This is a genomic window from Flavobacterium sp. (assembly GCF_044341265.1).
Lineage (GTDB): Bacteria > Bacteroidota > Bacteroidia > Flavobacteriales > Flavobacteriaceae > Flavobacterium.
The window spans coordinates 1-57,671 of record NZ_JBIISA010000020.1; the positions used below are offsets into that span (position 1 = coordinate 1).

General features: G+C 31.5%; 49 protein-coding genes and 2 tRNA genes. 32 read left to right on the forward strand and 19 right to left on the reverse strand.

The window, feature by feature from the left end:
- Positions 1-144: 144 nt before the first annotated feature.
- Positions 145-1,341, reverse strand: a complete 1,197-nt coding sequence (locus ACIQ06_RS10430) for a M28 family peptidase (protein WP_396146108.1) — start codon at positions 1,339-1,341, stop codon at positions 145-147.
- 255 nt (positions 1,342-1,596) lie between these two features.
- On the opposite strand from ACIQ06_RS10430, the gene ACIQ06_RS10435 reads away from it, so the two are divergent.
- On the forward strand, positions 1,597-2,211 hold the full coding sequence (locus ACIQ06_RS10435; protein WP_396146110.1) for a hypothetical protein: 615 nt from the start codon (positions 1,597-1,599) through the stop codon (positions 2,209-2,211).
- A 107-nt stretch (positions 2,212-2,318) separates the two neighbouring features.
- On the opposite strand, the gene ACIQ06_RS10440 is transcribed toward ACIQ06_RS10435, so the two are convergent.
- The 6 genes from ACIQ06_RS10440 to ACIQ06_RS10465 all read right to left on the reverse strand — a co-directional run bounded on the left by ACIQ06_RS10440 (position 2,319) and on the right by ACIQ06_RS10465 (position 8,534).
- Positions 2,319-3,779 (reverse strand): polysaccharide biosynthesis C-terminal domain-containing protein, encoded by a 1,461-nt coding sequence (locus tag ACIQ06_RS10440; protein ID WP_396146112.1) that lies wholly within the window; start codon positions 3,777-3,779, stop codon positions 2,319-2,321.
- A 7-nt stretch (positions 3,780-3,786) separates the two neighbouring features.
- A complete protein-coding gene (locus ACIQ06_RS10445) occupies positions 3,787-5,085 on the reverse strand; it encodes a glycosyltransferase family 4 protein (protein ID WP_396146114.1) in 1,299 nt (432 codons plus the stop codon).
- Positions 5,086-5,087: 2 nt separating this feature from the next.
- Positions 5,088-5,555, reverse strand: coding sequence for a nucleotidyltransferase (locus tag ACIQ06_RS10450; RefSeq protein ID WP_298302328.1), 468 nt, complete (start codon positions 5,553-5,555; stop codon positions 5,088-5,090).
- A 4-nt stretch (positions 5,556-5,559) separates the two neighbouring features.
- The gene (locus tag ACIQ06_RS10455; RefSeq protein ID WP_298302331.1) at positions 5,560-5,718 is read right to left on the reverse strand and encodes a hypothetical protein; all 159 of its coding nucleotides are present in this window, start codon (positions 5,716-5,718) and stop codon (positions 5,560-5,562) included.
- Positions 5,719-5,758: 40 nt separating this feature from the next.
- Entirely contained in the window at positions 5,759-8,209 is a 2,451-nt protein-coding gene (locus ACIQ06_RS10460) for a YfhO family protein (protein WP_396146117.1), read from the reverse strand.
- A gap of 64 nt (positions 8,210-8,273) precedes the next feature.
- Positions 8,274-8,534, reverse strand: a complete 261-nt coding sequence (locus ACIQ06_RS10465; protein ID WP_298302337.1) for a DUF4834 domain-containing protein — start codon at positions 8,532-8,534, stop codon at positions 8,274-8,276.
- 121 nt (positions 8,535-8,655) lie between these two features.
- On the opposite strand from ACIQ06_RS10465, the gene ACIQ06_RS10470 reads away from it, so the two are divergent.
- Entirely contained in the window at positions 8,656-9,630 is a 975-nt protein-coding gene (locus ACIQ06_RS10470; RefSeq protein WP_396146120.1) for a transporter, read from the forward strand.
- A gap of 6 nt (positions 9,631-9,636) precedes the next feature.
- On the forward strand, positions 9,637-10,755 hold the full coding sequence (locus ACIQ06_RS10475) for a GTP cyclohydrolase (RefSeq protein ID WP_396146122.1): 1,119 nt from the start codon (positions 9,637-9,639) through the stop codon (positions 10,753-10,755).
- Positions 10,756-10,810: 55 nt separating this feature from the next.
- Here ACIQ06_RS10475 and ACIQ06_RS10480 read toward each other — a convergent pair whose 3' ends face one another.
- Complete coding sequence (locus tag ACIQ06_RS10480) at positions 10,811-12,070, reverse strand: aminotransferase class I/II-fold pyridoxal phosphate-dependent enzyme (protein WP_396146124.1); 1,260 nt, start codon at positions 12,068-12,070, stop codon at positions 10,811-10,813.
- A 408-nt stretch (positions 12,071-12,478) separates the two neighbouring features.
- Here ACIQ06_RS10480 and ACIQ06_RS10485 point away from each other — a divergent pair, with 408 nt between their 5' ends.
- From ACIQ06_RS10485 to ACIQ06_RS10515, 7 genes are all read left to right on the forward strand, one after another.
- The gene (locus ACIQ06_RS10485; protein ID WP_396146126.1) at positions 12,479-13,048 is read left to right on the forward strand and encodes a non-canonical purine NTP diphosphatase; all 570 of its coding nucleotides are present in this window, start codon (positions 12,479-12,481) and stop codon (positions 13,046-13,048) included.
- A gap of 171 nt (positions 13,049-13,219) precedes the next feature.
- Positions 13,220-15,193: a DEAD/DEAH box helicase gene (locus ACIQ06_RS10490; protein WP_396146128.1), complete on the forward strand. Its 1,974-nt coding sequence runs from the start codon at positions 13,220-13,222 to the stop codon at positions 15,191-15,193.
- 163 nt (positions 15,194-15,356) lie between these two features.
- A complete protein-coding gene (locus ACIQ06_RS10495; protein ID WP_396146130.1) occupies positions 15,357-16,121 on the forward strand; it encodes a carboxypeptidase-like regulatory domain-containing protein in 765 nt (254 codons plus the stop codon).
- Positions 16,122-16,302: 181 nt separating this feature from the next.
- Complete coding sequence (locus tag ACIQ06_RS10500) at positions 16,303-17,964, forward strand: HEAT repeat domain-containing protein (RefSeq protein WP_396146132.1); 1,662 nt, start codon at positions 16,303-16,305, stop codon at positions 17,962-17,964.
- 169 nt (positions 17,965-18,133) lie between these two features.
- The gene (locus ACIQ06_RS10505) at positions 18,134-18,856 is read left to right on the forward strand and encodes an SMI1/KNR4 family protein (RefSeq protein ID WP_396146134.1); all 723 of its coding nucleotides are present in this window, start codon (positions 18,134-18,136) and stop codon (positions 18,854-18,856) included.
- Positions 18,857-18,994: 138 nt separating this feature from the next.
- A complete protein-coding gene (locus ACIQ06_RS10510) occupies positions 18,995-19,483 on the forward strand; it encodes a hypothetical protein (protein WP_396146136.1) in 489 nt (162 codons plus the stop codon).
- 149 nt (positions 19,484-19,632) lie between these two features.
- Positions 19,633-20,181, forward strand: a complete 549-nt coding sequence (locus tag ACIQ06_RS10515; RefSeq protein ID WP_396146138.1) for a hypothetical protein — start codon at positions 19,633-19,635, stop codon at positions 20,179-20,181.
- 100 nt (positions 20,182-20,281) lie between these two features.
- Here the strand turns inward: ACIQ06_RS10515 and ACIQ06_RS10520 are convergent, their stop codons facing one another.
- Complete coding sequence (locus tag ACIQ06_RS10520; protein WP_396146140.1) at positions 20,282-20,944, reverse strand: TrmH family RNA methyltransferase; 663 nt, start codon at positions 20,942-20,944, stop codon at positions 20,282-20,284.
- A gap of 62 nt (positions 20,945-21,006) precedes the next feature.
- Here ACIQ06_RS10520 and ACIQ06_RS10525 point away from each other — a divergent pair, with 62 nt between their 5' ends.
- The 3 genes from ACIQ06_RS10525 (at position 21,007) to ACIQ06_RS10535 (ending at position 23,789) form a co-directional block, all read left to right on the forward strand.
- Positions 21,007-21,699 (forward strand): SIR2 family NAD-dependent protein deacylase, encoded by a 693-nt coding sequence (locus tag ACIQ06_RS10525; protein ID WP_396146142.1) that lies wholly within the window; start codon positions 21,007-21,009, stop codon positions 21,697-21,699.
- Positions 21,700-21,811: 112 nt separating this feature from the next.
- Positions 21,812-23,155, forward strand: a complete 1,344-nt coding sequence (purB, locus tag ACIQ06_RS10530; protein ID WP_396146144.1) for an adenylosuccinate lyase — start codon at positions 21,812-21,814, stop codon at positions 23,153-23,155.
- Between the two features lie 16 nt (positions 23,156-23,171).
- Positions 23,172-23,789, forward strand: coding sequence for a hypothetical protein (locus tag ACIQ06_RS10535; protein ID WP_396146146.1), 618 nt, complete (start codon positions 23,172-23,174; stop codon positions 23,787-23,789).
- A 125-nt stretch (positions 23,790-23,914) separates the two neighbouring features.
- On the opposite strand, the gene guaB is transcribed toward ACIQ06_RS10535, so the two are convergent.
- Positions 23,915-25,387, reverse strand: coding sequence for an IMP dehydrogenase (gene guaB / locus ACIQ06_RS10540; protein WP_396146148.1), 1,473 nt, complete (start codon positions 25,385-25,387; stop codon positions 23,915-23,917).
- 156 nt (positions 25,388-25,543) lie between these two features.
- Here guaB and ACIQ06_RS10545 point away from each other — a divergent pair, with 156 nt between their 5' ends.
- Complete coding sequence (locus ACIQ06_RS10545) at positions 25,544-28,036, forward strand: cation-translocating P-type ATPase (protein WP_396146150.1); 2,493 nt, start codon at positions 25,544-25,546, stop codon at positions 28,034-28,036.
- 99 nt (positions 28,037-28,135) lie between these two features.
- On the opposite strand, the gene ACIQ06_RS10550 is transcribed toward ACIQ06_RS10545, so the two are convergent.
- Positions 28,136-28,999 (reverse strand): hydroxymethylglutaryl-CoA lyase, encoded by an 864-nt coding sequence (locus ACIQ06_RS10550; RefSeq protein ID WP_396146152.1) that lies wholly within the window; start codon positions 28,997-28,999, stop codon positions 28,136-28,138.
- A gap of 208 nt (positions 29,000-29,207) precedes the next feature.
- Between ACIQ06_RS10550 and ACIQ06_RS10555 the strand changes: the two genes are divergently transcribed.
- Both ACIQ06_RS10555 and ACIQ06_RS10560 read left to right on the forward strand, forming a co-directional pair.
- A complete protein-coding gene (locus ACIQ06_RS10555) occupies positions 29,208-29,819 on the forward strand; it encodes a SatD family protein (RefSeq protein WP_396146155.1) in 612 nt (203 codons plus the stop codon).
- The gene (locus ACIQ06_RS10560; protein ID WP_396146157.1) at positions 29,816-30,526 is read left to right on the forward strand and encodes a DUF3307 domain-containing protein; all 711 of its coding nucleotides are present in this window, start codon (positions 29,816-29,818) and stop codon (positions 30,524-30,526) included. Before ACIQ06_RS10555 ends, ACIQ06_RS10560 begins: the two co-directional genes overlap by 4 nt.
- Here the strand turns inward: ACIQ06_RS10560 and ACIQ06_RS10565 are convergent.
- Complete coding sequence (locus ACIQ06_RS10565) at positions 30,509-31,531, reverse strand: quinone-dependent dihydroorotate dehydrogenase (RefSeq protein WP_396146159.1); 1,023 nt, start codon at positions 31,529-31,531, stop codon at positions 30,509-30,511. The two genes, ACIQ06_RS10560 and ACIQ06_RS10565, sit on opposite strands and share 18 nt — an antisense overlap.
- 110 nt (positions 31,532-31,641) lie before the next feature.
- Here ACIQ06_RS10565 and rlmH point away from each other — a divergent pair, with 110 nt between their 5' ends.
- Positions 31,642-32,115, forward strand: a complete 474-nt coding sequence (rlmH, locus tag ACIQ06_RS10570) for a 23S rRNA (pseudouridine(1915)-N(3))-methyltransferase RlmH (protein ID WP_396146161.1) — start codon at positions 31,642-31,644, stop codon at positions 32,113-32,115.
- 38 nt (positions 32,116-32,153) lie between these two features.
- Here the strand turns inward: rlmH and ACIQ06_RS10575 are convergent, their stop codons facing one another.
- Positions 32,154-32,774: a hypothetical protein gene (locus ACIQ06_RS10575; RefSeq protein WP_396146163.1), complete on the reverse strand. Its 621-nt coding sequence runs from the start codon at positions 32,772-32,774 to the stop codon at positions 32,154-32,156.
- A gap of 1 nt (position 32,775) precedes the next feature.
- On the reverse strand, positions 32,776-33,600 hold the full coding sequence (gene folP / locus ACIQ06_RS10580; RefSeq protein ID WP_396146165.1) for a dihydropteroate synthase: 825 nt from the start codon (positions 33,598-33,600) through the stop codon (positions 32,776-32,778).
- 96 nt (positions 33,601-33,696) lie between these two features.
- Here folP and ACIQ06_RS10585 point away from each other — a divergent pair, with 96 nt between their 5' ends.
- From ACIQ06_RS10585 to ACIQ06_RS10625, 9 genes are all read left to right on the forward strand, one after another.
- Entirely contained in the window at positions 33,697-34,236 is a 540-nt protein-coding gene (locus ACIQ06_RS10585; protein WP_396146167.1) for a DUF1599 domain-containing protein, read from the forward strand.
- 66 nt (positions 34,237-34,302) lie between these two features.
- Complete coding sequence (locus ACIQ06_RS10590; RefSeq protein ID WP_396146168.1) at positions 34,303-34,656, forward strand: four helix bundle protein; 354 nt, start codon at positions 34,303-34,305, stop codon at positions 34,654-34,656.
- 135 nt (positions 34,657-34,791) lie between these two features.
- The gene (locus ACIQ06_RS10595) at positions 34,792-35,916 is read left to right on the forward strand and encodes a MauE/DoxX family redox-associated membrane protein (protein ID WP_396146170.1); all 1,125 of its coding nucleotides are present in this window, start codon (positions 34,792-34,794) and stop codon (positions 35,914-35,916) included.
- Between the two features lie 18 nt (positions 35,917-35,934).
- Positions 35,935-36,438 (forward strand): TlpA family protein disulfide reductase, encoded by a 504-nt coding sequence (locus ACIQ06_RS10600; protein ID WP_396146172.1) that lies wholly within the window; start codon positions 35,935-35,937, stop codon positions 36,436-36,438.
- Positions 36,438-37,193 carry a triose-phosphate isomerase gene (gene tpiA / locus ACIQ06_RS10605; protein WP_396146174.1) on the forward strand — a complete coding sequence of 252 codons (756 nt, stop codon included), beginning with the start codon at positions 36,438-36,440 and terminating at the stop codon, positions 37,191-37,193. The genes ACIQ06_RS10600 and tpiA overlap by 1 nt, the downstream gene beginning before the upstream one ends.
- Before the next feature lie 120 nt (positions 37,194-37,313).
- Positions 37,314-38,207 carry an ABC transporter ATP-binding protein gene (locus ACIQ06_RS10610; protein WP_396146176.1) on the forward strand — a complete coding sequence of 298 codons (894 nt, stop codon included), beginning with the start codon at positions 37,314-37,316 and terminating at the stop codon, positions 38,205-38,207.
- 11 nt (positions 38,208-38,218) lie between these two features.
- On the forward strand, positions 38,219-39,058 hold the full coding sequence (locus tag ACIQ06_RS10615; protein ID WP_396146178.1) for an ABC transporter permease: 840 nt from the start codon (positions 38,219-38,221) through the stop codon (positions 39,056-39,058).
- Positions 39,059-39,126: 68 nt separating this feature from the next.
- Entirely contained in the window at positions 39,127-44,241 is a 5,115-nt protein-coding gene (locus ACIQ06_RS10620; protein WP_396146180.1) for a T9SS type B sorting domain-containing protein, read from the forward strand.
- Positions 44,242-44,244: 3 nt separating this feature from the next.
- Entirely contained in the window at positions 44,245-46,620 is a 2,376-nt protein-coding gene (locus ACIQ06_RS10625) for a T9SS type B sorting domain-containing protein (RefSeq protein ID WP_396146182.1), read from the forward strand.
- Positions 46,621-46,691: 71 nt separating this feature from the next.
- On the opposite strand, the gene typA is transcribed toward ACIQ06_RS10625, so the two are convergent.
- Positions 46,692-48,488, reverse strand: coding sequence for a translational GTPase TypA (typA, locus tag ACIQ06_RS10630; RefSeq protein ID WP_344816172.1), 1,797 nt, complete (start codon positions 48,486-48,488; stop codon positions 46,692-46,694).
- A gap of 216 nt (positions 48,489-48,704) precedes the next feature.
- On the opposite strand from typA, the gene ACIQ06_RS10635 reads away from it, so the two are divergent.
- Positions 48,705-50,372, forward strand: a complete 1,668-nt coding sequence (locus ACIQ06_RS10635) for a PAS domain-containing protein (protein WP_396146184.1) — start codon at positions 48,705-48,707, stop codon at positions 50,370-50,372.
- Positions 50,365-50,778, forward strand: a complete 414-nt coding sequence (locus ACIQ06_RS10640) for a response regulator (protein WP_396146186.1) — start codon at positions 50,365-50,367, stop codon at positions 50,776-50,778. The genes ACIQ06_RS10635 and ACIQ06_RS10640 overlap by 8 nt, the downstream gene beginning before the upstream one ends.
- A 49-nt stretch (positions 50,779-50,827) precedes the next feature.
- Here ACIQ06_RS10640 and rpsT read toward each other — a convergent pair whose 3' ends face one another.
- The 4 genes from rpsT to proS form a co-directional block, all read right to left on the reverse strand.
- Positions 50,828-51,079, reverse strand: a complete 252-nt coding sequence (rpsT, locus tag ACIQ06_RS10645; protein ID WP_298303183.1) for a 30S ribosomal protein S20 — start codon at positions 51,077-51,079, stop codon at positions 50,828-50,830.
- A 156-nt stretch (positions 51,080-51,235) separates the two neighbouring features.
- Positions 51,236-51,307 (reverse strand) — tRNA-Glu (locus ACIQ06_RS10650).
- Positions 51,308-51,351: 44 nt separating this feature from the next.
- A tRNA-Glu gene (locus ACIQ06_RS10655) sits at positions 51,352-51,423 on the reverse strand.
- 84 nt (positions 51,424-51,507) lie between these two features.
- The gene (gene proS, locus ACIQ06_RS10660) at positions 51,508-52,986 is read right to left on the reverse strand and encodes a proline--tRNA ligase (RefSeq protein WP_396146189.1); all 1,479 of its coding nucleotides are present in this window, start codon (positions 52,984-52,986) and stop codon (positions 51,508-51,510) included.
- 100 nt (positions 52,987-53,086) lie between these two features.
- Here proS and ACIQ06_RS10665 point away from each other — a divergent pair, with 100 nt between their 5' ends.
- The 4 genes from ACIQ06_RS10665 to ACIQ06_RS10680 all read left to right on the forward strand — a co-directional run bounded on the left by ACIQ06_RS10665 (position 53,087) and on the right by ACIQ06_RS10680 (position 57,599).
- Complete coding sequence (locus ACIQ06_RS10665) at positions 53,087-54,094, forward strand: hypothetical protein (protein WP_396146191.1); 1,008 nt, start codon at positions 53,087-53,089, stop codon at positions 54,092-54,094.
- A gap of 23 nt (positions 54,095-54,117) precedes the next feature.
- Positions 54,118-55,632, forward strand: a complete 1,515-nt coding sequence (locus tag ACIQ06_RS10670) for an OmpP1/FadL family transporter (protein WP_396146193.1) — start codon at positions 54,118-54,120, stop codon at positions 55,630-55,632.
- A gap of 138 nt (positions 55,633-55,770) precedes the next feature.
- Positions 55,771-57,072, forward strand: a complete 1,302-nt coding sequence (rimO, locus tag ACIQ06_RS10675) for a 30S ribosomal protein S12 methylthiotransferase RimO (protein ID WP_396146195.1) — start codon at positions 55,771-55,773, stop codon at positions 57,070-57,072.
- Positions 57,073-57,116: 44 nt separating this feature from the next.
- On the forward strand, positions 57,117-57,599 hold the full coding sequence (locus ACIQ06_RS10680; protein ID WP_396146197.1) for a hypothetical protein: 483 nt from the start codon (positions 57,117-57,119) through the stop codon (positions 57,597-57,599).
- Positions 57,600-57,671: the final 72 nt, after the last annotated feature.

Consider the following 57,671-nt stretch of genomic DNA (forward strand, 5'->3'; position numbering starts at 1 on the left):
AATAAAAAACAGTTGCAAAAAGTAAAACGCTTATAACGGATGTATAAAATCCTACTATAAGCGTTTTTTTATTCTCTAAAAAACGGTGCTAATCAAAATAAACGATGTTTTTCAGTGCCCTCCTATTACGGAAGCCATTTTTTTTTACTCGATAACTATTTTCTTTGTAATTCTTTTACCTCCAGAATTCAAAACACCTAAATAAATTCCTTTAGACAAATTGGAAACTGGAATAGATTCAATCAATTTTGCATTTTGAAGTGTCTTATTTAAGACTTCTTTTCCGTTGATATCTATTAAAGAAAAAGTATAATTTGTTTCTGTAATCGAACCTAAATTGATGTTTAAAATATCTTTTGTGGGATTTGGAAAGAAACTTACATTAAAATCAGAACTATTAGCATCTAATGATAATACTGTTGTACTTGCTCTAGCAAAATGCATTGTTGCTCCTATTGCAGCTTTGGCAACATTATAATTATAAACAGGATCCATATTTACTAATAAATCGGTTGCAGAATGCCTATGAGTTGTTTCGTTTGTTTCGAAAAAACCTGTAATAACCTCATTATTGCTTTGAAATGGCATATAATCTGAGGCATAAGCATAAGATAAAACCGTTCCTAAAGAAGTGTACAAACCAACACAATTGATCAATTCATTAGTAAAAGTGTTTGATGCAGCATTATTGCTTGTTGGTGAAGATGTATCTCTTTCACAAGTTATTGTGTTATTTACCATACCAGCAACTCCTCCTACTTCATCAAGATTAAAAACTAATCGAATGTTCATTTTTGGTGTTGTTCCGTTTACAATTGATGAAACATAATTTTGACTTCCTCGTAATCCGTCTTCTTCACCACTGAAATTAATGAATTTTATAGAATATTCTGTTGGTACATTTTGCAACAATCTTGCAATTTCAAGGATAGAAACTACTCCACTTCCGTTATCGTTGGTTCCTGTTCCAACAATTGAATCATAATGACCACAAACGATTAGATATGTATTCGGATAAAGAGTTCCTATTTTTGTTACTACTAAATTTTTACAAACTGCTGTTGATCCAGTGTAAGTATAAGAATATTCTTGAAGTTGATTGGAAGTATATCCATAACTTAAGTATTTATTTTTTAACCAATCTAAAGTGTTTTGTAAAGCCGGAGTTCCTCTTCTCTTAACGCCTAAAGCTTCATATTGGGTTAAATTGGTAGTAATGTTACTTTGAGAACATTGATTAACAACATTTGCATATGCTTGTTCAAACGTTTGACCAAATGAATTGGTAGTCAATAATAAAGTAAAAACAATTAATAGTAGGTTTCGTTTTGTGAAATTCATAACAAAAAATGATAGTTATTTGGATAATGGCATCAAAAGTAATAAAATTTTGGTTACTTACTAAATTAATTTTTTAGACATTAATTATTAAATAACAAATTGTTTTTCAATAGCTTAAAAATCATTAACAAATCGTTGACAAATCATTATAATGGCTTTGGCACACATGTTGGAATGTACTAAACATCAGAAAGATTATCTGATCGAAGAAGCTGAAAATCGAACGAGTAAGCAAAAGCTTTAAAACGATTTATTATGAGAACAATTACTTTATTAGTAGCAAGCATTTTGTTAACAACAAGTGTAACAATTGCACAAGAAACAAGAAGTTTCAATCACAACACAACTGCAAGTTGTAATTTTGATGAACCAATTTCATTTACAGAACGAGGCATTGAGTTTTTCGTTTTTACCAATGGAGACTTTGATTTTAATACTCGTCCAGATGACTCTCAAGGAGACCATCACTATAGATTAGCAGGAAAGAGAACTTCTGAAGTAAATAGAACCAATCCAGTGAACTTTGGTGTCTTAATTGAACATGATAGTTTTGGTAGAGTTCGTAGAGTTGGAAACACTTTCATCAACTACGATAGCCGTGATAGAGTTAGTAGAATTGGTTCAGTATATATGAGATACAACAGATTTGCTCTTACACAAGTAGGTGGAATGAGAATTGTTTACAACCGTCGTGGAGAAGTAATCGACATGATTGGTCAAGTGAAAAGAAATAGTGGTTTTATATACAACAATAACGCTACTGCAACAACTTATGGAAATGGTAATAACGGAAATGGTTTCTACTATTACAGAACAGACGGAACAAAAGCTTTAGTAGAAGATGATGCTGCTAAAGAAGATAAAGAATAAAAGATTGATTGGTTGGTTAGGTTTGTTTAAATCCTGCGGATTCTGGGAAGATGAAGCAGGATTTTTTTATTCTGAACTTGATTCAGAATCTATTTTATTTTCAGAATCTATCTTACTTTCTTCAAAATTGAGTTCATAACATTATTAAAATCTGAAGACAGCTTTAACTTGTAATTAATAAAAATATAAAAAACCGAAACTAAAATAGATTTCAAAACAATATTTACAATAGGATTAAAAGAAAAATCCCAAAAGTAAAAAAGAAAGAATGTTACTATCAAAACTCCTAAACAATATAAAGTTTGATTGGAAAATGGATATAATTTCATCTTCAAAACCACAAAAAGTAGTTTTGCTATACTATATAGTGTAATCGAAATTAAAGTTGCAATAGCAGCTCCGTTAATTCCATATATTGGAATAAAAATCATGTTTAGTGAAATAGCTAAAAAAGCTAGTAATAATCCTAAAAAAAGAACTGCTTTATAATATTTAGAATTAAAAATGATAGCATTATTATTACCTAATATCAAATCGAAATATTTTGATATTCCAATGGTAAAAACAACAAAAATTCCTGTACTATAATTTTTAGGCAATAGCAAATACATTTGATTGATATTGACTAAAATACCAACTAAAACCAATCCTCCTATTATTTGTAATGTTATAGAAGTCTTTTTGTAAAGCTCATTTAACTCATCATGCTTATCTTCTGCCATCAACTTTGCAGTAATTGGATAGGTAATTTGGTGCATTGCTCTACTAGGAACCGCAATAACGGTAGCAATAAAAATTGCAACAGTATAATAAGCTATATTCTCAATTTTTATATATTGATTTATCATTGTTTTATCAATGTCTAAAAGCATGTTTGCAATACTTCCCGATAAAATTATAAACAAGGAATAAATAAAAACTTCTTTACTATTATGCGGTATTTTGAAACTATAAGTAATTGACCTTACTTTCATAGCATAAAAAAACATTACCAAAGTAGTTATCAAATAAATTCCCATTAACGAATTAATAAATTCAAGTGGTGTAATCCATTTGAAATAAACGGCAAACAAAAAAATTGAAATAAAAATTCGCAACAAAACTTCTTTAATAAAACCACCAATGACCGATTGCAGATGCACTTTTACCCATGCATAAAAGATTTCAAAATAGCCCATACAAAGTCCAATTATTGGAATTTGCCATACATAATCATATACAATTGGGTTTTTTTTTGATAAAAAAGTAGCAATCCAATCGTATCCAAAAAATCCAATTAGTAAAAATGGGATGATTAACAAAAGTGGTAATATTAATACAAAAGTTAAAAAAGAACTTTTCTCGTCATCGGTTTTGTAATGAGTAAAAAACTTAATCAAAGTATTATGAACACCGAATGCCAAAAGAGGAAAAATAACGTTAGCAGTTGAAAGAATATAACCTGTCAATCCATAATACTCTTCGCCCAAAAAATGAGGATACATAAACAAGGCATTAGCTGCACCAATTCCAAAACCAATATAGGTTATGACAACATTTTTGATCGATTGGTTGATTACTATTCCCATGGAGGTGTTATGAGTTTTGAGTTATGAGTTTTGCGAGTTTTTCGGTCAAACTCTTTCGAGAATATTGTTGTAAACCAACTGGGTAAACTTGTAATTTATTATCTAAATACAACTCAAAATTAGACAAAATAGTCTTTTTCAAACGCTCTTTTTCATTGTAAGTAAAGAAAACACCAGTATTAGTTGACGTAATGATTTCTGCAAAATCAGAATCTTTTGGTCCGATGGCGATTATTGGTCGTTCAGAAACCATGTATTCAAATAATTTTCCTGGAATAATACTTTTGGTTTCTTCTGAATCAATCTCGATTAACAATAATACTTGTGAAGCTTTTTGGTGTTTTATCGCTTCTGAATGAGAAACATATCCTAAATTATTGAGATAAGCATCTAATTTAAATTCTGAAATTGAGTCTAAAATTTCTTGACTTACTTTTCCAATAAGTTTCAACTGAAAATGATTTTTAAATACTTCATTTTCGGAAACCAATTCTTTTAAAGATTCCCACAAAATTTTCGGATTTCTATCCGATAAAAACGAACCAATGTGTGCCAACGTAAACTTTTCATCTAAAGTTTGTTTTGGAACATTCTCTACGTCATAACCATTTGTGATAACTTCAATTGGTTTATTAGTAATAGCTTGAAATTCTGTTTTTGTCGTTTTGCTTGTAACTATAATAGTGTCAGCAGTGGTTAAAACTTGATGTTCTAATGCTTTGTGCTTTTTATCTGAATAAGATGATAATTTTAATGCTTTATGATAACCAATGGTTGTCCAAGGATCACGAAAATCAGCAAACCACTTCACTCCTAATTCTTGTTTTAATTTCAAACCAATTAAATGCAATGAATGTGGTGGTCCAGAAGTTACAATAGTATCAATATTATTTTCTTGAATGTATTTTTTTAGATATTGCACTGAAGGATTTACCCAAAATTTACGCGCATCAGGTATGAATAAATTGCCTCGAACCCAAAGCATCATTTTTTCAACAAAACTTTGCTTTTTAGCTGCTGGAATAATCCCTGAACTTATTTTTTTGGTTTCTTTTTTAGATAAAAATCCAGCTAATTGATAGGGTTCGAATATTTTATTTCTTAAAATAATTGCTTTATCAGAAACCTCACTCATCAAACCTTCATCAACAATAGGATAAGTTGGGTTTTCAGGAATATAAACTATGGGTTGAACATTAAAATCGGGCAAATATTTTACAAACTTCAACCAACGTTGTACGCCTGGTCCGCCAGCTGGAGGCCAATAGTAGGTTATGATTAAAAGTTTTTTTTGTTCCGCTTCCAAAATTATAAATTAGAATTTTTATTAATTTTTTCTAACTCTTCAATATCTAAAATATCTTTAGGACGATTGGTAGCTTTTTTGGCTTTAATAAGGTTTTCGTAATCTAAAAAGTAGACAGGAATTCCACTAATTTCAGTAACATAAGCTTTATCAAGTAATTCTTGAAAATCTTGATTCTCTAAACCTTTGACAGAAGTCATGATATCTAATCTCAGATTAAAATTTAAGGAAATATCGGTCCAACCTGGAATAAATTGCATAGTCTTTATATTTTCAAAATCTCCAATTCCTGATTGTTTCAAAGCTTCTCGTAAATTCTCGCGATTTTCAATTGAATCTTCAATAAAGATATCAATATCACCTGTATTTCTTCCGTAACCATATATGTTTACGGCAAAACCACCAATGGTCAAATATTTGACTTTGTTCAAAGAAAAATACTTCCAAATTTCAATTATTTGACTATTCATTTACTTACTTTGATATTTTTTTGGAAGTTTTTAAAAGATAAGATAGCTCAATAATAGCCATCAATTTTTCAAAACGTTGTTGAGGCGTCATTTTTCTAATCTCATCTAGATAACGTTCTTCCATTTTAGAAGGATGAGCATGATTTAGTTTTTTTGCTTCCATTTTTATTGAAACTAATAATCAAATTTACAAAAATTTAGCCTTACAATTGTTTTTTCTTCTTTCTATCTAAATATATTCCACCAACCAAAAGTAACATCATTCCAATAAAACTAACTAAAGCAATCATACTTCCAGTTTTTACGACTTGAGGCTCAAACTTGAATTCAATTTTATGATTTCCTGCCGGAATGTTTAATCCTCTTAAAGCGTAATTTACTCTTAAAATCGGTGATTCTTTTCCGTCAATAGTTGCAATCCAACCATTCTTGTAATACATTTCAGAAAACACAGCAAAACCATTGTTTTTATTATTTGAAACGTATTTCAGATGATTTGGTTTATAAGATGTTAGTTTGATTTTTGCTAAACTATCAAGTTTGAAAGGCAACGATAAATCAAAGTTTTTATCATCTTTTTCCTTTCTTCTAACAGCTACTTCTTTTGTATTTAAGTCGTTCAAAGCTTTCATTTCTTCATCAGCTGAATTTACACTTTGAATTTTTGAAACAAACCAAGCGTTTCCATTAGCGTCAGGATTTAATGTTGGGAATTCTTCTCCTTTTTCGTTTGTTTGAATGATGTATTTTACATTCAACATATCAATTACCTCTTTGTTGTTTTTGGCAATTTGATAGTCAAATAATTCTTGCATTGCTCTTGGTTTAACAGCACTATAACCACCAATTGATTTGTGAAAATACGACGCACGAGCACTTGACAAATTTCCTTCAACTTCTAAAACTCTATAATGTGTTGTATCTTGAAGTATTTGCATATCGGAAGTTGTTGGTTCAAATGGAACATCCACTTCTCTTGCGCTTACAAAATCTCTACTACTAACATACTTTTTATCCACAAAAAACAAATCGGAAACCATAAGAATTCCAACAAGAATAATCGCTGTAGATTGAGCCATTTTATTTTTGGTATACATCCAAAGTACTAAAGCAGCCAAAACAATAAAGAATCCTGAACGAAGTAAATCTGCCGAATACATAGTTCTTCTATCGGCTCTAACTGCATCTATAAAACCAATTCCAAACGATTTATCTTGACTTTGACTCAACATTTGGCGTAAATCGCCATCCATAGTTCCTACAAAATCAAATGCTCCTTTACATACAAATAAAACTATTATTAAACCTAATGAAGTTGCACCTGCTTTCCATAAACTGTTCCACTGTTTTTCTTTATTTGTTGTAAAAAACGAATGAAGTCCCATAACAGCCAAAATAGGAATACACAATTCTAAAATAACTTGTATTGAAGAAACCGCTCTAAACTTATCATACATTGGCATGTAATCGATAAATAAATCGGTAATAATTGAGAAGTTTTTTCCCCAAGATAACATCAATGAAACGATTGCTCCTACTAGAAAAACATATTTAAGTTTTCTCTTATCGTGAAACATTGCCAAAACAAACAAAAAGAAAACTATCGCTCCAATGTAGGCTGGTGCTGCAACACTTGGTTGTTCACCCCAATAAGTTCTTGCATAATACGAAGTAAACTGTTTAGCTTCTCCTTCTGAAGCACCATATTTTAACATATAATCATAAACTGCAGAATTCTCATCAAGCTCTTCTGCACTTCCTCCTCCAAAAAGTCTTGGTGCAATTAGGTTAAAACTTTCTGCAATTCCATAACTGTATTCATTTATGTATTCCTTATCTAATGTAGAAGTACTTACTTTTTTAGTTCCGTCTGGTTGTAATTTTAAGTCGCTTTTTCCTCTTGTACTAAAATCGGCATATTCTTTTGTAGCCAATAAACTTGTCGCATTCGAACCAATTGCAAAAATTAGAGCAACTGCAAAAGTTCCAGCAACATTTAATAAACCTTTAAAATCTTTATTTTTAATAAACTTATAAGAGTAGTAAATTCCTAAGCCAATAAGAACAATCAACAAATAATACGTCATTTGAAAGTGATTGGCATTAATTTCTAAGGCAACAGCAAACATGGTCAGCATTCCTCCATAGAAAAATCTTTTCTGAAAAACCATGATTACACCTGCAACAACCAATGGCATATAGGCTATTGCATGTGCTTTAGCATTATGTCCAACGCCAAGAATAATTATCAAATAAGTAGAAAATCCAAAAGCCAAAGCTCCGAAAAAAGCTTTTAATGGATCGATTTTCAAGACCAACATTAATCCATAAAATCCTAAGAAATATAGAAACAAATAATCGGCTGGACGAGGTAAAAAACGTAATGCATCATCTATATGACCAATAAAATCATTTGGATATTTTGCTCCCAATTGATACGTTGGCATTCCTCCAAAAGCGGAATTGGTCCAATAGGGTTCAGCGTTTTCAGATGCTCTAAAGTCATTTTGCTCTTTAGCCATAGCCGTATATTGCACAATATCTGATTGAGATATCTTTTTTCCTTGCAATACAGGATAAAAATAAATTAACGCAATTAGAATAAAACCACCAATGGCAAGTATATGAGGATATAATTTTTGAAGTTGCTTCATTTTAAATATTAGATTTTTGATATTAGATGTTAGATTTTAAACATTCTAACTTTAAACAATTTAGTTAATCAACTTCTTCATAATCAATATATTCACCAACTTTTTTTGTTTCACGAGGTTTATCGCTTTTTGTTGATGTATTGTAATTATCTTGATATTGTTGATTTTGTTGCTGTGCTTGTTCTTGAAACTGTTGGGTTGCTTTTTCAACCACTTTTTTAGCAATCACTGGTAAAAATAAACGTGCTAAAAACTTAATAATGTAATAAATAGCTATTAAATAAAATAACATTTTTACAACACCTCGAAAATCTGCTTCTTGCATAAAATAAAAATTTTGTCAAAAATACTAAATTCCCACATTCAAAATTAGCATTAGCTCTTAAATAAATAATAAATTAATAGTACATTTGAATTTCTAAATCAAAATAGCAAACTCACATAAAATGAAAATAAATCTTTTTGCTCTTTTTATTGTACTTACAGCGATTACGAAAATTAATGCACAACACACAGATGTTATTAATTCAAATCGTCCTGGAGAGTCTATGTCGGCATTTGCTGTTGGAAAAACTGTAATTCAAATTGAATCTGGTTTGAGTTATGTTAATGAAAAGCATAGTATTTTAGATTATAGTGCTACTGGATTCAGTGGAGATTTTAATGTAAGATATGGCTTTTTTAAAGAACAACTTGAAGCTATTTTAGAGTTAAACTATCAAAATGACACTTACACTGCTGATGATTTTACAGAAATTACTAGAAAAGGATTAAAATCGTCAACACTTGGTTTAAAATATTTGGTATTCGATCCGTTTAAAAATTATGAAGAGAAAGTAAATTTATACAGTTGGAAAGCCAATCATAGGTTTAAATGGCGTCAATTAATTCCTGCTGTTTCTGTTTATGCCGGTGCCAATTTGAATTTTAGTTCCAATCCATTTTATTTTGGTGGTGAGGAAATTAGTAGAATTAGTCCGAAAGGTATGTTGATTACACAACAAATTTTTCCAGGAGCATGGGTTTTTGTTACAAACGTCTTTATTGATAAAGTTGGAACTAACAATCAAACACTTGGTTATATCGCAACGTTAACAAAAGGATTTAATGATAAATGGTCAGCCTATCTTGAAAATAAAGGACTTCAAGGTGATTATTATGCCGATGGTTTCTTCTCTACAGGAGCAGCTTATTTAGTAAACGATAACCTTCAAGTTGATGCTTATGTGAGTAAAAACTTCAAAACAACACCTGATTTTTTATTTGCTGGATTTGGACTTTCTTGGCGTTCTACAACTAATTACAAAGACGTTATGATTAGAGCTCCAAAAGGTGACAAAAAGAAAGACAAGAGTAAAAAAGACAAAGAAAAAGATAAAAAGAAAAAGCGTCTAGACGAAGTTCAAGTTGAAAAACCATAATCAAAAATGATTACAATAATTGAAGCCAATACTAAGGCGTTATTAAAAGACTATGTAAAGTTTCCGTTTTCATTATACAAGAATCATCCTTATTGGGTTCCGCCATTAATTCAAGATGATTTAGAAACATTTGATAAAACTAAAAACCCTGCATTTCATAGTGCTGAAGCCTATTTTTATATTGCCTACAAAGACAATAAAATAGTTGGAAGAATATCCGCAATTATTAATTGGGATGAAGTAAAGGACCAACAAAAAAAGAAAGTTCGTTTTGGTTGGTGGGACGTTATTGATGATATAGAAGTAACAAAAGCCTTACTTGAAAAAGTATATGAATTAGGAAGAAAAAACAATTTGGAATATGTTGAAGGTCCGATGGGATTTTCAAATTTGGATAAAGTTGGCGTTCTAACCGAAGGTTTTGACGAAATGGGTTCTATGATAACTTGGTACAATTATCCTTATTATAAAGAGCATTTGGAACAATTAGGATATGTTAAAGAGAAAGAATATCTCGAAAATAAATTTCCTTTTGAAAATGTAAAACCAGAGTTTTTCTTTAAAATTCAAGAGCTAATTAAGAAACGCTATCAACTTAAACCAGTTAATTTTACTAAAACAAAAGACATCATGCCTTATGTTGATGAGATGTTTGATGTTTTTAATGAATCGTATGCAAGTTTATCTTCGTTTGTAGCAATTACAGAAGTTCAGAAAGAATATTTCAAAAAGAAATACATTAGTTTTATTAATCCAGAATACATCAAATTTGTTTTAGACAAAGACGATAAAATGGTTGCATTTAGTATTGTAATGCCAAGTTTTTCGGAAGCATTGAAAAAAGCAAACGGTAAATTATTTCCTTTTGGATTTTATCATTTATTAAAAGCTAAAAGAGAAAGTAAAGACGTATTATTCTACTTAATTGGAGTTTTACCAGAATATCAAAACAAAGGTGTAACTGCAATAATTTTTAATGAATGTTACAATACATTTACTGAAAAAGGAATTAAAAACTGCATAAGAACTCCTGAACTTGAAGACAATACAGCCATTCATCAAATATGGAAACATTTTGATCCTGTGATTTTCAGAAGACGTAGAACTTATAAAATTGATTTATAGAAACAAAAAATCCATCATTGCTGATGGATTTTTTTATGAAATATATTGTAAAAAGTTATTCTACATTTTCAACACTTGCCTCTGCAATTTTAGCATAAGTTCCGTTTACTAATTTTTCACGGATAGCTTCAAATGCTGCTAACGTTTCATCAATATCAGCTAATGTGTGAGAAGCTGTAGGAATCATTCTTAGTAAAATTATTCCTTTTGGAATTACAGGGTAAACTACAATTGACAAGAAGATACCATAATTTTCTCTCAAGTCATTCACCATAATCATTGCTTCAGGAATTGAACCTTCAAGGTAAACAGGAGTTACACATGTATTTGTATCACCAATATTAAAGCCTTTAGCTTTTAATCCACCTTGTAAAGCATTTACGTTTTCCCAAAGTTTATCTTTCAATTCAGATGATTTACGTAACAATTCCAAACGTTTTAAAGCACCAACTGTTTGTATCATTGGCAATGCTTTAGCAAACATTTGTGAACGTAAATTATATTTTAAATAGTCAATAATATCTTTATCAGCAGCTAAGAAAGCACCAATACTCGCCATTGATTTTGCAAAAGTCGAAAAATAAACATCAATTCCATCTTGACAACCTTGCTCTTCTCCTGCTCCAGCCCCAGTTTTACCTAAAGTACCAAAACCATGAGCATCATCAACTAATAAACGGAAATTGTATTTCTTTTTCATCTCTACAATTTCTTTCAACTTTCCTTGTTGACCACGCATTCCGAAAACTCCTTCAGTGATAAATAAAATACCACCACCAGTTTCTTCAGCTAATTTTGTAGCACGTTGAAGATTTTTCTCCATGCTTTCAATGTCATTGTGACGGTAAGTAAAACGTTTTCCCATATGTAAACGTACACCATCAATGATACAGGCATGCGCATCAACATCATAAACAATTACGTCATTTTTAGTAACCAACGCATCAATACAAGACATAATTCCTTGGTAACCAAAATTCAATAAATAGGCAGATTCTTTCATTACGAAAGCGGCTAATTCATTCTCTAATTGTTCGTGAGCATTGGTATGACCACTCATCATTCTTGCTCCCATTGGGTAAGCTGCACCATATAGAATGGCTGCATCAGCATCTGCTTTTCTTACTTCTGGATGATTAGCAAGACCTAAATAGTCGTTCAAACTCCAGTTTAAAATATCTTTTCCTTGAAATTGCATTCTTGGACCTAATTCTCCTTCTAGTTTAGGAAACACAAAGTATCCTTCTGCTTGTGAAGCCCATTTTCCTAATGGTCCTTTATTATTTTGTATTCTTTCAAATAAATCTTTTACCATGATAAATATGTTGTTAAAAAACGATGCAAAAGTAGTGATTATTTTTTTATTGGTTTAGAAATATTTATATCAATTTTAAATGACATTAAAAATTACATAATAATCAAAAAAGCAGCTATAAAAAGCTGCTTTTTCTCACATTTAATTCTAATAACTCCTTTAATACCTTGTGAATAAAAAAGACCCCAAATCAATTTATACCTTAGAAAAAATCTAAACGAAGAATGTGGCATCAAGGAATTATTATTTTTTTTGCTAAAACTTGTAGAATTTTAAAAATCCTCTGTATAACAAAAAATTAACCTAACTACTTGGGACAAATTTAAGTTCCATTTTTGAAATAGAATAGCGTAGTTTTACGTGTTTTTTCAAATAAGAAATATAAATTTGTATTTTAATAATTTACACATGAAACTAGTCTTTGCCTCCAACAACAAAAATAAAATTAAAGAAATCCAACTTTTAGTCCCAACTTCAATTGAAATTTTAAGTTTGGAAGATATCGGTTGCACAGAAGAAATTCCAGAAACTGCTGACACTATTGAAGGAAACGCCATTTTAAAAGCTAATTATGTTACAGAGAAATATGGATATGATTGCTTTGCAGACGATTCAGGTTTGGAGGTCGATGCATTAAATGGCGAACCTGGTGTTTTTTCTGCTAGGTATGCAGGTGAACCTAAAAACGATGATAATAATATGAATAAATTATTATCAAATCTTAAAGATAAAACCAACAGAAAAGCCAATTTCAAAACTGTTATTTGTTTGAATTATAAAGGCAAACAACATCTTTTCACCGGAATCATTAACGGAAAAATCATTGAAGAAAAAATTGGAAACAATGGCTTTGGTTACGATCCCATTTTTGTAGCAAATGACTATACAAAGACCTTCGCAGAACTTTCTATCGAAGAAAAATCAAATATTAGTCATCGCGGAATTGCAGTGAAACAGTTAATTGAGTTCTTGAAATAGTTGGCAGTCGCACTCAAATTTTTTAATAAAAGCAGTAACTAAATCCTTAAATCTCGACTGAATACCAAAACTATCGCTTTAAATAAATTATAACTAATTAATTATCAATAACTAACAAATTAGGCTATATGATATTTAAAGACTACCTTTGCACCCAATTTAAAATACTTTATGAATAAATTTGAACAATTAGGTCTGAATGAGTCGTTACTGCTGGCGATCAAAGATCTAGGATTTGAGAATCCGTCAGAAGTGCAAGAAAAAGCCATTCCAGTCTTATTGGAAAAAAACACAGACTTAGTAGCTTTAGCACAAACAGGAACAGGGAAAACAGCAGCATTTGGTTTTCCGCTAATCCAAAAAATCGATGCCGAAGACAGAAGTACACAAGCGTTAATTTTATCCCCAACGCGTGAGCTATGCTTACAAATCACCAACGAGATTAAACAATACTCTAAATATGTAAAAGGTTTACATACAGTGGCAGTTTATGGTGGTGCAAGCATTACAGAACAAGCCCGAGAAATTAAAAGAGGTGCTCAAATTATTGTAGCAACTCCCGGAAGAATGCAAGACATGATTAATCGTGGTCTTGTAAACATCAAAAACATCAACTTTTGTATTCTTGACGAAGCAGATGAGATGTTGAACATGGGTTTTTATGAAGACATCGTATCCATTTTATCGGATACTCCAGACGAAAAAAATACTTGGTTATTCTCTGCAACAATGCCTGCAGAAGTAGCAAGAATTGCAAAGAAATTTATGCACGATCCAGCAGAAGTTACTGTTGGTAGCAAAAATTCAGGTTCAGCGACTGTTTCTCACGAATTTTATTGTGTGAACGCTCGTGACCGTTACGAAGCTTTAAAACGTTTAGCCGATGCTAATCCAGATATTTTTTCTGTAGTTTTTTGTAGAACAAAACGTGACACGCAAGCAGTTGCAGAAAAATTAATTGAAGATGGTTACAGTGCTGCTGCATTGCACGGAGATTTATCTCAAGCGCAACGTGATGGTGTAATGAAATCTTTTAGAGGTCGTCAAATTCAAATGCTTGTTGCGACAGACGTTGCAGCTCGTGGAATTGACGTTGATAACATTACTCACGTAGTAAATTATCAATTACCAGACGAAATTGAAACTTATAACCACCGTTCAGGTCGTACTGGTCGTGCTGGTAAATTAGGAACTTCTATCGTAATCATCACAAAAAGTGAGATTCGTAAAATTTCGTCAATCGAAAGAATCATCCAACAAAAATTTCAAGAAAAAACGATTCCTTCTGGAATGGAAATTTGCGAAATTCAATTGTTGCACTTAGCTAATAAAATTAAAGATACTGAAGTTGACCACGAAATAGACAACTATTTACCGGCAATCAACGAAGTTCTTGATGGTTTAACTAAAGAAGAATTAATCAAGAAAATGGTTTCTGTAGAATTCAACAGATTCATCAATTACTACAAAAAGAAACGTGATTTATCAGGTGAAAAAGGTAGTGAAAGAAGCGAAAGAAGTTCAGAGCCAAGAGAAATTAGAGCTGGTGATCCAGTTAGATATTTCGTAAACATTGGTTCTAGAGACGATTTTGATTGGATGCAATTGAAAGATTTCTTAAAAGAAACATTAGATTTAGGTCGTGATGACGTGTTTAAAGTTGATGTAAAAGAAGGTTTCTCTTTCTTTAACACTGACGGAGAACATACGGATAAAGTGATGTCAGTTCTTAACGGATTTGACCTTAACGGAAGAAGAATCAACGTTGAAATTTCTAAAAACGATGGCGGAAGCCGTGAAAGACGTGACCATAACGGAAGAAGTGGCGGCGGTTTCGGTGGCGGAAGAAGCTCAGGTGGTTTTAGAGGCGATAGAAATTCTGGTGGCGAAAGAAGAGGTTCTGGAAGTTTCGGACCAAGAAGTGGCGGAGACAGAAGTTCGGCTCCAAAACGTGAAGGTGGATTTTCATCGGACAGACCAGCAAGAGAAGGCGGTTTTAGAAGTGAAAGAAGTTCAGCTCCAAGAAGAGAACCAGGTTCTGCTCAAAGAGAAGAAAGAGCTCCAAGACGTTCTGACGAAAGTTCTGATAGACCAGCAAGTCGTTCTTTTGACGCAGCTAAAGTAAGAAGACCAAGAAGAAGCTAAGCTTTTTTAAATAACAAATATTAAATTCCAAATTCCAATGATTACTATTGGGATTTGGAATTTTTTTTGTAATTTTATTGGATTGTTAATTTTCTTATAATAATTTACAAAACCTATCGAAATTCTTTAAGAGTTTTATACTTTTAAACTTTCAAACAAACACATGAGATATTTTGCTCTAATTTTACTCTTCCTTTTCAACTCAAATGCTTTTTCGCAAGAGCTTTTGACGAAGAAGAAAGTGTATGGAACAGTAATAAACGGAACAACTTCTTTAGCATTACCCAATGCTAACATAATAAATATCAATAAAGTAAAAGGTTCTACAACCGATACAAAAGGTGCTTTTGAAATTGATGCCGATGTAAATGACACGCTTCACATCACCATGATTGGTTTTCAGTCTTTGAGAGTTAGAGTAACGAATGACTGGATTAAAAACGGTACAGCCAAATTAATACTTACTGAAAAAGCCATTGCACTTGAAGAAGTAAAAATAAAACGCTACAACCTTACAGGATATCTAGAAGTTGACTCAAAACTTATTCCTGAAGAAGAAAATTTCCGTTATAGCATTTCTGGACTTCCTGCAGCTTATGAAATGGGTGAACGTTCACCAAATGCGTTTTCACGTGTGATGAATTCTATTTTCAATCCTGCCGATATGTTGTACAATTTCTTTGGAAAAAAACCTAAAGAACTCCGCAGGTTAAAGGAAATGAAGAAAGACGATACGGTAAAAAATCTTCTTGAAACCAAATTCGACAGAGAAACCATTTGCATTTTATTAGGAGTAACTAAGAATGAAATTGCAGAAATTCTCCAACATTGCAGCTACTCTGAAGCATTTATACAAACAGCAAACGATTTACAGATTTTGGATGCCATAAGTCAATGCTATGAGCAATACAAAGTCTTAAAAAAATAAAATTCTTTTCAGAATACTTAAAATATACAAAAACTTTAAATCCTTAATTATAAAAACGATTGAGGATTTTTTTATATTTACTGATACATTCAAACATTTATGAGTAGTTGTAAATGTTTGTTTACGCATACTATATACTAATTGCGTGCTATATTCTCCGAAATGACGAAAAAAAACACAAATGAAAATAAAAATAATTATTACAATTTTTCTTTTGACTTTTTACGCAAAAGTTCAAAGTCAAGATTTAACGAATTTTAAAAATGATTTCAAATTGTCTTTAGACAAAGCATTTAATGAAAAAAATCTAAATGATTTATTTTCAAAATATCCTCACCTATTAACACCACAAAGTGATATTACACAACTAACTTCAAACTTAAAAGGTGAATCTTTATCTACTTTTCCTTTGAGCGATTTTAAAAATGATAATTTATATAAAGAGAACATAGATAATATGTTGAATTCAGATAATTCTTTTCGACGATTATTTTCATATTTAATCATTGGAGCTTCAAATGACACAGCAAAAGAAGAAGTTTTACTCAACAAATTAAAATCTGAAAAAGAAAAAGGGAATTTAATTTGGTGCGGAATGTCATTGCTGAATTTAAAAACTAAACATACTACAGAAATATTTGATTTTTTAGTAGAAAATGAAGATTTTGGAGATGCTCATATGCTTCCTTTATTCATTAAATTAGACAAAAATAGTTTGCAAGAAACAGCATACAAAAGATATAATAGTGAAAATTTAAAAGCTAAAATTTTAGCAATACAAATACTATCTCAAACAGGGAAAAATCCTAAAACAGAGAAGCTTGTTTTAGAAGCTGTTCAAAATTGGGATATGAATATAAAAGGTTACGCAATTTATACAGTAAAAGAACTTCAAATAGGGAATTTATTAGAAACTTTCAAGCCTTTTTTAGATAATGATAAAACAAGAAAAATTGCTTTAGAAGCTTTAGCCAATAGCCCAACAAATAGTGATAATGAATATCTAAAAATGTTAACAACTCAAAAAGATAGTATTTCAGATGAATTGTTAGATTGCTTTTTTGAATCAAAGAAAATTGAAAACTTAAAGTTTTGGTTAGAATTATTAAAAACTAAAAAGGTGTCAAATGATTATTATTTTTCCGTTCCTAATAATCGTTTGATTTATTCTGACGAATTATTACAAAATATTCAAAATACTTTAATAGAATGCAAAAGCGAAAAAATAATTGAAGAATTAGTTAGAGCCTTACAAGGAAGAAATGATATTGAAAGCACTAATATTTTAATTAGATTTTTAAAGCATCAAAACTCTTCTATAAGATATTGGAGTGCTGATGCTCTAAAAGGAAATAAGAGTCAAAAAATAATTGACATTTTGCCTAATTTAATAAGTGATGAAGAATACAGAACAACTGCTTTAGTAAATTTACTTATTGAAAATAATATAAATAATCAACAAAGTACATTTGAAAAAATATATAAAAATAGTGGTCAAGATTTAGATTGGGAAAGAAGCTCAATTGAGTATTTGGCAAATTATCCTTTAGAAAAACATAAAGAGCTTTTCAAAAAAATTCTAAAAAATGAGAACTCAGATTTTTCAATTAGATATAATGTTGCTTTAGGATTAGGAAGACTAAAAGACATTAGTTCAGTTGATTTGCTCATTAAAGTTTGTGAAGAAACCAGAAAAGAAAGTGATTTAAACTCAAGAACATACTTGGAAGCATTGGCAATGATTCGAGGAGAAAAAGCAAAAAAGGAAATTGAAACATTTTTAAATAGTAATGAAGAAGCAGTAAAAGAACTTGTAAATGAATTATTAAAAAAGTGGAATTAAATAAAAATACAGCACACAAAAGCTGTTACAAGAAATGGTGAGACATGGGATTTATTAGAAATGGAAACGTTTTAGTCCACCTGTTTCCTATTCGGAAAATTAGTTATTTATTTTATAATGCAAACTAAAGGAGAAACGTAAGGCACAAGCTAAAATAAGACGAAAAGAAATGACACCAAAACAACAATTAGAATCAATCCTATCTAATCAATACGAATCAGAAGATGGTGATTTATATAAGGTCGAATTACTAGACGGAATGACCGACAGCGAAATAGAAAACCTTAAATATCGACTTCCAGAAAAGAACTTACCGAACGAAATCGAAGATTTATTAAGATTCAGTAAAGGTTTTACCATATATGGACTTGAAGAAATACGTTTTGATTCATTTGGTCATTTTGGATTTGAAGAAATGTTTCCAAAATCAATCCAACTTGCAGGAGATGGGTTTGGGAATTTTTGGATCTTAGATATTGACTCAAAAGGAAATTGGAATTCAGTATATTATGTTTGTCATGACCCATCTGTCGTTGTAAAACATTCTGAAAATTTAACGGAGTTCATTAGACATGTTGATGAGTTCGGACAAAAAGGAAGTGATTCCAACTTGAACATTATTCACGAAAAGACCGTTATGGATATTTGGAACGAAAAAGTCGGAATAATGGAAAAAAATGAAAAGGATTATGACTTTGAAAACGGACAAATTGAACTACCCGAAATATTTTTAGTGGCGGACTTGACGAATCAACCTATAAAAACAGGATTTCCTTGGGGTAAATCAGGTCCAAACACAAAAATCATAAGACCAACTGACGAACCTATTTGGATAGTTGAGAAACGACTAAAACAAGGTTTTCTATCGAGATTATTCGGTGGAAAGAGATAATTAGCTGGTGCCTAACTCAGCTCCACAAAGACTTCTCATAAAATGCTGCGCAAATCTCTCCTGACTTTACGCAGTTTTTTTATATTTGACAATACTTACTATAAACAAAACATTATCAGTTATTTTGAATCAAGAACATTGAAAAAACTAATATTCATATCGTCATTTTTATTATTGCTATCTAGTTGCAATAGATCTGTTGAACCTGTAAAAGTTTATTCTTGGGCAGAATATGAAAATGTAAAATTAGAAAATCCTGATAAAAAAATAATTGTTGTTGATACAATCTGTCAGTTCGAAACTAAAAGAGCTGAAAAAGATTTATTAAAAAATAAGCTAGTATATTGTTGTAGAAATTATCCTGAAAGAGTGGTTGCCGAATTAAATTTGATTACTAAAAAGTATAATATTGAAACTATTCATAGTTTGAGTTCATGTATTCGTCCTCCAGAAGGATTCACTTTATATTGTTACGAAAAAGTAATGGAGAAAGAAATTATTAAAAGACATGGAGAAAAATGGATAGATTCATTAGAAAAAGTTGCTGTTAAAAACTATGTAATAAAACATCCAAATGAACCTTATTTAGTAGACGGCATTGATTTAAGAACAAAATATTTGAAATAGATTACAACTATAAAATCAAAGAAATCCTTTCAACACCTATATTTACTATTTATTTTACAAAATTTACATTTTTATTTACAATCCAAATTACTTCGTCCGGAAAATATCAAACTATATTCGCTTAATCAATTTTAAAAGAATATGAACCTATGAAAAAAAGCCACTTTTTCCTGATCTTACCGCTGGCTGTGGTAATCGGACTAGTATTTACTAATTGTGAAATAAAAAATAAAACAAAGCCATCCCAAAAGCAGTTGGCCGTTGTTAAAAAGAAAGACCCAATAGCAGAAAAGAAAAAATGGGAAGCTTCACCAGATGGTATAATGTACAAAAAATGGGAAGATTCTCCTGAAGGTAAAAAAGTGAGTGCCAGTTATGATAAAATAAGCAAGAATATAGAAGCTTTCAGCGATATGAACGCTGTGGTAACCTCTCTTACTTTTCAGCGCAAAAACGCATCACCATCAGGGCCAAAATGGCTTATAGTAAAGATTGGTGACGAAGAATACATGATGCAATTTGTTCCTGAAGAATTTGAGCAGCTAAAAAGTCTTAAAGTCAACGATAAAATTATTGTAAGAAGCCGCAGCGCAGGATGTTCGCCGAATCATCCCTATTTGATTATATCAAGCGACTATATTGCGAAAGACAATAAGGTGCTTTATAAACGTGACCTTAGTAAAAATAACGGTTGCTAAAGATAAGAACCAAATTCCTCAAAGAGTTTAAATAAAAAGCTGCACAAATCTCTCCTGACTTTGTGCAGTTTTTTCATTAACAAAGCCCAATCGCAGTAAGTTATTTACTAAGATTTGAATAATATCGCTCCTCTATCCTTTTAATATCTTTGATAGAATTTCTAGCCCAATCCAATCGTTTTTCAAGAATTTCTTCTTCGGTTAGTTGCCAATTTAAGTTCGATTGACGCAATCTATTAGTAATATCTTGAATGATAATTGCCGCGGAAACAGAGATATTTAAACTTTCTGTAAAGCCAACCATCGGTATTTTGATATAACCATCGGCTTGGTCAATAACTTCTGGCGAAAGTCCGTCGCGTTCTGTTCCAAAGAAAATAGCGCTTCGTTTTGTAATATCAAATTCGTGAATCAAGCACGAATCGTTGTGTGGCGTTGTGGCGATAATTTGATAACCTTTTTCACGCATAGCATCCATGCAACTTTGCACCGAGTTAAATCGGTTTACATCAACCCATTTTTGTGCTCCCATGGCAATTTCAGCATCGATTCTTTTACCAAATTTTTCTTCAATAACATTCAATTGTTGGATACCAAAAACTTCACAACTGCGCATCACAGCACTGGTATTATGCAACTGAAAAACGTCTTCCATTGCAATCGTAAAATGATTGGTTCTATTCTTTAAAACCTCTAAAAAACGTTCTTTTCTGTTTTCAGTAAGGATATCTTCTAAATATGCTAAGTAATCTAAATCGACCATTTTAAAAAATTAATTTTGGCAAAAATAGTAAAAATGCTTAGTTTTAAGTCCAAATGAAAAAGATGAAAAAGAAATTAGTAGTTTTAACAGGTGCAGGAATTTCTGCAGAAAGTGGTATCAAAACCTTTCGTGATGCTGATGGTTTATGGGAAGGTCACGATGTAATGGAAGTCGCTTCACCTGAAGGTTGGCGCAATAATCAAGAATTAGTTTTAGATTTTTATAATCAAAGACGAAGACAATTACATCAAGTTCAACCCAATTTAGGACACCAAACTTTAGCAGATTTAGAAAACGATTTTGACGTTCATATCATTACACAAAACGTAGATAATTTGCACGAACAAGCTGGAAGTTCAAAGGTTTTACATCTTCATGGCGAACTTTTAAAAGTGCGAAGTGTAAAAGACATCAACTACATTTTAGATTGGACAAACGATTTAAAAACTGGTGATGTTGATAAAAACGGACATCAATTACGACCACATATCGTTTGGTTTGGCGAAGATGTTCCAGCGCTTGAAGAAGCTTTGCAAATTGTTCAAACTGCAGATATTATTGCCGTTATTGGAACTTCATTACAAGTTTATCCAGCAGCTGGATTAATTCATTACGGACAACCAAATACTCCAATTTATTATATCGATCCAAAACCTGCAACGATTTATGAATTAGCCAATCCGCTAGAAGTAATTCCTATGAATGCTACCGAAGGTGTTCCGTTTTTGAGAGAAAAATTGCGAAGAAGAGAATAGAAAATAGAGAATAGAAAATAGATTCTATGGATAGTCGATTTTCTTTGTTCTATATTCTATATTCTAAAATCGTTTAACTATTTTTGCAACTTCAAAACAACAACACAACACAATGCAACTAACAGAATTAAACGCTATTTCACCAATTGACGGACGATATAGAAGCAAAACCTTTTCTTTATCTCCATTTTTTTCGGAAGAAGCTCTAATAAAATATCGAGTTTTAATTGAAGTGGAATATTTTATTGCTTTATGCGAAGCCGATTTGCCACAACTTTCAGGTGTAAACAAATCTGTTTTTGATGAGTTACGTAAAATTTACACCAACTTTTCAACCGAAGATGCACTTTGGATAAAAGAAACCGAAAAAACGACCAATCACGATGTAAAAGCTGTTGAATACTTTATCAAAAGTAAATTTGATGCATTAGGATTAGAACCGTTCAAAGAATTCATTCACTTCGGATTGACTTCGCAAGACATCAATAATACAGCGATTCCTTTATCAACAAAAGAAGCTTTTGAAAAAGTATATTTACCAAGTTTAATTTCTGTAATTGCAAAGTTAAAAGAGTTAGCAATGGAATGGAAAGACATTCCTATGTTAGCAAGAACACACGGACAACCAGCTTCTCCTACTCGATTAGGAAAAGAGATTTTGGTTTTCGTAGAACGATTGGAAGAGCAAATGCGTTTGTTATTTAATGTTCCGTTTGCAGCTAAATTTGGTGGCGCAACAGGTAATTACAACGCCCATCATGTAGCGTACCCAAACACCGACTGGAAAAAATTCGGAACCGATTTCGTGGAATCAACTTTAGGATTGCAACATTCATTTCCAACTACTCAAATAGAACATTACGATCATTTTGCAGCATTTTTCGATGCTTTAAAACGAATTAACACCATCCTTATTGACTTAGATAGAGATATTTGGACGTATGTTTCTATGGACTATTTCAAACAAAAAATCAAAGCTGGAGAAATTGGTTCGTCAGCAATGCCACATAAAGTAAATCCAATTGATTTTGAAAACTCAGAAGGAAATTTAGGAATTGCAAATGCGATTTTCGAACATCTTTCAGCAAAATTACCTATTTCAAGATTGCAACGCGATTTGACTGATAGTACGGTTTTAAGAAACATAGGAGTTCCGATGGGACATACTTTAATTGCATTTGAAGCTACTTTGAAAGGTTTGAATAAATTAGTTTTAAACGAAGTTAAATTCGAAGAAGATTTGGAGAAAAACTGGGCAGTTGTAGCTGAAGCAATTCAAACGATTTTACGTCGTGAAGGTTATCCAAATCCTTACGAAGCTTTGAAAGATTTAACTAGAACTAATACTATTATCAATAAAGAAGCTATTCATAATTTCATTCAAACACTAAAAGTTTCCGATGAAATTAAAGTGGAATTGATGCAGATAAGTCCAAGTAATTATTTAGGAATCTAATAACTAAACAAAAAAAATGAAAAAATTATTATTTACAATTGTACTACTAAGTTCACTATTTTCAGTTGCTCAAAAGAATTACATTTTATTGAAAGATGGAAATAAAATGGAAATTGATGAAAGAGATTTTTATTATTCAACTTTTGAAAAAGTCAGATATACTCTTCCTAGCAAAGAAGGTTTCGAAGCAATAAAAGGAATCGATATTGACAAAGTAGATAAATTAGTAGCTGGTGATATTACCTACATACCTTTTAAATACAGTGAGAAAAAGAAAAAGTATATGGTATTGAGTAAAATCATTGCTGAAACAAGTGACAAAATGCTTTTATTGAGCTTTACTCCTCCTTTCTCTGCTGATGGATATTATCTTGATTACAACTATAAAATAGTTGATAAAGCTACAAATACAATTATTGATTCTGGTTGGTTTAACGAAAGTAAAATGCCTAAAAAATTAGTTGATCAAAATACAGCAATTGCAACTATCAAAAAACATTTCTCAAAGTGTAAAGAAATGATGGACAGCTTAGCTGAATTTGAAAAGAAAATACCAACTGCCAATGGAAACGGTTATACTGAAGAATACATTGCTGGTTTTATGCATCAAGACAAACCTTTTAACTGCAATTAATTTTTAAAACAAAGAAGGCATAAATAGATACCAAACCTCAAAGACATTTTAGAAAAAAAGCTCACAAAGATTTTAAATACTTTGTGAGCTTTGTGCTTTCTTAGTGAACTTCGTGGTTAAGAAACTTACCTAGAATAATTCGGAGCTTCCTTAGTAATCGTAACATTATGAGGATGACTTTCGCCAATTCCGCTAGTTGTGATTCTTACAAATCTTCCTGTTTCTTGTAGTGTTGGAATATCTTTAGCACCACAATAACCCATTCCGGCTCTTAAACCTCCAACGAATTGTTGCATACTCTCGTTCAATTCACCTTTGTATGGAACTCGACCAACAATTCCTTCAGGAACTAATTTCTTAATATCATCTTCGACATCTTGGAAATATCTGTCTTTTGAACCTTCTTGCATCGCTTCAACAGAACCCATTCCACGATAGGATTTGAATTTTCTTCCTTCAAAAATAATAGTTTCTCCTGGAGATTCTTTTGTTCCTGCTAAAAGTGAACCAAGCATTACACAATCAGCTCCAGCAGCAATTGCTTTTGGAATATCTCCTGTGTAACGAATTCCACCATCAGCAATAACTGGAACACCAGTACCTCTTAAAGCGGCTGAAACTTCTAAAACTGCTGAAAATTGAGGAAACCCTACACCAGCAACAACTCTTGTAGTACAAATCGAACCTGGACCAATTCCGACTTTTACACCATCAGCACCACTTTCTACTAAATACAAAGCAGCTTCTGCTGTTGCAATATTTCCAACAATGACATCAAGATTTGGAAATTTAGCTTTAACTAATTTCAAAACATCAACAACACCTTTTGTGTGTCCGTGAGCCGTATCAATAATTACAGCATCAACTCCTGCGTTTACTAATGCAGTTGCTCTTTCTACAGCATCGGCAGTAACTCCTAATGCTGCTGCAACACGAAGACGTCCAAATTTGTCTTTATTTGCAACTGGTTTTTGAGCCAATTTAGTTATATCTCTAAACGTAATTAATCCAACTAATTTGTTATTGGTATCAACTACTGGTAGTTTTTCAATTTTATTTTGTTGTAAAATTCCTTCTGCTTCTTGTAAAGTTGTTCCTTCAGCAGCGGTAACAAGATGTTCCGAAGTCATTACTTCTAAAATAGAACGTGAATTAATTTTCTCAAAACGCAAATCTCTATTAGTAACAATTCCTTTTAAAGTTCCGTTTTCATCAACTACTGGAATTCCTCCAATACCGTGTTCTTTCATTAACATTTTAGCATCGCCAACCGTTGAATTTAAAGGCAAAGTCACTGGGTCGATAATCATTCCAGCTTCTGCACGTTTTACTTTTCTAACTTTAGCTGCTTGTTGTTCAATTGTCATGTTTTTGTGTAAAACACCAATTCCACCTTCTTGAGCCATTGCAATTGCCATAGAACTTTCGGTAACGGTATCCATAGCTGCAGAAACAACAGGAACATTCAACGTAATATTTCTAGATATTTTCGATTGAATATTAACTTCTCGCGGTAAAACTTCAGAATAATTTGGAATTAGCAGTACATCGTCATAGGTTAAACCTTCTCCAACGATTTTAGTTGTGTGTGCTTTCATGTTGCAATTTGTAGTTGTAGTTAAATTGCGTGCAAATATAGTGAAAAAGTAAATAGTAATTCGTGAATAGTGATTAGTTTTATCATTTAGTAAATTAAAATGATTGAAAATCCAATAAAAATGATTAACTTTAATGTAACTTCTTAATTCGGTTTTATGATAGATTCTAAAGATAAAATTTCAGGGCTTTCAAATGAAGAAGTTACTTCCTCAAGAACTAAAAATGGCACCAATTCTTTAGAACATCAAGAAAAAAATCATTTTTTGATGTCATTGTTAGAAATGGTTAAAGAACCTATGTTTTTGCTATTAGTTGCTGCCGCTAGTATTTACTACATTTCTGGCGATTATGGTGATGGAATTTTTATGACGGTTGCTATATTTTTAGTGGCTGCAATTTCTTTATTCCAAGAAGCTCGGAGTAGAAATGCAATTGATGCTTTAAAAAAATTATCGCAACCCAAAAGTAAAGTCATCCGAAATAGTGAAGTTATAGAAATTCCAAGTGAAGAAATTGTGCTTGGCGATTTTATTCAAATTGAAGAAGGAACTTTTATTCCTGCCGATGCCACTATCATTCAATCAAATGATTTTTCGGTTAATGAAGCAATTTTAACTGGTGAATCATTATCAGTTTTTAAAAATGAAGCTTCAGAAATTAAACAAGTTTTTCAAGGAACAATCGTTGCAACAGGTATGGCGATTTGCGAAGTAACTGCTATAGGAAATCAAACAAATTTGGGGAAAATTGGAAAAAGTTTAGAAGAAATTCAAGAGGAAAAAACACCATTACAAATTCAGATTACCAATTTCGTAAAGAAAATGTCAATCATTGGATTACTTATTTTTGGTATTGTTTGGGCTCTAAATTATTATCATTCTAATAGTGTTTTAGATAGCTTACTCAAAGCATTGACAATTGCGATGAGTGTTATTCCCGAAGAAATTCCAGTTGCATTTGCATCATTTATGGCACTCGGAGCTTGGCGATTGATGAAAATGGGAATCATAACCAAACAAACAAAAACCGTTGAAACTTTAGGAAGTGCTACAGTAATATGTACCGATAAAACAGGAACAATTACCGAGAATAAAATGAGTTTGGCTCAGTTGTACCTTTTCAAATCAGATGCAATTATTAACACGGAAGAGAAGTTAAATCCTGAAGCAGAAGAAGTTTTAAGTTACACGATGTGGGCAAGCGAACCAATTCCATTTGATGCAATGGAAATTGCCATTCATGAAGCGTACACTAAATTAGAATCTGTTGATGAAAGACCAAATTTTAAATTAGTTCACGAATATCCATTAGGCGGAAAACCACCTATGATGACGCATGTTTTTGAAGATTCCAATGGTAAAAAAGTCATAGCAGCAAAAGGTGCTCCAGAAGCAATTATCGCAGTCAGTCAATTATCTGAAAGTGAAAAAAAACAAATTTTAGTTGCTATTGAAAAAATGGCTAACGAAGGTTATCGCGTTCTTGGTGTTGGTGTTGCTGAGTTTTCTGGAACTAATTACCCAAAAACGCAACAAGAATTTAAATTTAATTTTAAAGGATTGGTAGCATTTTATGATCCACCAAAAGCTAATATTCAAGAAGTTTTTGAGACGTTTTACAAAGCCGGAATTCAATTAAAAATAGTTACTGGTGATAATGCTCAAACTACGTCAACTATAGCTAAACAAGTTGGTTTTAAAGATTCCGATAAAATATTGAATGGTGACGAATTAATGGCTATGGATGAAGCTACTTTGAAAGTAAAAGTTATGGAAACCGCCATTTTTACACGAATGTTTCCTGAAGCAAAATTGAAAATTATTCAAGCCCTAAAAGACAACAATCAAATTGTAGCAATGACTGGCGATGGTGTAAACGATGGTCCGGCTTTAAAATCAGCACATATTGGAATTGCTATGGGTAAAAAAGGAACTGAAATTGCTAAACAAGCAGCCAATTTGATTTTGATTGACGACGATTTTGCAAAAATGACTGATGCTATTGCGATGGGAAGAAAGATTTATTTGAATTTAAAAAAAGCTATTCAATATATAATTTCTATTCATATTCCAATAATTTTGGTTGTGTTTATACCATTAGCATTAGGTTGGATATACCCGAATATTTTCACACCAGTTCATATCATTTTCTTGGAAATAATTATGGGACCAACTTGTTCTATAATTTATGAAAATGAACCTATGGAACGCAATTTAATGTTAGAAAAACCAAGACCTTTAACAACAACTTTTTTTAACTTGAAAGAGATTACTATTAGTATTATTCAAGGATTGGTTATTACTTTGGGGTTATTATTTATGTATCAATATTGCATCCAAGAAGGGTTTTCAGAAACCTATACGCGAACTTCAATTTTTCTAACCTTAATTGCTTCAAATATTTTTCTGACTTTGGAAAATCGTTCGTTTTATTATTCCATTTTTACTACGATTCGATATAAAAATAATTTGGTTTTGATGATTATTGGGATAACAATTGCTGTAACTTCACTCCTGCTTTTTGTTCCTATTTTTTCAAAATTCTTTTTGTTTGAAATGGTTGATTATGAACAAATAGGATTGAGTATTTTAATTGCTTTTGTGTCTGTGATGTGGATGGAAATTTATAAGATTTTTAAAAGACGTTGATTTTTAGACACGAATTGCACAAATTTCCACGAATTAATTTGCCTTGAAATTACACAAATTACTAGAAACTGACAACTGAAAACCGACAACTAAAAAATTTTAATGAAACTCTCCAAATAAACGTGAAGCCACATTATAAGCGCTTTCAAAACTCATTGGACTAGTATTGGTATCCGCTTTTTGTTGGGTGAAATAGGATAACATTTTTTCGGTTGGCATATTACCTGTTAAATCGTCTTTTGCCATTGGACAACCTCCAAAACCTTGAATGGCGCCATCATAACGACGACAACCTGCTTTGTATGCTGCATCAATTTTTTCGTGCCATTTGTCTGGAGTTGTATGAAGATGAGCACCGAATTCGATATGTGGATATTTAGGAATTAAATTAGAAAATAAATAGTCAATAACCTCTGGAGTTGAACTTCCAATAGTATCTGAAAGTGATAGAATTTTTACACCCATATTGGCCAATTTTTCTGTCCATTCGCCTACTACATCAACATTCCATGGATCTCCATAGGGATTTCCGAAACCCATTGATATATAGGTAACTACTTCTTTATTAGATTTATCGGCAATGTTTAAAATTTCTTGTAAAGTGATTAAACTTTCGGCAATAGTTTTGTGAGTATTTCGCATTTGGAAATTCTCTGAAATCGAAAATGGGAAACCTAAATACTGTATTTCTTTATGAACAGAAGCCAATTCTGCACCTTGTGTATTAGCAATAATTGCAAGTAATTTACTTTGGGTTTGAGACAAATCTAATTGTGCTAAAACCTCAGCAGTATCAACCATTTGTGGAATGGCTTTTGGCGAAACAAAACTTCCAAAATCAATAGTATCAAAGCCTACACGAAGTAGCGCTTGAATATAATCTACTTTTCGTTCGGTAGGAATGAAAGGTTTTATGCCTTGCATGGCATCACGAGGACATTCTATGATTTTAATTTTCTCCATTTGTTGTCAAAGATACTAAAGAAATCGTTTTTACGAAATCGTTTTTTAAAAGAAGTAAAATTTAATTATTACACTTTTTGGTAATAACTTAAAATATTACGTATTTTGGTAATAATTACAAATATTACGTAAATCGGTAATAAATTGAATTATTACGTATTTTGGTAATAATTGTTGTTTTATTAAAAATATTTAGTACTTTTGACTTATGATTGTGATACTTACAGGCGATATTATCAACTCAAGAAAGGTTCCTTCCAAGAAATGGATGGATGACTTAAAAACACTATTTCAAACGATTGGGAAATCTCCAAACGATTGGGAAATCTATCGTGGCGATGAATTTCAACTGGAAATCAAGACTATAGAAGACGCTTTGACTATTGCTTTTCAAATTAAAGCTTTTTTTAAATCTATAGATTTAGATGTTAGAATGAGTTTAGGATTTGGAGATAAAACACATAAAGCAAGAAAAATCACAGAAAGTAATGGCAGTGCGTTTATCCGTTCTGGTGAAACATTTGAAACTTTAAAAAAGCAAAAAATAAATTTAGCCATCAATTCTGGAACTGCTGAATTTGACGAAGAATTGAATTTAATGCTGAATTTAAGTCTATCCTTTATGGATAATTGGCTACAACAATCGGCTGAATTTGTGTTAGTTGCTATTCAAAATCCAACACTTTCTCAAGAAGAAATTGGAGTAAAATTAGGAATCAATCAAGCAGCAGTGAGTCGAAGACAAAAGCGTTCTAATTATGAATTGATGATGCAAGTTGATCGTTATTTTAGAAAAAAAATAAAATCTCTTGAACTATGATAGTGTTTGTAAAATTACTTTTGGCTCACTTATTAGGCGATTTTTTACTACAACCAACTTCGTGGGTAAAAGATAAAGAGCAGAAAAAACACAAGAGCATCTACTTGTATTTACACACCTTACTTCACTTTGCTTTGGCTTGGATTTTAGTTGGAACTACTGATTTTGGTTGGTATGCCTTCGCTTTAGCAGCATTACACGGTTTTATAGATTTTTTGAAGTTACATTATCAAAAATCAAAAACGAAACGCATTTGGTTTTCTGTAGACCAAATTTTGCATTTACTTGTTATTATTGCAGTTACATTAATTTACAACAATACTACAATAGATTTTACAAGTTTTGGAAATCAATTTTGGATTACAATAACAGGTTTTATTTTATTAACAAAACCAACTTCACTCATCATCAAAAACATCATTTCTATTTGGACACCTGAAAATAAAACCAATGACGATTCGCTACAAAATGCCGGAAATTATATTGGAATTTTGGAGCGTCTTTTTGTATTCTGCTTTATTCTAACAGGTCATTTTGAAGCCATTGGATTTTTAATAGCCGCAAAATCAATCTTCCGATTTGGAGATTTGAAAGAAGCGAAAGACAGAAAACTTACAGAATATGTCCTAATTGGAACGTTATTAAGTTTCGGAATTGCTTTGCTAATTGGACTTTTAGTACAAATAAGTTTAGGATTTTCTCTCTAAAATTGCCTTATTTATTTCCTTAACTAATTGTGGACCTTCATAAATAAAACCGGTGTAAAGTTGAATTAAACTTGCTCCTGCATTTAATTTATCGATAGCATCTTGAGCCGAATGGATTCCGCCAACACCAATAATTGGAAATGATTTATTACTTTTCTCTGATAAAAATCGAATCACTTCTGTAGAACGATTAGTCAAAGGTTTCCCTGATAAACCACCCATTTCTGACTTATTTTCAGACTGCAAACCTTCTCTTGAAAGCGTTGTATTAGTTGCAATTACACCAGCAATTTTGGTTTCGTTTACAATATCAATAATATCTAAAAGTTGAGAATCAGTTAAATCTGGTGCGATTTTTAGAAGAATTGGCTTTTGTTTTGGCTTAGCTATATTTTTATTTTGAAGTGTTTGCAATAATTCTGTCAACGGTTTTTTATCTTGTAATTCACGTAGATTTGGTGTGTTTGGCGAACTCACATTTACCACAAAATAATCTACATAATCGAAAAGTGCTTCGAAGCAAATTTCGTAATCTTGCGTGGCATTTTCATTTGGCGTAAGCTTATTTTTACCAATGTTTCCACCAATTAAAACGCTTTTGTTCTTCTTTAATCTTTCAACAGCTTCTTGAACTCCACCATTATTAAACCCCATTCTGTTGATAATTGCAGAATCTTCTTTTAGCCTAAACAATCGTTTTTTGGGATTTCCTTCTTGACCAACTGGCGTTAACGTTCCAATTTCTATAAATCCGAATCCAAAATTGGAAAGTTCTTTGTATAGAACAGCATTTTTATCAAAACCTGCAGCCAATCCTACTGGATTTGGAAATTTTAATCCGAAAACTTCGGTTTCCAATCGTTTGTCGTTTACTAAATATAACGATTTGAAAAGAGAAGAAAATCCTGGTATTTTAGATAAAAATCGGATTAAAGAAAAGGTAAAATAGTGTACTTTTTCAGGATCAAATTGAAAAAGAATTGGACGAATTAGTAGTTTGTACATTTTGTTGTAGTTGTGTTTTGCAAAAATAGAAAATTGTTTGGAGTTGAATGTTGGAAGTTGGAAGAAAATAAAAATCTATTTGTAAATTTGCGACTTATAATAATTCAACAATGAATATTCGTCTTCTAGCCATTGGCAAAACCGATAACAAATCACTTCAAACTTTGATTGATGATTATACAAAAAGATTGTCTTTTTATGTGAAATTTGATTTGGAAGTGATTCCTGATATAAAAAATGTAAAAAACTTATCGGAAGCGCAACAAAAAGAGAAAGAAGGCGAGCTAATTTTATCTAAACTTTCCGCAACAGACCAGCTAATTTTATTAGATGAAAACGGAACTACTTTCTCAAGTGTAGGATTTTCTGATTATTTACAAAAGAAAATGAACGCCGGAATAAAAACCTTAGTATTTGTAATTGGCGGACCTTATGGTTTTAGTGAAGAGATTTACAAAAAAGCACAAGGAAAAGTATCACTTTCAGAAATGACTTTTTCTCATCAAATGGTTCGTTTATTTGTAATTGAGCAAATTTATCGTGGGTTTACTATTTTGAGAAACGAACCTTATCACCACCAATAGAAAGTACGAAGTTTGAAGTACGAAGTTTATCGATAGATTTAGAAAATATAGATTTCACTAATAATCATTTCTATTTCTAATGTGTTGATAAAAACTGCATTTTTAATAAAAGTATCGTAGCTGGCTTCTTTGTCAAAACAAAAATTATATTTCAAAGGTTTATCACTTTCTAAACTATCTAAATAATTTATCAAGTTAGATTTTTCAACAATGGTTTTATTAACTAAAACTTTATCGTCTTTGGAGAAATAAATCTCAACTCCAGATTTTGGCTTTTCAAGTTTAAATTTTAGACTTGCAAAAGGTAAGAATGCTAATGTTTTTTTCTTGTCATTAGCATATGAAAAAAAATTCTCGGCAGCTTCATTTTTATGAATGCTTTTATCTTTTTTAGCTTGCAATTTTATTAGTTCTGGCATCACTAATTTTAAAGGTAAACGTTTGTCAATATTAAAAATCCAATTGGTTGAAACTATGGCATTTTTTCTGTTTACATCAGCAATAGTATCTTTTCCTTCAACTTTAAAAAATATATAAATTGGTGAATGTTCTTTCACATCACCAATGATCGTTCTATCTGCTTTTGGCAATTGAATTTCTTTCTTTCCTTCGCAAGATACTATTCCAAAAGCTATTAATAATACTAAGTATTTTTTCATTTTAATGATTTAATTGATTGAATAATTTGACACATTCCACAGCTTCCTTTACATCATGAACGCGTAATATTTTCGCTCCTTTCATTAAAGAAATCGTATTTAAAGACGTAGTTCCATTTAAAGCAAATTCAGCTGTTATATCTAACATTTTATATATCATAGATTTTCTTGAAACTCCTACAAGTAATGGCAATTCTAACATTTGAAACAATTCTAATTTATTTAAAACTTCAAAATTTTGTTCCAATGTTTTTGCAAATCCAAATCCAGGATCGATAATCAAATCATTGATTCCTAAACTTCTTGCTTTGGCCACTCTTTCAGAAAAATAAAATATCATTTCTTTGATTATATTTTCATAATGAGTCATTTTTTGCATCGTTTGAGGTGTTCCTCTCATGTGCATCATAATGTAAGGCACTTGAAGATTTGCAATAGTTTGAAGCATTTCTTCATCCAAATTTCCAGCAGAAATATCATTTATCATCGCTGCGCCACTTTCTAAAGTCTCTTTTGCAACTTTGCTTCTGAAAGTATCGATTGAAATAATGGTTTCAGGAAATTCATTAAGTACCTTTTGAACTATAGGAAGTATTCTTTGCAATTCCTCTTCTTCTGTCACAAACTCAGCATTTGGTTTACTTGAATATCCGCCAATATCAATAAAAGTTGCACCTTCCAAAAGCATTTTCTCTACTTGCAGCAAAATTGATTTTTCATCTACATGTTTTCCACCATCATAAAAAGAATTGGGTGTAACATTGAGAATTCCCATCACTTTGGGAGTAGATAAATCGATAAGTTTTCCTTTACAGTTAATCGTCATTGTACTTTGTACTTCAATTTGAATTCTTTACTTTTGACCCGAGACCACTTTGGTTCGAATCGTAAGTAGTAAAATTATTATACAAAGATACCATTAATGAAGAATACTTCACAAGAATACGACAAAGTAATTGGCATTTGCCGAGATTTATTTAGTAAAAAAATGACTGATTATGGAAGTGCGTGGCGCATTTTACGTTTGCCATCATTAACCGATCAAATTTTTATAAAAGCACAACGCATAAGAAGTCTTCAAGAAAACGAAGTTAGAAAAGTAGACGAAGATGAAACTGGTGAATTCATTGGCATCATCAATTATTGCATTATGGCTTTGATTCAATTAGAATTAGGTGTTGTAGACCAGCCTGATTTGAATACGGAACAAGCTGTAAAATTATACAACGAAAAGATTGCTTTAACCAAACAATTGATGGAAGACAAAAACCACGATTACGGTGAAGCTTGGAGAGAAATGCGAGTAAGTTCATTAACTGATTTAATTTTACAAAAATTACTACGTGTAAAACAAATTGAAGACAACAAAGGAAAAACTTTAGTTTCTGAAGGTATTGACGCCAATTATCAAGACATGATTAATTATTCTGTATTTGCACTGATTTTAATGAAAAAATTTTAAATACCAGATTACAAATACCAAAAAACAATTAAATTCCAAAAATTTTAAAATTTAAAATTCGAAACTATGGAACCAAAGAAATATGATTTAGAAGAAAGAACTTTACAATTTGCGATTGACTGCAGATTGTTTTTGAAAAAGCTTCCTAAAACTATTTCTAACATTGAAGATGGTAAGCAATTAGTTAAATCCTCGGGTTCGGTTGGTGCCAATTATATTGAAGCAAATGAAGCTTTGAGTAAAAAAGATTTTAATTACAGAATAAAGATTAGCAGAAAAGAATCTAAAGAAAGTGTATTTTGGCTCAAAATAATTAAAGCAACTAATTCAACAGAATTTGAAAAATTAAATGCTGTTTTAATTCAAGAAGCAGATGAACTAAAAAAAATATTTTCTGCCATATTAGAAAAATCAAAATAGTCCTCTTAAGTTTTAGAATTTGAAAAATTGGAATTTATTTGAATTTTATAAATTGTTTTTTGTTATTTTAACACAATAACATATCGTTAACAACTTACAATTAAAAGCCTTTTTACCTTTGTAAAAACATATTTTATGGAAACAAAAAAATCATATATAGCTTGGTCAATTAGAATTATAGTTTCGTTACTATTTATTGTTTCAGCTGTTGCCAAAATGTACCCTTCACCTTATTTTGCCATATCAACTTTTGAAGTTAAACAGCTTTATACATTAGGTTTTTCTGAGCATGTTGCACCTTATTTTTCAAGAACTCTTATTGGAATCGAATTGGCAATGGGATTTTTATTGTTGCAAAACCATTGGTTGAAACGTTTTATTGTGCCAATGACTATTTTACTTTTAGCCGTTTTTGTTGGACATTTAACTTACGTAACTTTTTTGAGCGGTGGTGATTCTGGTAATTGTGGTTGTTTTGGTGAGTTAATTCCGATGACACCAATTGAAGCAATTATCAAAAATATAGTTGCTATTGGATTACTTGGATACTTGTATTATATTCTTCCGAAAGAAACTTCAAATCATAACTTTTGGATTTTAACAACAGTTCTTTTTGCTACTATTTTAGGAATATATATGGTAGCTCCTATTCAACCTATTGCAACTGCTCTTCCTGTTTCTGAAACTGAAGAACCTACTGAAGGTTTTGATAATTCAATGCCTACAATAGATTCAACAACTATGACGCTTCAAAATCCTTTGGAAAATGAAAAATTAACTAATGAAGTTAAAAAAGATACCGCTAAAAAAGTAGAAGTTCAAAACTTGAATGAACCTAAAAAGTTAAAATCAGGAAATGCTGCTCTTTTTCCGAGTATTGACAAAGGCAAAAAATTACTTTGCTATTTTGTTCCTGGTTGTGACCATTGTAGAGATGCGGCTAAAGAACTGACAGAAATGAGAAAGAAAGATGCAAGTTTACCGCCACTTTCTATTATTTTTATGAATGAAGAAGCCGATTTAATTCCTGCTTTTTTCAAAGAAGCTGGTGCAACTTATCCTTATAAAATTATTGAAATCATTCCGTTTTGGAATACTCTTGGAAGTGGTAAAGATACTCCAGGTGTTAAATATCTTTGGAATGGAAACGAAATAAAATACTATTGGGGAATAACTGACGATAAATTTGTTGGTGAGGATTTGAAAAAATATTTGAACCAATCGTATGAAGAACTTAAGAAAACGCATCCAAAATTATAAACTTATAATTAATTGAAAATGAAAAAAATAATAGTAATAGTAGCAATAATAATGACTTCAATATCATGTGGTAATGCACAAAAAAAAGAATTTTCTAAAGATGCTCTTAAAGGTAAATTAACAGACACCGAATCTAAAGAAGTTACTTTCAAAGAAATTTTAAAGAAACATAAAGGCAAAACTGTTGTCATTGAATTTTGGGCTTCTTGGTGCAGTGATTGTGTAAAAGCAATGCCAAAAGTTAAAGAGATGCAAGCTAATAATCCAAACGTAGTTTACATTTTCATTTCTTTGGATAAAGCATTCGACAAATGGAAAGCTGGAATAGAAAAACACGAATTAGCAGGAGAACACTATTGGGTTAATGACGAAAAAGGTATGAAAGGTACTTTTGGAAAATCAGTTGATTTAGATTGGATTCCGAGATACATGATTATCAATAAAAAAGGTCAAATTGAATTGTATCGTGCTATTGAAACTGACTTTGAAAAAATTAACGCTACTTTAAAAACACTAGAATAATGAGAAAGAAAATCGTTGCTGGCAATTGGAAAATGAACAAAAATGCCGAAGAAACTGAAGATTTATTAAATGAACTTATTGATAAATTACCAAACGATATTGAAGCACAAATTATTGTTGCTCCAACATTTGTAAACTTGGCATCTGCTTCTGATCATTTAGAATTTACAAATATTGTGGTAGCTGCACAAAATATGCATCAAGCAGAAAATGGAGCATATACTGGAGAAATTTCTGCAGATATGCTACAGAGCATCGGAGTAAATACTGTTATTCTAGGTCATTCTGAAAGAAGAGCTTACTTCAATGAAACCGATTCTCAATTGGCATACAAAGTTGATACAGCATTAAAACACAACATGACAGTAATTTTTTGCTTTGGCGAAGAATTAAAAGACCGTCAAGACAACCAACATTTTAATATTGTTGAGAATCAATTACGTGATGGTTTATTTCATATTAGTAATGAATCTTGGGAGAATATTATTTTAGCATATGAACCAGTTTGGGCAATTGGAACTGGTGAAACTGCTTCACCTGACCAAGCTCAAGAAATGCACGAATTCATCAGAGAAACAATCCGCAAACGTTTTGGAAGCGATCTCGCTGAAGACGTTTCAATCCTTTATGGAGGAAGTGTAAAACCAGATAATGCAAAAGAAATTTTTGGTAAACCAGATGTTGATGGAGGATTAATTGGTGGCGCAGCACTAAAAGCAGACGATTTCGTTGGAATTGTAAATGGGTTAAGATAATAATTCATCAAAATGATATAAATCCTCAACTGTAATTCAATCAGTTGAGGATTTTTTTTATTACTTAGTAACAAATTCTTACATTCATCGTCTTACTCTTAAACCAAACAACAAATTATTGTGGAAACGATTCTAAGCATTAAAAATCTTCACAAACGTTATGGCAAACTACAAGCTGTTAAAAACGTTTCACTAGAAATTCAAAAAGGAAATGTCTATGGCATTCTAGGTCCAAACGGAAGTGGAAAATCTACCACTCTTGGTATAGTATTGAATGTTGTCAATAAAACCTCAGGAGAGTATTCTTGGTTTGGAGGCACAATGCAAACACACGAAGCTTTGAAAAAAGTTGGTGCCATCATTGAACGTCCAAATTTTTACCCATACATGACGGCTAAAGAAAACCTAGAATTGGTTTGCAAAATAAAAGGAATCAGTTACAACAAAGTACAAGAAAAACTTGAAGTTGTAGGTTTGTATGATAGAAAAGACAGTAAGTTCAATACTTTCTCACTTGGAATGAAACAACGTTTGGCTATTGCTTCAGCTTTACTAAACGATCCAGAAATTCTTATTTTAGACGAGCCAACTAATGGTTTAGATCCACAAGGAATTCATCAAATTAGAGATATTATAAGATTAATTGCTTCACAAGGAACTACCATTTTATTAGCTTCTCACCTATTGGATGAAGTTGAAAAAGTATGTTCACATGTATTGGTTTTAAGAAAAGGCGAAATTCTTTACTCTGGAACTGTAGAAGGAATGTCTACTAATAATGGTTTTATCGAACTTCAAGCCAATGACAATAAAGTATTGATTGCAGCACTTCAAAATCATCCTAATATTACCAAAATAGTGGAAGAAGAAGGTAAAGTTTTGATTTATTCTAATACCAATATTGATCCTTCAGAATTAAATAAATTTTTGGTTGAGAAATCAATTTACTTAAACCACTTGGCTAAACGTAAAAACAGTTTAGAAGCACAATTTTTACAATTAACAGGCAAATAATCTACACAAAAATGAAACGATTACTCTCAATAGAATTACAAAAAATCTGGAAAAATAAAGCAAGTAAAATTTTAACTTTAAGTTATTTTATTTTGCTAACTTTTATAGCTTTAATTGCCTCTATAAAAATAAATATTGGTAATTTTCAACTTCATATTGCCGAACAAGGAATCTTCAATTTTCCATATATTTGGCACTTTAACACCTACATTGCAGCTATTTTAAAATTCTTCCTTGCTGTTGTCATTGTATCGATGATGGCAAACGAATATAGTTATGGTACTTTAAAACAAAACTTAATTGATGGAATGAGTAAAAAAGAATTTGTTACATCAAAATTCTTAACTGTTGTAGTATTTGCTGGAGTATCAACATTATTCATTTTTATACTTTCTCTTATTCTAGGATTGTCATTTTCTTCCTATAATGAAGTTGGAATAATCTTTTCGGAAATGGAATATCTCTTAGCCTATTTTGTAAAACTAACAGGATTTTTCTCATTCTGTTTATTTATTGGAATTTTAATAAAACGCTCTGCATTTGCTCTAGGATTCTTATTCGTATGGAATATAATTGAAGGAATAATTATTGGAATTTTGAATTTCAAAATTTTCCCAGATAGTGATTTTGATAAAAACATTACTCAATTTTTACCTTTAGAATCAATGAGTAATCTTATAGTTGAACCATTTACAAAACTATCAGTTATCAAAAATATTGAGACAACTATTGGTGGTGCAGCAAACTTAAAAGATTATGATGTACATTGGTATTCCATTCTTATAGTATTAGCTTGGACTGCTATTTTCATTTCTTCATCCTTTTACCTTTTAAAAAGAAGAGATTTATAGCCTATCGACGAATGTTAAAATATATAAGTTCTTTAGAATAACTCTAATTTATTTGCTATTTTTATCAAATGAAAAAGAGAGTTTTACTATACCTACTAACTATTTTACTATCAGCTAATTGTTTTTCGCAGTTTAGCAAAACGCATTACATTCCACCATTGTCTCACACAGATTCTGTAGAGCCTTTGGAACAATTTCTATATATATCAAGTCCAAGTTTAAATCCAATTAGCTTTCAAATTCAAGAAATTGGTGGTACAACAATAAATGGAACTGTAAGTAGAAACACTCCTTATATATATTCAATTGGATTTGGAACAGATACTCAACTTCTAACAAATGAAATTGATGTAAGTGTTGTTAAAAACAATAAAGGTTTTATCGTTCAGGCACAAGATCTAATCTATGTGACTGTAAGGTTGACAGCGCAAAATAATCTTCATGCTGGTGGATTGGTAGCTAAAGGTAGTGCAGCATTGGGAACTAATTTTAGAATTGGAGCTTTTATAAATACTGGAGCGCCAACTTCAACCGAAAACTACTTCACTTTTGCTTCTATATTGGCAACAGAAAACAATACAACAATTACATTTGACGACATAAAAACTGGTGTAACATTATTAAATAATGCTGCTGCAGGAAATACACCTGCAAATGTTACTCTTAATGCCGGTGATAGTTATGTAATTGCCGTAAAAGGTCCTTCTAATCCAAATAGAGATGGCTTGATTGGTATGTTGGTTAATTCTAATAAACCTATTGCGGTAAATTGTGGTTCTTTTGCAGGAAGTAATGGTTCTACAAGTAATTTAGATTTAGGTTTTGACCAAATTGTTTCTGCCGAAAGAACAGGTCAAGAGTATATTTTCATAAAAGGTTCTGGAGTTGATGTAACCGAAAGACCTTTAATTGTAGCTCATGAAGACAACACCCAAGTATTTACAAACGGTATAAATTTACCAATTGCTACCCTAAATGCTGGAGAATATTTGGCTCTAGATGGTTCTCAGTTTTCTGTTAATGGAAATTTATATGTCAATACTTCAAAGAATGTTTTTGCCTATCAAGGAATAGGTGGTTCTTCAAGTCAAGCCAATCAAAACATGCACTTTTTACCTCCATTAAGTTGTCAAACACCAAAAAAAATAGACAACATTCCTTTCATTAACGAAGTTGGAAACCAATCTAATTTTGATGGAACGGTATGTATAGTTACAAAATCTGGAGCTTCATTAGATTTTTTTATTAATGGAACTAGCTATACTTTAGCAACTTTACCGGGAGGTATCAATGTTAATGGTCCATTTGCAGTATTGGGAAATTCAAGTTATGTAACTTACACTCTTGAAGGATGTTCTGGAAATATATCAGTATTCTCTACAGAGCAAGTATATCTGTCTTATTATGGATCAAGTGGTGCTGCAACCTATGGCGGTTTTTACTCTGGTTTTACCTTTAAACCCGAAGTAGTTTTTCAACCAGTAGCAGGAAGTAGTTCCAATTGTATTCCAAACGTTAATCTAGAAATTAGTTCATTGAGTGGTTTTGATGTATTTCAATGGTATTTTAACGGTAATCCAATACCTGGTGCAACAAGTAGCTCATACATACCAACACTTAGTCCATTAGGTCCAGGATATTATAAAGTAAAAGCAACTTTAACCGAATGTAATATCGATTTATTTTCAGATGAAATTCCTGTAAGCATTTGTTCAACAAATTCTGATAACGATAATGCTAATGATGATATCGACCAAGATTATGATGGAGATGGAATTACAAACTGTAACGAATCATTTGGAAATCAAAATGTTTCCTTAGCAAATCCACTAGCAGGAACAGTAGCTGTAGGAACTTATTCAAATTCATTTACTGGAGCAATTTCAACTTCAATAACGGCAAGTGCAACACCTTTAATTGGAAATGCAGATGGTAGTTTTGTAACAGAAATTCCACCAGGAAAAACAAATACAGTTAAATATCAACTAACCTTTCCTCAACCTATATCATTAGCAATCGAATATGTTCCAACAGCAAATGCAACTGATTTATTAGATGCTAATGCTGAATTTATTATCAATTCACCAATAAACAAAACAATAACCGTTTTAAATCCAACAAATCAATTATTAATCGATACCAATTATGATGGTATTTTTGAAAGCGGTGTTACCGAATATTCTTCTTTCGAAATCCGATTTAGATTAAATAGTACAACACCATTAGCTGCAGGAACTGGAACATTCAAATTTATGGCCAGTCAAGTAACTTCAATAAGTTTTTCTCATAGAAATTTATCTGATGCTTTACCTAACAAATCAACATTCAAAATTATAGCAACTTGTGTACCAAAAGACTATGATGGTGATGGCGTATTTGACCAATTTGATTATGATAGTGATAATGATGGAATTCCTGATTATATTGAAATACAAGGCGCAACTTTTGTAGCTGTATCAAATATTGATGCTAATAATGATGGAATTGATGATGCCTACAACACTGGTTTAACACCTGTTGATTCTGATAATGATGGAATAGCAGATTATATTGATTTAGATTCTGACAATGATGGAATTTACGATTTAAATGAATCTGGATATACTTTAACCGATGCCAATTCTAATGGAATAATTGATGGTGCAAATTTTGGTATCAACGGTTGGTTAAACTCTCTAGAAACCACTCCAGATAGTGGAATTATTGCAAATAGTATCGCTAATACTGACAGTGATTCTTTAAATAATTATTTAGATTTAGATAGTGATGGTGATGGTTGTGATGATGTAATTGAAGCAGGCTACGCTGATGGAAACAACGATGGAATTTTAGGAAATACAACTCCTCCAACAGTAAATCCAAACAATGGTGTTGTAACAAGTGGAACCGGTTATATTAACCCAAATTCTAATTATTTCACACCAGCTCCAATTGTAATTACTACACAACCAGCGAATCAATTTTCTTGCGAATTACAAGGCACAACATTTACGTTAACAACATCAACACCAATAACCTCTTATCGATGGCAGGTATCATCAGATAATGGTTTGACTTGGACAAATATTGTAAATAACACCAATTATGCCGGTGCAACAACTGATGTTTTAGCTGTAAATAACATTACAATGTCAATGGCTGGCCATAAATATAGAGTCATACTAAACAGATTAGGAAACTCTTGCGGACTAATTTCTGGTGACGCTTCGTTATCAATTTATGCTTTACCTGTGGTGGTTTCTCCATTATCATTAATTCAATGTGATGATAATACTGATGGTATTTCTACCTTTAATTTAACCGAAAAAAATACGTTTATTTCTACTAATTCAGCAATTGAAACTTTTACTTTTTTCACAAATCAAACTGCTGCTCAAACCAATGATACTGCATTTTTAATTTCAAGCCCTATAGCATTTACAACAGGTAATACATCCGTTTGGGTTAGAGTTCAAAATGCAAATAACTGTCCCAGTGTTTCAAGATTAGATTTGATAGTTTCTACACCACAGTTGCCAGCTAGTTTTATAATACCTAATCAAGTAAAATGTGATGATTATATTAATGCAACCAATAACGAATATGATGGAATTGCAACATTTGACTTAACGCAAATTTATAACAACACTTTAGCCCAATTACCTACTCCAACCTCTGATTTTACAATAAAATTTTATAAAAATCAAGCCGATTTTAATGCTGAAAATGACAGTAATGGTAATTCATTAGCAATTACAAATATTTCAACTTATAGAAATATTGGATATCCAAATCAGCAAACTATTTGGGTTCGTGTTGACAGCAATATCAATAACGGATGTTATGGATTCAAAACTTTTAATCTTATCGTTGAACCAACTCCTGTTTTCAATACTGTTGGCGTAAATAATGTTATTCGTCATTGTGATGATGACCATGATGGAATTTACGGATTCGATACTTCTACACTTGAGAACGATATTCTTCAAGGGCAAACAAATATTGATGTAACTTATTATAATGCAACTGGAGTTCAATTTGCTATGACAAATCCTTTTTATGTAAATACAACTCGAACTATCACTGTAAGATTAACAAATAATCCTTCATTGGCAACAGATGGCCCATGTTATTACGAAAAAACAATTCAGTTTATAGTCGATGATTTGCCACAAATATTTCCTTTGCCTCCAAATCAATTAACTATTTGTGATGATGAAACCAATCCAGCTGACCAAGATGGGTTATTAGATTTTGATACAACTAATATACTTCCAACAATTTTGCAAGGACAAACTGGGTTTGATATATCTTTTACACTTCAAGATGGTACAGTAATTCTGAATAATTTACCACCAACTTTTACAACTGGAACTCAAAATGTAACCTTAACATTAACAAATCCATTAAATCCTAGTTGTCCTGTTTCAACAATTTTAAATTTTATTGTAAATCCAACTCCTAGTATTGATTTAAATCAAAATGGATGGGCAAATCAACTTGTGTGTACAAATCTTCCAACTTTCACAGTAACATTAGATGCTGGTATTACAGATGCAACACCTTCAAGTGCCTACACATACCAATGGTATTTAGAAGGAAATCTGTTGAGTGGAGAAACAAATTATTCAATAACAGTCAATACCGGAGGAACCTATACTGTAGTAGTTACAAACTCCTTTGGATGTCCAAAAACGAGAACAATTGAAGTTACCAGTTCAGTAATTGCAACAATTGATGATATTAATATTATTGATTTATCTGAAAATAATTCTGTAGAGGTAATTGTTTCTGGAAATGGTGATTATGTTTATAGTATTCAAGAACCTTATGGTCCATATCAAGATTCGAATATTTTTACCAATGTACCAATGGGTTTTCATACAATATATGTAAAAGACTTAAATGGGTGTGGAATAACAGAACAATTAATTTCTGTACTTGGAGTTCCTCAATATTTTACTCCAAATGGTGATGGGTTTAATGACACCTGGAATATTAAAGGCGCGAATGAGCAATTCTATGCTAACTCAGTTATACATATATATGATAGATATGGTAAATTAGTAAAACAAATATCAGCTGTTGGTCAAGGTTGGGATGGAACTTATAATGGTAATTTAGCTCCTTCAGATGATTACTGGTATAATATTACTTTTGATGATGGTAGAAATGTTAAAGGGCATTTTTCTCTTAAACGATAGTACATGAATTTTTACAAAAAAATAATTTACCTTTTTGTATCCTTTTTTGCGCAATTTAGTTTTTCACAAAATGATTGTGTTGATGCACTTGTAGCCTGCGGAAATAGTAACTATAACAACATATCAATTGTTGGTCCAGGCATTAGCGAAATTGATTTTACGAACTCATGTACTGGTCAAGAAAACAATTCGTTGTGGATTAAAGTTACTATTCAAAATCCGGGAACTTTAGGTTTCACTTTAATTCCAAATAATGCTTCTTTGAATATCGACTTTGATTTTTGGGTATTTGGTCCAACGGCAAGCTGTTCAAATCTTGGGCAAACAATAAGATGTTCCACGACAAATCCGCAGTTATCTAATGCATCCAATAATCAAACTGGAATGAATGCTACAGAAACAGATACCTTTGAAGGTCCAGCCGCACAAGGTAATAATTTTGTAAGTGCTTTAAATGTTCTGGCAAACGAGACTTATTATTTAGTAATTGACAGATTTAGTGGTGACAGTAACTTCAGTCTTCAATGGACAGGAACCGCAACTTTTAGTGATGCACCTATAATTAATAATACAACGGCTGGCTCAACATTAAACATCAGTAAATGTGATTCTGACGCGGTTCAAGATAACAGCACCTCATTTGATTTAACTCAAAACCAATCCTTAGCAATAGGTTTGCAAACCAATATTCTTGCCACATTTCACATTTCAGAAAATGATGCCATTGTTGGTTCTAATAAAATTATAAACACAACAAATTTTACTAATACATCAAATCCTCAAATCATCTATATTAGACTTGAAAATGCATTGACTGGTTGCTTTACTACATCCAATTTTAGTTTGACGGTAACACCATTTCAAACACAAAATCCTATAAATATTGAATCTTGTGATTTTGATAACAACGGATTTGCAACTTTTAATTTATTAGAAAATACTTTTATTTTAACTAATGGCGATCCTAATTTAGTGGTAACTTATCATCCGACAAACAATGATACCACTACTTTACCAAACAATTACACCAATCAAGTTGCTTTTACAAATGAAACTCTTTGGGCAAAAATTAGTGATAGTAGTACTAGTTGTTATGCCTACAAACCATTTGATATCATCATAAATCCAGCACCAGTTGCTGTTGCATCACAACTTACTCAATGCGATTTTGAAGTTTTTCCTAACGGATTAACCACTTTTAATTTGAACGAAGCCAACAATATAATTACAAATAATAATGCTAATTATGTTACGTCATTTTATTTAAATAATGCCGATGCTGTTGCAAATATTAATGCGTTATCGTCTAATTATACCAATATTTCAAATCCTCAAATAATTTCTGTTAGAGTTACAAATTCTGTAACCGGATGTTTTTCAATAACACAATTAACACTTAATGTAACTGTAAATCCTACGCAAGTTGTCACGATAGAGAAATGCGATGATGATGGTACAGAAGATGGAATAACAACATTCAATTTAGCCGATGCCGGATTTGAACAATCAGGAAATACTGTAACCTATTTTTCTACTCCAAATGATGCACTGCTGGAGCTAAATCAAATAACAACGACCACTTTTACAACTCAAACTGTTTATGCACGAATCGAAAATGGTAATGATTGTATTGGTGTTAACGTGATTAATTTAATTATAAAACCGTTACCCAATTTTACAATTACTCAATTCGGTTTGTTATGTTTAAACGATGTTTCGAAGTCGACGCAATTAACTGCTCAAATGGTAAATCCATTAAGTCATAGTTTTTTATGGACGCCAACCAATGAAACAACTCAAAGTATAGACGTTACTCAAAACGGAACTTACACAGTAACAGTAACAAATAATACAACTTCTTGCACTAAAACACTAGATATTATTGTAACTAGTTCAGAAATCGCTACAATTCAAGATATCGAAATTGTAGAATTATCAGATAATAATTCTGTAGAAGTACTTGTTAATGGAAATGGAGATTATGTTTATAGTATTCAAGAACCTTATGGCCCATATCAAGATTCGAATATTTTTACCAATGTACCAATGGGATTCCATACGATTTATGTAAAAGATTTGAATGGGTGTGGTATTTCAGAACAATTAATATCTGTATTAGGGGTTCCACAATATTTTACTCCAAATGGAGATGGTTTTAACGACACCTGGAATATTAAAGGCGTAAATGAGCAATTCTATGCAAACTCTATAATACACATTTATGATCGATATGGTAAATTAGTAAAACAAATATCGGCAATTGGTCAAGGTTGGGATGGAACTTATAATGGTAATTTAGCTCCTTCAGATGATTACTGGTATAATATTACTTTTGATGATGGTAGAAATGCAAAAGGACACTTCGCTCTCAAAAGATAATCATAAAATTAACTACATAAAAAAACCATCAGTTTTCACTGATGGTTTTTTTTATATTCAAATTTGACGAATTAGATTTTAAATCTTTTTCTATCATTTTCAGTTAAATAAATTTTTCTCAAACGAATAGTTTTTGGAGTAACCTCAACATATTCATCTTTTTGAATGTATTCTAAAGCTTCCTCTAATGAGAAAATAATTGGTGGAATAATTCTAGCTTTTTCATCATTTCCAGATGAACGTACGTTTGATTGTTTCTTAGCTTTGGTTACGTTAATACACATATCATCACTACGAGAATTTTCTCCAATAACTTGACCTTCGTAAATTTCATCATTTGGATTAACGAAGAATTTACCACGATCTTGTAATTTATCGATAGAATAAGGAATTGCTTTTCCGTTTTCCATAGAGATTAACGAACCATTGTTTCTTCCTGGAATCTCTCCTTTGAATGGTTCATAACCTATGTAACGGTGCGACATGATTGCCTCACCAGCAGTAGCAGTAAGTAATTGATTTCTCAAACCAATAATTCCACGTGATGGAATATTAAATTTAACAATCATACGCTCACCTTTACCTTCCATAGATAACATTTCACCTTTACGGATAGAAACAAATTCAACAGCTCTACCTGAAAGATTTTCTGGTAAATCAATTGTCAATTCTTCAATTGGCTCACATTTTTTACCATCAATTTCTTTGATAATAACTTGTGGTTGACCAATTTGCAACTCATATCCTTCTCTTCTCATTGTTTCAATAAGAACCGATAAGTGAAGTACTCCACGACCAAAAACCATAAATTTATCAGCAGAATCAGTTTCACCCATTCGCATTGCAAGGTTTTTCTCTAATTCTTTTGTCAATCTATCTCTAATGTGTCTTGAAGTAACAAACTTCCCTTCTTTACCAAAGAAAGGCGAATCGTTAATGGTAAACAACATACTCATTGTTGGCTCATCAATGGCAATAGTTTGTAAAGCCTCTGGATTTTCAAAATCTGCAATAGTATCACCAATTTCAAAACCTTCAACACCAACAATTGCACAAATATCACCAGCTATAACTTCTTGTACTTTTTTACGACCTAAACCTTCAAAAGTATGTAGTTCTTTAATTCTCGATTTCATTACAGAACCATCTCTTTTTACTAAAGAAATTGGCATACCTTCTTTCAACACACCTCTTTCTAATCTACCAATCGCAATACGACCTGTAAATGAAGAGAAATCTAAAGAAGTAATTAACATTTGTGGTGTACCTTCAGAAACCTTTGGCGCAGGAACATGTTCTACAACCATATCTAATAAAGGCTCAATATTATCTGTCATATTTTCCCAATGATCAGACATCCAATTATTTTTAGCAGAACCATAAACCGTAGGAAAATCCAACTGCCATTCTTCTGCACCCAATTCAAACATTAAATCAAAAACTTTTTCATGCACCTCTTCAGGTGTACAATTTTCTTTATCAACTTTATTGATAACCACACATGGTTTTAATCCTAAGTCAATAGCTTTTTGCAACACGAAACGAGTTTGAGGCATAGGACCTTCAAATGCGTCTACTAAAAGACAAACTCCGTCAGCCATATTCAATACACGTTCTACTTCACCACCAAAATCGGCGTGACCTGGAGTATCAATAATGTTGATTTTTGTTCCTTTATACGAAACAGAAACGTTTTTAGAAGTAATAGTGATACCTCTTTCACGCTCTAAATCGTTGTTATCAAGAATTAAGTCACCTGTGTTTTCATTTTCGCGAAAAAGTTGACAATGATACATAATTTTGTCAACCAAAGTAGTCTTACCGTGGTCAACGTGGGCAATAATTGCAATGTTTCTGATAGATTCCATCTGATTTTTTTAGAATGTGCAAAGGTACACTTTATTTTGATATAAAAAACCTTGCTTACAAGAGTTTACATTTTAATAACTATTATTACTTGAATCATTAAAAAAATGATTATTTTTTTAATAAAAAAGATGGTTTCATTATTTTTTTTTTATTTTTGAGTAATGAAAAGTTTTTTTTACAAAAGTATAGTAATTTATTTCCTAATCATCCTCATCATGGCTTTAATAAGCCACTACTATATTGTAAACTTCATTTCTGTTAATGATCAATTATTTTACAGTCTTTATATTTTTATATTTATTATTATTTGCTCACCAATAGCTTTGATAATAATTTTTAAGACAAATGATAAAAAAATTAATGATTCTATTACCAACTTAAAAAGAATCAACAAAGACCTTTATGAATCAAATGAAAGATATGATATAGTTGCAAAAGCAACTAGTGATACTATTTGGGATTGGGATATTAAAACGGGTGGATTTATTTGGAACAAAGGAATACAAGGCGTTTTTGGATACAAAAAAGAAGACGTAGGAGAAAACCTTCAATGGTGGTTTGAGAAAATTCATCCCGAAGATAGCTTAAAAATGTCGGTAAAGCTTTATTCATTCATTGAACAGAAAACTGAAAAATGGCAAGATTATTATAGATTCATGTGTGCCGATGGAACTTATAAATACGTTTTCGATAGAGGCTTTTTAGTAATGGATGATGACAGAAATGTTATTCGTATGATAGGTGCTATTCAAGATATCACCAAGCAAAAAGAAGAGGAACAAAGATTAAAACTATTAGAAACTGTTATTACTCAAACAAAAGACACCGTAATTATTACTGAAACGAGCAATACAGAAAAAGAACTACCAAAAATTGTTTTTGTCAATCCTGCATTTTCAAAAATGACAGGATATAAATCAAAAGAAGTAATTGGAAAAAATGCTACTATTTTGATGAATAAATTTAGTGTTAGGAATGATATAAAAAAATTAGCCGAAGTCATCAAAAAGAAAGAAGAATTTACTTTTGAAGCATTAAATAAAAGAAAAAACGGCGAGCAATATTGGGTTAATCTTACAATGATTCCTATTACTAACAAAGATAATCAACATTCTCATTGGATTTCAATACAAAGAGATATTTCAGTCGAAAAAGAACGTGAAAAAGAACGTGAACATCTTATTAGCGAACTTACACAAAACAATAAAGATCTAAAGCAGTTTTCATATATAACCTCGCATAATCTTAGAGCTCCGCTATCTAATCTAACTGGACTATTAAATCTAGTTGAGGATATTCCTATAGAAAATCAAGAATTAAATGAAATCATTAGTGGTTTTTCTAAATCTACACACCAACTTAATGAAACTATAAATGATTTAGTAAATGTGATTATCATCAAAGATAGTCCATCAATTCAAAAAGAAGGTATTGTCATTAAGGATGTATTTGAAAATGTTTTTAATCAATTAAGTTTTTTAATTGGAGTAAAAAAACCAATTATCAAAATGGATTTAAATAAGGATCAAATAGTTTACTTAAACAAATCTTACATTGAAAGTATTTTATTAAATTTGATGTCAAATTCGCTACGTTATTGCAATCCAATTAGACAATTAAAAATTTCAATAGCTTCAAAAAAAGTAGGAAATGAAACAATTATCACATTCAAAGATAACGGAATTGGAATTGATTTAGAAAGAAATAAAGATAAAGTATTTGGATTATACCAAAGATTTCATGACTATCCAGATAGCAAAGGATTAGGCTTGTACTTAGTAAAATCTCAAGTAGAATCAATGGGAGGCACTATTAGTATTGATAGCACAGTTGGAGTTGGAACTACTTTCACAATAATTTTTAAAAACAATAAAGATGTATAATAAAATATTATGTGTTGATGACGATCCCATAACACTTATGCTGTGTAAAAAAGTAATTGAAAAATCTGATTTTTCTAAACAAATAGATACAGCACACAATGGTGAAGATGCACTTAGATATTTTGACAACTTAAAAAACAATTTAGAAAAAGATAACAACATTATCTTACCTCAACTAATGTTTTTAGATTTAAATATGCCTATTATGGGAGGATGGGAATTTCTTGATATATTCTCCGAAAACAAGTATCATGACTTTTTCCCTGAACTAAAAGTAATTGTATTATCCTCTACTATTGACCCTAGAGATATAGAAAAATCAAAATCTTACTCAATGGTCATCGATTTTCTATCCAAACCTATTACCAAAGAAATGCTATACTATTTTAGTAACAATAAACAATAAAAAAAAGCTTCCAAATTGGAAGCTTTTTTATTTTATCGTAATTAAAACATTACAGTTTTGCAACATGTTTAGTTAACTTAGATTTTAAGTTTGACGCTTTGTTGTCATGAATAATGTTTTTCTTAGCTAGTCTATCAATCATAGAGATTACACTAGATAATTTTGAAGATGCGTCAGATTTATCAGTAGCTAATCTTAATGCTTTTATTGCATTACGAGTAGTTTTGTGCTGATATCTATTTAACACTCTTTTCTTTTCGTTACTTCTAATTCTTTTTAAAGCTGACTTATGATTTGCCATTTTTTCCTTTTTTTAATTGTAATAATTGTTATAAACTACTAGTTAAAAAAGAAAAACCTCCCACAACTTAATTTAAAGTCACTTTGGTTTTAACTAATAAAATAATAACAGAGACACCAATTATTATTTTACAAAACTTATTTACAACTAATTTTGTAGCCCGTAGGGGAATCGAACCCCTCTTACATGGATGAAAACCATGCGTCCTAACCGATAGACGAACGGGCCAATATCATCCTTCGTTAATCTTTATTTTCAGTAAACTGAACTTGTAGCCCGTAGGGGAATCGAACCCCTCTTACATGGATGAAAACCATGCGTCCTAACCGATAGACGAACGGGCCATTACATTATTTTGTAATGCGAGTGCAAAAATACAACTATTTTTAATTCACGCAATAGTAGCAAGCACTTTTTTTAATTATTTTTTAATATGCTTTTGCAAACAACACTCTACCAGTAGATTTAGCTCCAGAAAAAATACATTTTCCATCCTCTTCTACTCTATCTAATGGGATACATCTGATGGTAGCTTTAGTTAAATCTTTAATTTTTTCTTCTGTTTCAGGTGTTCCATCCCAATGAGCTGATATAAAACCTCCTTTATTTTCTAATACTTCTTTAAACTCTTCGAAAGAATTCACCTCTGTTATATGAGCAGTTCTGTAATCTATAGCTTTTTGGAATAAATCTTTTTGAATTGTATCTAACAAATCACTTACATAAGCAACAATTTCTTCTTTAGAAACTACTTCTTTAGTTAGTGTATCTCTTCTTGCCACCTCAAAAGTTCCGTTTTCTAAATCTTTTGGACCAACTGCAATTCTAACTGGAACTCCTTTTAATTCCCATTCTGCAAATTTGAATCCTGGTTTTTGAGTAGTTCTATTATCATATTTGATAGAAATATTCAATTTTTTGAATTGAGCCATCAAACCATTTACAACTTCAGATATTTTTTCAAACTCTTCATCAGTTTTAAAGATTGGAACAATAACAACTTGTATAGGAGCTAAATTTGGAGGTAAAACCAATCCGTTATCATCCGAATGAGTCATAACTAATGCTCCCATTAAACGTGTTGATACACCCCAAGATGTTCCCCAAACATATTCTTGCTTTCCTTCTTGATTAGCATATTTAACATCAAAAGCTTTTGCGAAATTTTGCCCTAAGAAATGTGAAGTTCCAGCTTGAAGTGCCTTACCATCTTGCATAAGTGCTTCAATACAATAAGTCTCTTCAGCACCGGCAAAACGTTCTGTTTCAGTTTTTAACCCTTTTATTACTGGAATAGCCATAAAATTTTGAGCAAAATCTGCATAAACATTCATCATTTTTTCAGACTCTTCAATAGCTTCTGCCTTGGTAGCATGTGCTGTATGACCTTCTTGCCACAAAAACTCAGCAGTTCTTAAAAACAAACGCGTTCTCATCTCCCAACGAACCACATTTGCCCATTGATTAATCAGTAAAGGTAAATCTCTATAGGATTGAACCCATCCTTTATAAGTAGACCAAATGATAGCTTCACTTGTAGGACGAACAATTAATTCTTCTTCCAATTTAGCATTTGGATCTACCATTAATTTACCTGGACGTGTCTCATCATTTTTTAAACGATAATGCGTCACAATGGCACATTCTTTAGCAAAACCTTCAGCATTTTTTTCTTCAGCTTCAAACATACTCTTGGGAACAAATAAAGGAAAATAGGCATTACTATGTCCTGTTTCTTTAAACATTCTATCTAATTCTGCTTGCATTTTTTCCCATATTGCATAACCGTATGGCTTAATTACCATACAACCCCTTACACCTGAGTTCTCCGCTAAATCTGCTTTAACTACAAGTTCGTTATACCATTTGGAATAATCCTCTTCTCTTTTTGTTAAGTTCTTACTCATAATGAATAGTTTGGCATAAAAATTGTTTAACTTATTTTAACTAAATAGTTCGGCAAAACTAACTATTTTTGTATTGTCCAACAATAAAAAAGCTATAGATATGAAAACAAATTCTTTTTTTACCAAAAAAATCTCCATTTATTCTGTATTTGGACTTTTTGCATTGATTGCAACTTCTTGTGGTTCATACCAAAACACATCATATTATGATAATGATGGAATTTATGGTTCTACCGACAATAAACCTAAACAAACTGAAGAATCGAAAGCTAATAGTGCTTATTATAAAGAATACTTTAGTTCTTTAAAGCAAGAAAGTGAGGAAGTTTTTACAGATGTTGAAACTTACTCGTCTTATAATGATACCATTTCAAGAAATCAATCTCAAACTGAAGTAAACTATGCTGGCTGGGGATCTAACAATTCTGAAAATATTATCGTTAATGTTTATGACAATGGTTGGGGTTGGAACAACTGGGGTTGGAACAACGGTTGGGGTATGAATAATTGGGGCTGGAATAACTGGGGTTGGAACAACGGTTGGGGCTGGAATAATTGGTACGGTCCAGGATGGGGCTGGAACAACTGGGGTTGGAACAACGGTTGGGGCTGGAATAATTGGTACGGACCAGGATGGGGTTGGAATAATGGTTGGTATGGAAATGGTTGGTATGGAAATGGTTGGGGTTGGAATAACGGATGGAATGGTAATAATTATGCTTTTTCTAACGGAAGAAGAAACACCAATTACAATAACAATATAAATAATGGTTTGGGAAATAGAAGAGCCTCTAATATAGGAAATACCAGAAATACAAATACTATAAGAAGTAGTTATCAAACTGATGGAGTTAGACGTACTAATACTACTGTTAGAAATCCAAATACGACTAGAAATGATTCTCAAACTGGCGGCGTAAGAACTACTAGTCCTACTAGAAATGATAACAATACTGTTAGACCAACTACAAGTCCTGTTAGAACTAGCACAAACACTAGAAGTTATGATAGTCCAAGATCTTACTCTCCAAGTCCAAGTAGCGGTGGAGGTGGTAGCTTCGGCGGTGGAGGCGGTGGAGGTAGATCGTCTGGCGGAGGTAGAAGATAATTATCAATCTAAAGTAAAAATTTATGAAAAAGATATTTGCAATTGCGATAGCAACATTAGCTGTCTCAACAATACAAGCACAAGATATTAATGATGCCTTGCGTTATGGACAAACAGATTTGAACGGAACCGCTCGATTTAGAGCAATGGGTGGTGCTTTTGGAGCGTTAGGTGGTGATTTTTCCTCACTAAATGTAAACCCAGCAGGTTCTGTGATATTTGCTAACAATCAAGTGGGATTAACTCTAAGCAATTTTAATATTAAAAACAATTCAAATTATTTCGGAAATAAAACTTCTGAAAATGACAATAGTTTTGATCTAAATCAGGCTGGTGCTGTTTTTATATTTGAAAATGGAAGTGCTAAAAGCGATTGGAAGAAATTTTCCATAGCTATAAATTATGAAAATGCAAGAAACTTAGACAACTCAATATTTTCATCTGGAGTAAATAGACAAAATTCAATAGATAATTACTTTTTAAGTTATGCAAATGGTGTGCCCTTTGGAAACTTAAATAGTTTTAATTATGAAGATTTATTTTTTAACGAACAGCAAGCTTATCTAGGGTATAATTCATATATAATTGATCCTTTAAACACTACAAACAACAATATAGAATATTACACTAATATAGCTGATGGCGGAAATTATTATCAAGAAAATTCGATAGAAAGTGTTGGTTATAATGGAAAACTTACTTTTAACGCAGCTACAGAATACAAAGACAAATTCGCTTTTGGTATTAATTTAAATTCACACTTTATAGATTATAGACAATCTTCGAGCTTTTTTGAAGCAAATGATAATCCAAAATACGCTGTTGGGTCTACGGTAGATAGAGTTCGTTTTAACAACCAACTTTATACATACGGAACTGGTTTCTCTTTCAATATTGGAACTATTTTTAAACCAACTAAAGAAGTAAGATTAGGTTTAGCTTACGAATCTCCTACGTGGTACCGACTTAACGATGAATTATCTCAACAAGTTATAACTTCGGGTTATGGATTGGATCCAGCTCAAGATAATACTTTGTATTCTACGCAAATTACAGATCCTAACGTAATAATGATTTTTCAACCTTATAAACTACAAACTCCAGGAAAATGGACTGGTAGTTTTGCTTACATCTTCGGAAAAAAAGGATTGATAAGTCTTGATTATTCTATGAAAGATTACAGCAATATGGAATACAGACCTCAAAACGACTTTCCTAATGAAAACAGAACAATGAGAAACTTGTTAACAACCTCAAGTGAAGTTAGAGTTGGTACAGAATATAAAATCAAAAAACTAAGTTTAAGAGGTGGTTACCGTTGGGAACAAAGTCCTTACAAAGATGGTAATGCTATTGGTGATTTAACAGGTTACTCTGGTGGATTAGGATACAATTTTGGTTCAACAAAAGTTGACTTGGCTTATGCTCATGCTAAAAGAAATTACAATTTACAATTCTTCTCGCAAGGTCTTGTTGACCCAGCAAGAATTGAAAATATAACAGATAATGTAACTCTTACTGTAATATTTGAATTATAATCTTATAAAAAAACATTTGAATAAACCATTCGATTTTCGGATGGTTTTTTTTATGGATTTATCTTCAAATGAAATTCATAGTTTCTGAAACAACTTCAAATTAATTATTGTAATTTTGCACTCCAATTAAATTAAGGTATGAGAACCAAATCGTTAAAGAAAAACAAAATCAATGTCATCACACTAGGATGTTCTAAAAACACTTACGATAGTGAGGTTTTAATGGGACAATTGAAAGCTAGTGGCAAAGATGTCGTTCATGAACAAGAAGGAAATATTGTAGTAATAAACACCTGTGGTTTTATTGATAATGCTAAGGCAGAATCTGTAAATACTATTTTGGAATATGCCGATAAAAAAGAACGTGGAATTGTAGATAAAGTATTCGTTACCGGATGCTTATCCGAACGCTATCGTCCTGATTTAGAAAAGGAAATTCCCAATGTTGATCAATATTTTGGTACTACAGAATTACCTCTTTTATTGAAAGCTCTTGGTGCTGATTACAAGCACGAATTACTTGGTGAGCGTCTTACAACAACACCAAAAAACTATGCCTATTTAAAAATTGCTGAAGGTTGTGATAGACCATGTAGTTTTTGTGCTATTCCAATTATGCGAGGCAAACACGTTTCCCAATCTATTGAAAAATTGGTTAAAGAAGCCGAAGGTTTAGCAAAAAATGGTGTGAAAGAATTAATTCTAATTGCACAAGATTTAACCTATTATGGTTTGGATTTATACAAAAAACGTAATCTTGCCGAATTACTTGAAAACCTTGTGAAAGTAGAAGGAATTGAATGGATTCGTCTGCATTATGCCTTCCCTACTGGTTTTCCGATGGATGTTTTGGAATTGATTAAACGCGAACCAAAAATCTGTAATTATATTGATATTCCGTTGCAGCATATTTCTGATAAGATTTTGAAATCTATGAAACGTGGTACAACAAAAGAAAAAACAACCAAATTATTAAAGGATTTTCGTGAAGCTGTTCCTGGAATGACGATTAGAACTACATTAATTGTTGGTTATCCTGGAGAAACTCAAGAGGATTTTGAAATCATGAGAGATTGGGTTCAAGAAATGAAGTTTGAACGTTTGGGTTGCTTTACGTACTCTCACGAAGAAAATACTGGTGCCTTTGTTCTCGAAGATGATGTTCCTGAAGATGTTAAAAAAGCTCGTGCACAAGAGATAATGGATTTACAATCACAAATTTCATGGGATTTGAATCAAGAAAAAGTGGGTCAAACATTTAAATGCATAATCGACCGAAAAGAAGGTGAACATTTTGTTGGAAGAACCGAATTTGATAGTCCAGATGTAGATAATGAAGTTCTTATTGATGCTGCAAAATTCTATGTAAAAACAGGTGAATTTGTAAATGTAAAAATCATTGATGCATCAGAATACGATTTATATGGCGAACCTGTGTAATTTGAAATATTTTTTATAAATTTGATTTTCTAAACAATTTGATAATGAAAACATTAAAATTAGTTTTTACAACAAGTTTACTATTAGGCTCTATAACATTTGCATCAGCTCAATTTGGTGGGAATGGGATGAATAACGGTATGGGAATGGGTGCAAGAAACCAGCAAAGAATGCAAAATCCTAACAATTTTGGACGCAATGAAAAAAGTGCTGAAGAAATAGAAAAAGAAAGAGCAGAAAACATTGACAAAACTGTTGAATTTTTAAAAACAGAATTAAAATTAGATGAACTACAAATTATTGTCATCCGTAAAGAAATAGAAACTAGTTCAAAAAAGATTTATGCAGTTGTAAAAAATGATGAAATATCTGAAGAAGACAAAACTAAAGAAATTGAAGCAATCTCTGAAAAAACCGACACAACAATAAATACTTTTTTAAATGCTGAGCAAAAAGAAAAGTATAAAAAGTTTATTGAAAATAAAAAAGAAAATTTAAACAAACTGAAAGAAAAACGATCGAGATAAAAACTCAAATCACAAAATAAAAAACTCCTAAACAATCAAGTTTAGGAGTTTTTCGCGTTATTAACCAACCTT

What these genes read in the sequence shown, in the direction of transcription:
- ACIQ06_RS10625 (WP_396146182.1), top strand. Translation starts at nt 44,245, where the DNA reads ATGAATTTTTACAAAAAAATAATTTACCTTTTTGTATCCTTTTTTGCG.
- ACIQ06_RS10545 (WP_396146150.1), top strand. Translation starts at nt 25,544, where the DNA reads ATGATAGATTCTAAAGATAAAATTTCAGGGCTTTCAAATGAAGAAGTT.
- ACIQ06_RS10515 (WP_396146138.1), top strand. Translation starts at nt 19,633, where the DNA reads ATGAAAAAAAGCCACTTTTTCCTGATCTTACCGCTGGCTGTGGTAATC.
- ACIQ06_RS10585 (WP_396146167.1), top strand. Translation starts at nt 33,697, where the DNA reads ATGAAGAATACTTCACAAGAATACGACAAAGTAATTGGCATTTGCCGA.
- ACIQ06_RS10555 (WP_396146155.1), top strand. Translation starts at nt 29,208, where the DNA reads ATGATTGTGATACTTACAGGCGATATTATCAACTCAAGAAAGGTTCCT.
- ACIQ06_RS10435 (WP_396146110.1), top strand. Translation starts at nt 1,597, where the DNA reads ATGAGAACAATTACTTTATTAGTAGCAAGCATTTTGTTAACAACAAGT.
- proS (WP_396146189.1), bottom strand. Translation starts at nt 52,986, where the DNA reads ATGAGTAAGAACTTAACAAAAAGAGAAGAGGATTATTCCAAATGGTAT.
- ACIQ06_RS10465 (WP_298302337.1), bottom strand. Translation starts at nt 8,534, where the DNA reads ATGCAAGAAGCAGATTTTCGAGGTGTTGTAAAAATGTTATTTTATTTA.
- ACIQ06_RS10475 (WP_396146122.1), top strand. Translation starts at nt 9,637, where the DNA reads ATGATTACAATAATTGAAGCCAATACTAAGGCGTTATTAAAAGACTAT.
- ACIQ06_RS10430 (WP_396146108.1), bottom strand. Translation starts at nt 1,341, where the DNA reads ATGAATTTCACAAAACGAAACCTACTATTAATTGTTTTTACTTTATTA.
- ACIQ06_RS10455 (WP_298302331.1), bottom strand. Translation starts at nt 5,718, where the DNA reads ATGGAAGCAAAAAAACTAAATCATGCTCATCCTTCTAAAATGGAAGAA.
- ACIQ06_RS10620 (WP_396146180.1), top strand. Translation starts at nt 39,127, where the DNA reads ATGAAAAAGAGAGTTTTACTATACCTACTAACTATTTTACTATCAGCT.
- ACIQ06_RS10565 (WP_396146159.1), bottom strand. Translation starts at nt 31,531, where the DNA reads ATGTACAAACTACTAATTCGTCCAATTCTTTTTCAATTTGATCCTGAA.
- ACIQ06_RS10490 (WP_396146128.1), top strand. Translation starts at nt 13,220, where the DNA reads ATGAATAAATTTGAACAATTAGGTCTGAATGAGTCGTTACTGCTGGCG.
- ACIQ06_RS10640 (WP_396146186.1), top strand. Translation starts at nt 50,365, where the DNA reads ATGTATAATAAAATATTATGTGTTGATGACGATCCCATAACACTTATG.
- ACIQ06_RS10505 (WP_396146134.1), top strand. Translation starts at nt 18,134, where the DNA reads ATGACACCAAAACAACAATTAGAATCAATCCTATCTAATCAATACGAA.
- ACIQ06_RS10595 (WP_396146170.1), top strand. Translation starts at nt 34,792, where the DNA reads ATGGAAACAAAAAAATCATATATAGCTTGGTCAATTAGAATTATAGTT.
- ACIQ06_RS10575 (WP_396146163.1), bottom strand. Translation starts at nt 32,774, where the DNA reads ATGAAAAAATACTTAGTATTATTAATAGCTTTTGGAATAGTATCTTGC.
- typA (WP_344816172.1), bottom strand. Translation starts at nt 48,488, where the DNA reads ATGGAATCTATCAGAAACATTGCAATTATTGCCCACGTTGACCACGGT.
- ACIQ06_RS10665 (WP_396146191.1), top strand. Translation starts at nt 53,087, where the DNA reads ATGAAAACAAATTCTTTTTTTACCAAAAAAATCTCCATTTATTCTGTA.
- rimO (WP_396146195.1), top strand. Translation starts at nt 55,771, where the DNA reads ATGAGAACCAAATCGTTAAAGAAAAACAAAATCAATGTCATCACACTA.
- ACIQ06_RS10460 (WP_396146117.1), bottom strand. Translation starts at nt 8,209, where the DNA reads ATGAAGCAACTTCAAAAATTATATCCTCATATACTTGCCATTGGTGGT.
- ACIQ06_RS10680 (WP_396146197.1), top strand. Translation starts at nt 57,117, where the DNA reads ATGAAAACATTAAAATTAGTTTTTACAACAAGTTTACTATTAGGCTCT.
- ACIQ06_RS10500 (WP_396146132.1), top strand. Translation starts at nt 16,303, where the DNA reads ATGAAAATAAAAATAATTATTACAATTTTTCTTTTGACTTTTTACGCA.
- guaB (WP_396146148.1), bottom strand. Translation starts at nt 25,387, where the DNA reads ATGAAAGCACACACAACTAAAATCGTTGGAGAAGGTTTAACCTATGAC.
- purB (WP_396146144.1), top strand. Translation starts at nt 21,812, where the DNA reads ATGCAACTAACAGAATTAAACGCTATTTCACCAATTGACGGACGATAT.
- ACIQ06_RS10560 (WP_396146157.1), top strand. Translation starts at nt 29,816, where the DNA reads ATGATAGTGTTTGTAAAATTACTTTTGGCTCACTTATTAGGCGATTTT.
- ACIQ06_RS10615 (WP_396146178.1), top strand. Translation starts at nt 38,219, where the DNA reads ATGAAACGATTACTCTCAATAGAATTACAAAAAATCTGGAAAAATAAA.
- ACIQ06_RS10520 (WP_396146140.1), bottom strand. Translation starts at nt 20,944, where the DNA reads ATGGTCGATTTAGATTACTTAGCATATTTAGAAGATATCCTTACTGAA.
- ACIQ06_RS10470 (WP_396146120.1), top strand. Translation starts at nt 8,656, where the DNA reads ATGAAAATAAATCTTTTTGCTCTTTTTATTGTACTTACAGCGATTACG.
- ACIQ06_RS10635 (WP_396146184.1), top strand. Translation starts at nt 48,705, where the DNA reads ATGGCTTTAATAAGCCACTACTATATTGTAAACTTCATTTCTGTTAAT.
- ACIQ06_RS10670 (WP_396146193.1), top strand. Translation starts at nt 54,118, where the DNA reads ATGAAAAAGATATTTGCAATTGCGATAGCAACATTAGCTGTCTCAACA.
- folP (WP_396146165.1), bottom strand. Translation starts at nt 33,600, where the DNA reads ATGACGATTAACTGTAAAGGAAAACTTATCGATTTATCTACTCCCAAA.
- rpsT (WP_298303183.1), bottom strand. Translation starts at nt 51,079, where the DNA reads ATGGCAAATCATAAGTCAGCTTTAAAAAGAATTAGAAGTAACGAAAAG.
- ACIQ06_RS10550 (WP_396146152.1), bottom strand. Translation starts at nt 28,999, where the DNA reads ATGGAGAAAATTAAAATCATAGAATGTCCTCGTGATGCCATGCAAGGC.
- ACIQ06_RS10535 (WP_396146146.1), top strand. Translation starts at nt 23,172, where the DNA reads ATGAAAAAATTATTATTTACAATTGTACTACTAAGTTCACTATTTTCA.
- ACIQ06_RS10590 (WP_396146168.1), top strand. Translation starts at nt 34,303, where the DNA reads ATGGAACCAAAGAAATATGATTTAGAAGAAAGAACTTTACAATTTGCG.
- ACIQ06_RS10440 (WP_396146112.1), bottom strand. Translation starts at nt 3,779, where the DNA reads ATGGGAATAGTAATCAACCAATCGATCAAAAATGTTGTCATAACCTAT.
- ACIQ06_RS10485 (WP_396146126.1), top strand. Translation starts at nt 12,479, where the DNA reads ATGAAACTAGTCTTTGCCTCCAACAACAAAAATAAAATTAAAGAAATC.
- ACIQ06_RS10450 (WP_298302328.1), bottom strand. Translation starts at nt 5,555, where the DNA reads ATGAATAGTCAAATAATTGAAATTTGGAAGTATTTTTCTTTGAACAAA.
- rlmH (WP_396146161.1), top strand. Translation starts at nt 31,642, where the DNA reads ATGAATATTCGTCTTCTAGCCATTGGCAAAACCGATAACAAATCACTT.
- ACIQ06_RS10600 (WP_396146172.1), top strand. Translation starts at nt 35,935, where the DNA reads ATGAAAAAAATAATAGTAATAGTAGCAATAATAATGACTTCAATATCA.
- ACIQ06_RS10495 (WP_396146130.1), top strand. Translation starts at nt 15,357, where the DNA reads ATGAGATATTTTGCTCTAATTTTACTCTTCCTTTTCAACTCAAATGCT.
- ACIQ06_RS10525 (WP_396146142.1), top strand. Translation starts at nt 21,007, where the DNA reads ATGAAAAAGAAATTAGTAGTTTTAACAGGTGCAGGAATTTCTGCAGAA.
- tpiA (WP_396146174.1), top strand. Translation starts at nt 36,438, where the DNA reads ATGAGAAAGAAAATCGTTGCTGGCAATTGGAAAATGAACAAAAATGCC.
- ACIQ06_RS10480 (WP_396146124.1), bottom strand. Translation starts at nt 12,070, where the DNA reads ATGGTAAAAGATTTATTTGAAAGAATACAAAATAATAAAGGACCATTA.